We start from the raw sequence: 57,030 nt of genomic DNA, 5'->3' as shown, positions 1-57,030 counted from the left end.
CGCATGTGCTTCAGACAGAACCACCATTGCTCGCTCACGACCTCATCTTGCCCCGTCAGGGCACAACTAGACTTGCCCCATGACGACGCTGCTGCGCCCGGGGCGGATCTCACCCACCCGGAAGGTTCCCGCCCACATCGAGCGCCCGGAATATGTGGGCAAGCCGGAGCCCAAGCGCGGCGAATCAGACGTGCAGACCGCGGAGACCATCGAGCGGATGCGGATCGCGGGCCGGATCGCGGCGCAGGCCCTGGCCGAAGTCGGCAAGCACGTGGCGCCCGGCGTCACCACCGACGAACTCGACCGGATCGGCCACGAGTTCCTCTGCGACCACGACGCCTACCCGTCCACCCTTGGCTACCGCGGCTACCCGAAGTCCCTGTGCACCTCGATCAACGAGGTCATCTGCCACGGCATCCCCGACGACACGGTGCTGCGGGACGGCGACATCGTCAACGTGGACATCACCGCCTACATCGGCGGCGTGCACGGCGACACCGACGCCACCTACCTGGTCGGCGACGTCGACGAGGAGTCCCGCCTCCTGGTCGAGCGCACCCGCGAGGCCACCAACCGCGCGATCAAGGCCGTCGCCCCCGGCCGCCAGCTCAACATCGTCGGCCGCGTCATCGAGGCCTACGCCAAACGTTTCGGCTACGGCGTGGTCCGCGACTTCACCGGCCACGGCATCGCCCGCTCCTTCCACTCCGGCCTGATCGTCCCCCACTACGACGACCCCTCCCTGGCCGTCACCCTGGTCCCCGGCATGACCTTCACCATCGAGCCCATGCTCACCCTCGGCACCATCGACTACGAGATCTGGCCCGACCGCTGGACCGCCGTCACCAAGGACGGCAAACGCACCGCCCAGTTCGAGCACACCATCCTCGTCACCGAAACCGGCCACGAGATCCTGACCCTGCCGTAGTCCGGCCGCCGGAATTCAACAGCCGGCCTCCTTCGCGCGTGTTCCATGCGACAGATCAAGGAGGCTCGGCTGGTGAATGATGATCACCTTTTCGCGAAGTTCGTCGCGGAATCGGGCGACGCGCTCCTGCGCTACGGCTTCGTGCTGAGTGGCAACCCCACGCCGCTGGGCGACCGGCTGGCCGTCCAGGATCCCGGAGAGGGCCTCGCGATGCTGCTGTGGTTCGCCAGGAACGAGAAGGGCGACACGCTCTTCTGCACGGCCGGCCAGTCCCGGTCCGGCGGAGGCGCCTACGGCTGCAACGAGCCGGACGAGGAGAGCATGCCGACGGTCGTGGGCTCGACCAACCTGATCGCGGAGAAGGTGCTGTACTACGGCCTCACCAAGAGCGAGGTGACAGCCGTCACCACGCTCGTCGTCGGCGGCGGCAAGATCCCGAGCAGGGTCGAACATCCGGCGGGCACGCCATGGGCCATCTGGACCGCGACCGTCCCCCGCACGACCAGAATCGACGCTTTCGAGTTCACCGATGCCCAGAGCCAGGTGACGGAGCGGAAAAAGGAGTACGGCCACCTGAGCGAAGAGTTCACCGCCGAGCCGGTGGGCCCCGCCGCGACGCTGCCGCACGACCTGGTGGCCACCCTCGTGAAAACCCCCGACGAGACGCTGATCTGGCGGCTCGACGGCGACGTGATCGGCCAGCACCTGGTCAGGGCGAAGGACCTGCTGACGAACATGGGCGGCGACCGGTACCCGGTGTCGATGCAGGACCGAGGCGCCCACTGGTTCGGCATCACCGATTCGCGGACGGCCCGGGTGGACATGATCGCCCCCGACGGCACGGCCTCGACCGCCGCCACCCGGCGCAACCCGTGGAACATCGACGTACGCCTGTTCTCCGGCGTCCACCAGCGCACGAAGGACATCTACGCCGAAGGCTTCGAACTGGTCGGCTACGACGAGGCGGGCACCGTGCTCTGGCGCGAGTCCCAGCCCGCGGTGACCCCGCTCTGGCGCTGACCGGAGCGCGGTGAACGGCAGGACCGGCTCCCCGGATCAGGAGGAGCCGGTTTTGTTGGGTTTGCGGCGGTTGAGCTTGGCCAGGTACTCGTTGTAGGCGTCCAGTTCGGGGTCGCCGGTGCCGCCGGATTTGGCGGCGCGGGCGTCGGCGCGGCGGTCGGCGCGGCGGGCCTGGCGGTCGTCGGCCCGCCACCACTGGATGGCGAGGGCGATCACGACGATCAGGGTGGGGATCTCGCCGAAGGCCCAGGCGATGCCGCCGCCGAGTTTCTGATCGGCGACGGCGGTGTCGCCCCAGGTGCGGCCGAGCTGGTCATACCAGTCGGAGGCCAGCACGGTGCCCATGCTCATCAGGGCCAGGCCGAAGAAGGCGTGGAACGGCATGGTCACGAAGAGCAGGATGAGGCGGCCCACGTAGGGGAGCTGGATCGGGGCCGGGTCGACGCCGACGATGATCCAGAAGAACAGGCAGCCGGTGAGCAGGAAGTGGACCGACATCGCCAGGTGGCCCAGGTGCTCCTCCATCGCGGAGGCGAACAGGGGGGTGAAGTAGAGGGCGTAGGTGGAGGCGATGAACAGGGCGGTGGCGATGCCGGGGTGGCCGATGACGCGCATCGCCCGGCTGTGCAGGATGACCGTCAGCCATTCGCGGGGGCCGCGGTCGCCGCGGTGGGCGGCCGGTTTGAGCGCGCGCAGGGCCAGCGTGACGGGGGCGCCCAGGACCAGGAAGATCGGGATTAGCATGGACAGGATCATGTGCTCGGTCATGTGCACGCTGAACAGGACCGGGGCGTAGCGGGCCACGCCGCTCTGGGTGGCCAGCACCAGGATGGCCACGCCGGTGAACCAGGCCACGGTGCGGCCGACCGGCCAGGAGTCGCCGCGGCGGGACAGCCGGACCAGCCCGGCGGCGTACAGACCGCCCAGGGTGGCGGCGACGACGGCGAAGAACAGGTCGAACCACCACAGGGTGAGCAGGTTGCCGAGGGTGATCGGTGGCGGGACCAGGTAGCCGAGCAGATCGAAGGCGCGGTCGGTGGGAACGTCCACGGGGGGCGGGGCGGTCTGGGCGAGCGCGACCGCGACGCCCACGGTGGCCGCCATCAGCATGATCTCGCCGAGTGCCAGGCGCAGGAAGGCGCCCGGCTTTCCGGCGGTGAGCTGGGGAAGCGTGCGGCCGCGATGCCACCAGCCGATGACGCCCAGCACGCCGAAGGCGAGCAGTTTGGCCAGCAGGAGCAGGCCGTACGCGGAGGTGAAGAGGGCGTCTACGGTGGCGAGCCGGGCCACGACGCTGGCCAGCCCGGACAGGCCGACCCCGGCGAAGCACCACAGCGCCATCCGGGAGAACCGTTCGGCGGCCAGGGGGAGCTTGTCGGCGGACCTGATCGCGTGCACGCACAGCAGGCCCAGGCCACCCACCCAGACGGCGAGGAACAGCAGGTGGAAGGCGACCGAGGTGGTGGCCAGGCCGTGGTTGGGCGAGGAGGAGGAGTGCCCGGTCAGCGCCGGGGGCAGCAGCGTGACCAGCGCGAAGACCAGCAGGCCCCCGGCCGCGCCGACGGTGATCGCCCCGCGCGCGAACAGCGCGATGGACACCGCGAACAGCACCACCAGGGTGAGCGCGATGCCCTGCGGGGTCTGGCTGGCGTAGCTGGTGAGCTCGTTCCCGCCGAGGATCACCCCGATCGGCTGGCCCATCGACTGGGAGAGCCCGAACACCAGCGTGGACGCCGCCGCCACCGCCCACACCAGCGCGGCCCACGACGCGGCCTTCACATACTCCAGCGCCGGCTTCCCGAGCAGCCCCTTGTCGCTGGGCAGCAGCGCGGCGGCCATCAGCAGCAGGCCGACGGTGAGCACACCCGCCGCGTCCATGGACAGCTTGGAGAGCGGCACCATCCACCGGGTCAGCGCGCCCTCGTCCGGCAGCCCCGGAATGACCCGCGGCGTCGCCGCCCCGCCGGCCACCATCCCGATCACCAGGGCCCCGATGGCCGCGCACACGCCCGCGATCGCGAACCGCACCGTTCTGTTCATCCCCGGCCTCCGGCCTGTACGGCAACCGCCCCAGCCATCACAGTCCGCCCCGTCATGATCGTCAACATGCTCACGGCTTCTTCCGCATGCTGAACGCCATCCCGATGCCGATGCCCGCGAGCCCGAACACCACGACCCACACCCAGCCGGGCACGCTCGGCGATTCGGCGACCTGCGCCTCCGGGCTGGCCTCCACACTGGCCTCGACGCCGGCCTCCGCACTGGCCGACGGCGCGGCGGCCACCGGAGCGGCGGGAGTCTCCCCCGGCGACGGGGGCGGCACGAGCCTGAAGGGAATCTCGCCTTCGATCGGGTGGCCATCACGGGAGACGACCCGGTAGGCGATCGTGTAGGCGCCGCCGGGCAACTGCGGGCCGACATCCTGGAGGACCCTGGGACCGCGCACCTGGGGCTTGCCGTCCTCGTAACGCAGCCCGCCGGGGCCGGTGACGATCACGACGGGGAAGCGCACCGACTCGGTGAACTCCAGGGTCACCTTCTTGAGCGCCTCCACCCGGGTGTCCCGCAGCGGATCGCTGGTCCGCAGGGAGGTGTGCGCGAACGCCGGAGCGGTGCCCGACAGGAGCATGGCGAGGAAGGCCAGCGCGGCGGGGAGCGGGGAAATCTTCATGACGCCCCCAGGCTACCGACGCACGCGCTCGCTCCCTACCTCGCCGGTCCCATTCTCAGAGTCCGACGCACGAGAGTGCCCGCTGGTAGGCGTCCACACTGGCATCGTGGTCACCCAGCTGGGACATCGTCTCGGCGGCGTGATGCCAGCTCTCGGCCACCTTGCGAGTGGCGGAGAGGTGCTTGAGCGACTCCCCGGCCACCGAAAGCTCCGTAGTGCACTCCTGGTCCCTGCGCTGCATGAAGTAGATCTGGCCGAGCATCAGGTGTGCCTCGGAGTGCAGACTGCGGTTGTTCTCGCCGACCAGGTCCACGGCCTGCTGCGCGTAGCCGAGGGCGGCGTTCAGATCACCCAGGGCCAGTTCGCACCTGGCCAGGTAGAGCGAGCAGTGGATGATGTCACCCAGGCCGGCGGAGGACTCCTTCAGTTCGCTCATCGCGCGCAGCGTGATGTCGCGAGCGAGTTCGGCCTCGCTGGGGCGCACCTGGAGCAGCAGTTTGGCGTAGGCGCCGCGGAGCCGGGCAAGGTTACGGGGGCCGCCGGTCTCGGACTGGACCGCCAGGGCGCGCTCGATCAGCGACATGGCCTCCTCGCCGAAGCCGAGGTGCTCGGCGGTCACGGCGGCGTTCCAACAGGCGGCGACAGTCGAGCGTGGGGAGGCGAGCGTCTCGGCGGCTGACAGGAGCTCGGTGGCGAACTGCCGGGCCCTGAGCAGGTCACCGCGCCAGAAGTAGACCGAGAGCAGGGTGGCGCCGAGTTCTACCAGATCGTCGTTCCAGTGCTGGCGGGCGGTCTCGCCGAGGATGCGCTCGCCGACGTCGACACCTTCTTGGAAGTCGCCGCGCTCCCGGTAGCAACGGCAGAGCGCGACCGCGATCGCCACCCGGCGAGAGGGGGTCTGGGCCTCCGTGTCGGACTCGAGCAGGGAGTCCAGCATCTCGATCGCCTCGTCCAGCTCAGCGCACGCCTCCAGGGAGCGGGCGTAGCCGAACTGGACGTCCTGGCGGAGCGAGGCCAGACCAACGAGGCTCTTGTCGTCCATCAGTTCGCGGTAGCGACGGCGTGCCTCAAGGAACTCGCCGTTCTCCAGCGCCATCCGGGCGAAACGCAGCCCGAGGTCGAGTTCCTCCATCTGCTCGGCCGTGACACCGTTGACAAGATACGTCAACGAACAGTCGAGCTTCTGCGCAAGCAACTCCAAAACAGCGGGAGTTGGCGTACGCTTACCACTCTCGATGAGTGAGACGTATGAGTCTGACAATTCGGGATGGGCGAGCTGGGCCTGAGAGAGACCGCGTTGGCGGCGGATTGTTTTTATCCGCTGACCCACCAAATCTTGACTGGTCACATGCACCCCTTGAGAAGATGTAGGCCCCACAACCAAACACCGACGGGAGTTCCCCCCATGAAACGCCGCCTCGCCGTCTCTGTCGTAGCTGTCTTGATCGCAGCCGGAGTGGCTGTCTGGTTAAATGCTACGACCGCAGGCGCCGCCCCGTCTCCCCTACCGCAGTCACCAGCGTTCATGTGCTGCTGATTCGTTACGCGCGCAGCGCGTGAAGACGGGCCGACCTGGTGTGCTCAGGCGCAGCCCACGAGCACAGCAAGAGGCAAGACCGCGAGCCTCCACGTGGAGGAACGCGCACTGTCCACTTCTGGACACCGGCGCGGCACCTGCGCCGGACATGTGAAAACGTACGGGGTTAGTGGTTGACCATAGGCCGCCTAGAGCGCAGCGGCCGAAGGCCGACCGGAGCCCACGGTCCGATCGGGGCCTGGCCGCATCTCTCGCCAAGAGGTTTCACTCCACGGCCACCCCCTTTCGGGCCAGCATGACAAGGTAGTCGACTCCATTGTGGCGGCGCTTTCTGGAAGATTCCAGAGAGCGCCGCCTGACTGTGTGTCAGGAAGCACCACCACATCTTGTCACCAAGCGAACACTTTAGGTGACCGATTCCTGGAATTCGAATTCAGGACGCCCGAAGCGCGAGATAAAGGTCTACTCGATCCGCCATCGCGGAAAGATCTTTTCCCGTCAATTCCTCAACTCGCCGAATGCGATATCGCACCGTGTTCACATGCACGTGCAGATGCTCGGCGCAAGTGTTCCAGGAACCTGCACAATCAAGGAAAGTCCCGAGGGTACGCACAAGATCCGCCTGATGTTTTCTGTCATACGCGAAGAGCGGATCAAGCAACCGTTCCGAGAATGATCGGCGAACATCGCCGGGAACGGTCGCCAGCAGCAGTTCATGCGTGTAAATCTCGGCACTGGTGACCACCCCGCCCCCGCGCGCCTCCGCCATCCGGCGCGCGTGCCCCGCCTCCTCCACCCCACCGCGAATGGCGGCCGGACCGGTCAGGGCGGCGCTGACGCCGATCGACACCGCGACGCCCGGCAACGCCGCCACCCGGGCGGTCAGGGCCGCGGCGACCGCGGCGGCCGTACCCGCCCGAAGCGGGACCAGCGCGATCGCACCGTCGGCCGCGGCGGCGGCGACCACCCGGCGGTCCAAGAGCTCCTCCACCACCTGACCGCCCAGCACGGCGGGATCAGCGGACGGCTCGGCGACGGTGGCCGACACGACCGCGTACGGCTCCCCCGCGTCGATGCCGCACGTGCGCAGCCGGGCCGACAGCTCCGACAGGTCCGCGGTCCCAGCGGTGGCGAGCGCGATCAGTTGTTCCGCCAGCCGACGCTCGACCCGGCGGCCCCCCTCCATCCGGGTGCGTTCCAGCGCCACGCACGAGGCCAGCTCGTAGCCGATCTCCGGGTCCAGCTCGCCCCCGCAGACCAGCGCCCACCCGGCGGCCCGGTGCGCCCGGTCCACCGCGAAGATCGTGTACGGCCCGGCGGTCACCAGCGGCAGCCGTACCGCGCCGAGGAATTCGGCGGCCAGGCGGGAGGCGTCGGCCTCGGGCAGCGAACCGGCGATGACGGTTCCGGCGGCGGACACGACCGCGCCGGTGACGCCCAGTTCCGCCGACATCAGCGCGCACAGTTCGGTCAGGCTCGCACCCTCCGCCACGGCCGCCACGATGCGCCGGTGCCGCCCCAGCGCGCGGCGCAGGTCGCCGGCCTGCGCCCCGGCCAGGCGGCGGGTGACGGCCTCGGTGACCGCGCCGAAGGACACCTCGACCGGCACCTCGATCAGCGGCAGGCCGCGCTCCCGGCAGGCCGCCAGCAGATCCTCGGGGATGTGGCCGAGCTTGGCGTCCCCGGCGGCCAGCGCGGCCACGCCGCCGCGCACCAGGATGTCCACGAACCGCCACGAGTCGGCGGGCTCCTGCCGCCACATCATCCCGGTCAGCACGAGCTCGCCGCCGGACAGGTAGCGCCCCGGATCGGGCAGGTCGGTGATGAGCGCGCCGGTGATCTCGGCCTGCGTCTCCCCGGCGAGCAGGATGAGCCGCAGATCGTCGAGGGCCAGCAGATCGCGTATCTGCACACGCCCACACTATTTGGACGAATCTACAAGGCGCAGCCGCCGCCCGGTCCCGCGTTTCATGGCCGCACCTCTAGGCCGCCCGTGAGCTGGGCTGATCTACTCGCTCTATGAGCATTGCCACGGGACAGAGCCAGGGCGTCGGCCAGAGCGCGCTGCGTCCGGACGGGACGCTGAAGGTCACCGGCGAGTTCGCCTACTCCTCCGACCTGTGGCTGGACGGCATGCTCTGGGGCGCCACCCTGCGCAGCCCGCACCCGTCGGCGTGGATCAAATCCATCGACATCGCCCCCGCCCTGGCCATGCCCGGCGTGTACGCCGTGCTCACCCACGAGGACGTGCCCGGCGCGAAGTTCTACGGCCTGGAGCACAAGGACCAGCCGGTCCTCGCCATCGACCAGGTCCGCTACCAGGGCGAGCCGGTGGCCCTGGTGGCCGCCGACCACCCCGAGACGGCCCGCCGCGCCGCCGACGCCATCCAGGTCTGGTACGAGCTGCGCGAAGCGGTCACCGACCCCCGCCGCGCCGCCTTCGACCCCGCCTGCCCCCAGGTCAACCCGCACGGCAACGTGGTCCGCCACCAGCCCGTCCGGGTGGGCTCGGAGTTCACCGCAGACGTCGTGGTGACCGGCGAGTACGAGGTCGGCATGCAGGACCAGGCCTTCCTCGGCCCCGAGTCCGGCCTGGCCGTGCCCGCCGAGGACGGCGGCGTCGACCTCTACATCGCCACCCAGTGGCTGCACGTCGACCAGGACCAGGTCGCGCCCTGCCTCGGCCTGCCCAAGGACAAGGTCCGCCTCACCCTGGCCGGGGTCGGCGGCGCGTTCGGCGCCCGCGAGGACCTGTCCATGCAGATCCACGCCTCGATGCTGGCCCTGCGCACCGGCAAACCCATCAAGATCGTGTACGGCCGGGAGGAGTCCTTCTTCGGCCACGTGCACCGCCACCCGGCCTGGATGCGCTACGAGCACGGCGCGACCAAGGGCGGCGACCTGGTCTACGTCAAGGCCGAGATCGTCCTGGACGGCGGCGCGTACACCTCCTCCTCCCCCGCCGTGGTCGGCAACGCGGCTTCGCTGGGGGTGGGCCCGTACGAGGTGGACAACATCTGGATCGACGCGTACGGGACCTACACCAACAACCCGCCGTGCGGGGCGATGCGCGGGTTCGGCGCGGTGCAGGCCTGCTACGCGCATGAGTCGCAGATGGACCGCCTGGCCGAGGCGTGCGGGCTCTCCCCCGTCGAGATCCGGGTGCGGAACGCGGTGTCGCAGGGGTCGAAGCTGGCCACCGGGCAGGTGGTGGACACGCCCGCGCCGCTGGCCGGCATGCTGCGCGAGCTGGCGGCGATGCCGCTGCCGGGGCCCGGCTCGGCGGATCTGCGCGCGCTCCCCGGCGGGGTCGCGCAGACCACGCACGGCGAGGGGGTGCGCCGGGGCGTCGGCTACGGGGTGGGGATCAAGAACATCTGCTTCTCCGAGGGGTTCGACGACTACTCCACCGCGCGGGTCCGGGTGGAGCTGCTGGGCGGCGAGCCGCACGTGCTGGTGCACACGGCGGCGGCCGAGGTGGGCCAGGGGCTGATCATGGTCAAGAGCCAGATCGCCAGGACCGAGCTGGGCATCGAGCGGGTGACGATCGTCCCGGCCGACACCTCGGTGGGCTCGGCGGGGTCGTCGTCGGCGTCGCGGCAGTCGTACATGACCGGCGGCGCGGTCAAGGTGGCCTGCGAGGCGGTGCGGGAGCGGCTGGACAAGCTGACGGCGGGCGGGGCCACGCTGACGGAGGTGCTGGCGGACGGGCCGATCGAGGAGACCAGGGAGTTCCGGCACCGGCGCACGTTCCCGATGGATCCGGTGACGGGGCAGGGCGACTCGCACACCCAGCTGGCGTTGTGCGTGCACCGGGCGGTGGTGGACGTGGACGTGGAGCTGGGCCTGGTCAAGGTGGTGGAGCTGGCGGCGGTGCAGGATGTGGGGCGGATCATCAATCCGCTCGCGCTGGAGGGGCAGATCCACGGGGGGTCGGCGCAGGGGCTGGGGCTGGCGCTGATGGAGGAGATCCAGGTCAGGGACGGCAAGGTGCTCAACCCGTCGTTCACCGACTATCTGATCCCGACGATCCTGGATATGCCGCCGATGCGGCTGTCGATCCTGGAGAACCCGGACCCGCACGCGCCCTATGGTCTGCGCGGCGCGGGTGAGCCGCCGACGTTGTCGTCCACACCCGCCATCGCCGCCGCCGTCAGGGACGCGACCGGGCTCGCGCTGACGCGGGTGCCGATCCGGCCGGACGACATCGCCCTCGCCGGTTAGACATCGTCGCGGTCGCAGGCGACGCCGTCGTTGTCCTTGTCGACATACCACGCGTACTGCGGGTGGGTGCCCTTGAAGAAGGGCCCGGCGCCCGCCGCGATGGCCTCACGGCAGCTCGCGTATTTGGTCTCATTGTTTCCGCTGGCCGCGGGGCTGGGGTTGTCGCCCGCCTGCGGCGCCAGCGGCTGGCCGGTGTTCTGCGGCGTTCCTGATTGCGTCACCGCGGGGTCGGTGAGACCAGGGTCGGTGACGGGCGGCGGAGTCACGACGGCGGGAGACTGCGCCGGGGGCGCGGACGCGGGACCGCTCAGGCGGGCCAGCAGGGCCACCGCCTCCTGCTGGGTGAAGCCGGCGATGCTCAGGCTGTCCTCGGTGATCTCCTGCGCCACCCGGGGGGCGGCCACCACCTTGTCGGCGACCACGATGGCCAGCTGCCGGTTGACCGTGTCCCTGGTCAGGTCGGCGATCTGGGCGCGGCTGTCCGGCGCGAGCACGACCCGGACCGCGTACTTCCCGTCGCTCTCGGCGAGCGACTCGATCTTCTGCACCACCGCGACGGTGACCCCGGGCTCCAGCTGGTAGCACGTGGCCCCGGCGTCGTCGGGAACCATCTCGGCGCCCGCGCAGGGACCGGGCCCGACCAGCTCGACCGGCGCGAAGTGGATGGGCGTGGCCAGCCGGCGCAGCGTCGTGGTGGACAGCGGCGGCGCGTCCGGATTGCGGGTCATCAGCACCGCGACCGTGGCCAGCACCCCGCTCATCACCACCACCAGCATGAGCGCCACGGCCAGCGCCACGGTGGTGCGCCGGGTGGCCTGCGGCGGCCCGGGCGGAGCCGCGGGGCCGCCAGGCCCAGGTTCTCCCGGACCTAATGGACCTCCAGGGCCCGCCGCGCCGCCCCCCGGCGGGGGCTCAGCCGCGCCCGGCGTGTTCTGCATCCCGACCTCGATCCCTACCATCGCCCGCCGAGCCTACCGAGGTCCGCCAGCGCACGGTAATCAGATGACAGTCTGTCACCAAGCGAGCCGAACATCTGTCAGACTGCCCGCCGCGACACGGGTAGAGCATCCCTATGAGGGTCGCAGTTCCACGCGAGGTCAAGAACAACGAGTTCCGGGTCGCGCTCACCCCCGCCGGGGCGCACGAGCTGGTCCGCCACGGGCACCAGGTGTTCGTGGAGCGGGACGCGGGCGCGGGCTCGGCCATCCCGGACGCCGGCTTCGCCGCCGCCGGGGCCACCCTGCTCGACAGCGCCGACGACGTGTGGGCCACGGGCGACCTGATCCTCAAGGTGAAGGAGCCGGTGCCGCAGGAGTACCACCGGATGCGCAAGGGCCAGGTGCTCTTCACCTACCTGCATCTGGCCGCGTCGGAGGCGTGCACCCGGGCGATGCTGGAGTCGGGGGTGACCGGCATCGCGTACGAGACGGTGCAGACCGCGTCCGGCGCGCTGCCGCTGCTGGCCCCGATGTCGGAGGTGGCCGGCCGGCTGGCCCCGCAGGTCGGCGCCTACCACCTGATGCGGCAGGGGGGCGGGCGCGGGGTGCTGATGGGCGGCGTGCCGGGCGTGTACGCGGCGAAGGTGGTGGTGATCGGGGCCGGCGTGTCGGGCATGAACGCGGCGGCGATCGCGCTCGGCATGCAGGCCGAGGTGCTGCTGCTGGACCGGGACATCGACCGGCTCCGGCAGGCCGAGGCGATCTATCGCGGGCACTGCAAGACGGTCGCGTCCTACGCGCAGGAGGTGGAGCGGGCGGTGCTGGACGCGGACCTGGTGATCGGCGCGGTGCTGGTGGCCGGGGCCAGAGCCCCGAAGCTGGTGGACAACGACCTGGTGAGCCGGATGAAGCGGGGCTCGGTGCTGGTGGACATCTCCATCGACCAGGGCGGCTGCTTCGCCGACTCCCGGCCCACCACCCACGACGACCCGGTCTACCGGGTGCACGACTCGGTCTTCTACTGCGTGGCCAACATGCCGGGCGCGGTCCCGCACACCTCCACGTACGCGCTGACCAACGTCACCGTGCCGTACGCGCTGGCGATCGCGGACCTGGGCTGGCGGGCCGCGCTGGCCGCGGACGAGGCGCTGGCGCGCGGCCTCAACACGCACCAGGGGCACCTCACCAACCGGGCCGTGGCCGAAGCGCACGGGCTGGCGTGGGTGCCCCTGGCGAAGCTGCCGGCGTGACCGGTCAGGAGGACGGGCTCGGGCTGGCCATCGGCAAGTCGGTCGCCGCCGTCGCCGACGGCTCGGCGGACGGAGCGGTCTCCGGGATCACGGCCTCGGCCGCGGTCTGGTCGACGCCGCCGGTGCACGCGGCACCCCGCTCCGGTGTGTCAGGGCCCTGCTTGAACTTCCTGATGAAAGCGGCGATGTCGGGCGAGTCCGCCGAGTCCACGGCCAGGTTGTGGTTCCAGGACGAGAGGGCGACCTTCGACGGCAGCCCCGGGTACGGGCTGAGCAGCATGTAGTCCGAGGAGGCGTGGTTGCGCAGCTTGGCGACGTCCGCCTCGGGCAGGTCCGGCTGGTAGGTGATCCAGACCGCGCCGTGCTCCATCGAGTGCACGGCCGTCTCGTTGTTGATCGGCTGGTCGTAGATGCCGCAGTTCTGCCACGTGGGGTTGTGCTCACCGCCCACCGGCGGGACCTCCGCATACTTCACCTTGATCCCGATGTGCTGCGACCCCTTGTAGGTGAAGTTCTTCACCTTGGGCAGCATCGCCGCCTCGGCCGAGGCGGCCTGCTTCTCGACCTCGGACTTGTTCATCTCCTCGCGGATGATGACGAAGGCCACCGCGCCCACCACGATTGCGATGACGAGGCCGCCGATGCCCCACATCAGGAACGCGGTCCTGCGTTCCTTGCGCTTCTGCTCGGCGCGCATGCGGGCCAGATGTTCACGCCGTGCCTGCGCCTTTTCCTTGGTCATCGACCCTCCATCACGCAATCACATATGGGTATGGAGAATAGTGGGTATAGACAGGCGTTTGGTTCGCTGATCCCCTTGCCCTAGTAACCTGAGAGTGATGAACAGCCCCCGTTTCCGCCCGCTTCCAATCCTCGGGGTACTCGCCGTCCTGGTCGCGGCCGCCCTGATCATCGTGACCCTCACCAGGTCCGGCACGCCCGGCGACGTCTCGGCCGAGGCGGGATTCTCCCGTGACATGGCCGTTCACCACGCCCAGGCGGTGGACATGTCGTTCGTGGCCAGGGATGCCAGCACGGATCCGGATCTGCGTACCTTCGCGTACGACATCATCAACACCCAGAGCACCCAGCGTGGAATTTTCATCGGCTGGCTGGACCAGTGGGGTCTCACCCAGACCTCCACCCAGCCGGTGATGACCTGGATGTCGGGTCACGGGCACGCGGGCACCCCCGGGGTCATGCCCGGCATGGCCAGCGCCGAGGAGATGGCGAAGCTGCGGGCGGCCACCGGCGTCGCGGGGGAGATCCTCTTCCTGCAGCTGATGATCCGCCACCACGAGGGCGGCGTGGACATGTCCAAGGGCGTGCTCCAGCTGACCAGCCGGAGCGAGGTGCGGACGATGGCGCAGCACATCGTGGACGGCCAGACGGCCGAGATCAGCGTGATGAAGGAGATGCTCGCCAAACGCGGCGGGCAGCCGTTGCCATCGATACTCAAGTGAGCCCGTGTCACCCTGCGCGGGAAGCCTCCGGTCAGGGCACCATGGAAACGACCGGAGGGAAGAGAATTGAATCAGGAGCCGGAGAGCCGCCTTGAGGTGAGCATCTCGGCCGAGGTCGAAGCGGGGCAATACGCCAATTTCGCTTCGGTCTGGCACACCCGGGATGGGTTCGTTCTGGATTTCGCGGTGATCACGAGGCCGCCGGGTCTGGCCGACGATCCTTCATCGGGCGAGCAGTATCTGAGCGTGCCCACCCGGATCGTCAGCCGGATCAGGATCCCGCCGGCTCAGGTGTTCGAGCTGATGAAGGCCCTGGAACAGCAGCTCAGCGCGTACGAGAGCGAGACCGGTCAGAAGGTGTGATCAGCTCGCCCTGGCGGGCGAACTCCACGTCGGGCCACTCCTTGGCCAGCGCGTCCAGCTGGTCGTCGGTGCGGGTCGGCGCGTGGTGGGTGAGCAGCAGGCGGCGGGCTCCGCAGCGTTCGGCGAAGGCGAGCGCGTCGGTGATCGTGGCGTGGCCGTACGCGTCGGCGAGGGCCTGCTCCTCGGGGCGGAACTGGCCGTCGTGGATGAGCAGGTCGGCGTCGGCCGCCAGCTCCTCGGCGGCCGACGAGCCGAGCTGGGGGGCGTGGTCGGGGAGGTAGACCACCGAGGTGCCGCCGAGCTCGACCCGGGTGCCGACGGTGACGCCGCCCTTGTGGGTGATCTCGGCCTGCCGCACGGTCATCCCGGCCAGCTCGCGCAGCGGCGCGGACGAGGTGAACGACCAGTCGCCCTGCAGGCCGTCCGGTTCGATCGGGAAGTGCGGCGGGGACATCGCCCGGGTCAGGGTGGCGAGCGGGTCGGCGCCGGGGATGATCAGTTCGACCTGGGCGTCCGGATGGTCGACGGCCCGGCTGAACGGCAGGCCCTGGACGTGGTCCCAGTGCAGGTGGCTGAGGAGGATCGGGCCGCGAAAGGGCCCGGACAGCTGCCTGATGCCCGTGCCGGCGTCCAGCACCAGTGCCGGAACATCCCCGGCGGGCAGCACCGCCACGCAGCTGGTGTGCCCGCCGTAGCGGACGAACTCGGGCCCGGGGGCGGGGGTGGAGCCGCGCACGCCGAGGAACAGGAGCCTCACGCGTGTTCCTCCCGGCGGTGCCCGGCGGCGAGATGCTCGAGGGCGGCCCGGTCGATGGTGTCGGCGGTGGCCTCGGCCACCCGGATCGGGGTGACCGCGGTCAGGGTGGCCGTCCGGTGCCCGGTCTCCAGCACGGCCCGCTCGCCCAGCACCACGCCGGGGCCGAGCTCGCCGAGCGTGCGGCCGTCCACGTCCACCGTCACCACGCCGTCCAGCAGCAGGAACAGCGAGTCGCCCCGGTCGCCCTGGCGGACCAGGGTCTGGCCGCCGGCCAGCTCGCGGACCAGCGGCTTGCGGCCGCCGCGCATGATCAGCCGGGACAGCTCGCGCTCCAGCGCGGTCTCGGCGGCGGTGACCACGACCGGGGAGTCCTCCGCGCCCCACGGGGTCGCCGTCTGCGCCGCCCAGGCCTTGAAGTCGGTGATCCCGGCCTTGAGGGTGAGCGCGCCGTCCGGGCCGTACACCCAGTGCCGGGGGAACGGGCTGGCCCCGCTCAGGCCGATCTCGCCGCGGCCGTCGGCGTGCAGGGTGACCGTGAGCGTGGTCCACACCAGCGGGGACTGCCAGCGCGCGAACGGCGCGGTGGCGGCGGGGCGCGGGAACGGGAGCGCGGTCCGGCCGCCGGCCGACTGGGTGACCTTGATCCAGCCGTCCCCGAACTCGGCCTCGCCGCGCAGGTCGGGCAGGCCGATCGCGGCGAAGGTGGCCCCGAGCGGGCCGACCCGGACGGTGGTGGAGCCCATCAGGCCGCCGCCGTCCACGCCGTAGCCGACCGCCTGGCCGTCCTCGAAGTCGGCCCAGACGCGCAGCCGGTTGGCGAAGCGGAACCGGTCGGCCTGGCGCAGGCTCTCCAGGTCGTCGATCCGGGCCGGGGGCGGGTCGTCGTAGTGGGAGATCCCGGCGGTGAACATGGTCTTGGTGTAACCCTTCACCGCCTCGGACGGAATCCAGGACAGGGACGTCGCCTCTGATTCCACACGCATGCTGGCCTCCTTAAGGTCCGCTTCGACGCTAGAAACCGCGCGAGACCCCGGCCAGGGCGGTAGCCACCGGCCAACAGGGGGTTAACCCTCTTGGCCCGGTCCACCGCATAGGAGGACATTCAAGAGGTGGATCGCATCACGGTGGTACTCGCCGACGACAACCTGATCGTCCGTGAGGGCGTGCGCGCGCTGTTGAGCCGGGACCTCGCCCTGGAGGTGGTCGGCGTGGCCGCCGACTACGACGAGCTGGTCGCCCGGGCCGAGGAGTTGCGGCCCCAGGTGCTGGTCACCGATATCCGGATGCCGCCGACGTACCAGGACGAGGGCATCGACGCCGCCCGGGAGGTGCGCGGGCGGCTGCCCGGCACGGGCGTGGTGGTGCTCAGCCAGTACGACGACCCCGACTACGCGGTCAAACTGCTCGCCGAGGGCGCCGACGGGTACGCCTACCTGCTCAAGGACCGGGTCGCCGACGCCCGGCTGCTGGGCCGGGCCATCCGCGAGGTGGCGGCGGGCGGTTCCATGATCGACCCGCAGATCGTGCAGGACCTGCTGTCCCCCGCGCGCTCCTCCGAGCTCACCCCTGGCGAGGAGAAGCTGCTCAGGCAGGTCGCCGAGGGCCGCTCGGTGAAGGCCATCGCGGCCGCCGCGCAGGCCAGCCCCGAGTCGGTCAACGCGCTGGTCGAGCAGCTGTTCCTGAAGCTGGCCAGGGGCGCGACCGCCGGTCGCAGGGGCGCGCTGAAGCGGCTGCGCATGCTGCACACGGCGATCCTGCGCCGGGACGAGCAGGGCGAGCGGCTGTCCCGGCTGCTGCCGCACGGCGTGGCCGACAAGCTGCTGGCCGACCGGATGGACCGGACCGAGCGGCTGAACGTGACCGTGCTCATGTCCGACGTGCGCGGCTACTCGGCGATCGCCGAGCACACCGACCCGGCCGTGCTCGCCGGGCAGCTCAACGCGCACCGGCGGGCCATGAACGCGGCCATCCTGAGCGAGGGCGGCACGGTCATGCAGTATGTCGGCGACGCGGTGATGGCCGTGTTCGGCGCGCCCGACCCGCGCCCCGGCCACGCCGGCTCGGCCGTGCTGGCCGCCCGCGCCATGCACCGCCGGCAGCACGCGCTCAACCAGGACTGGTCCGGCGACGGGCACACCCCGTTCCGGCTGGGCATCGGGTTGTGCACCGGCGAGGTGGCCGCGGCCCTGCTCGGCAGCGAGGAACGCGTGGAGTACACGCTCGTCGGCGATACCGTGAACCTCGCCCAGCGCATGCAGGATCTGGCCCGTCCCGCGGGCACCGTGGCGGCGGAGGGCACCGTGACCGCCGCGGACATCCCCTGGCCGTGGACCCCGCTCGGACCGCGCGCCGTCAAAGGCCGATCCACCCCCGTCGTGGCTTTTCACCTCCCGGAGGATTTCTGATGGCAACCGAACTGTCCGTCGACGCTCCCACGCCCGACGGCACGCAAGAGGCTCCTGCCGTACGGATCCGCGGGGCCAGGCGGACCTTCGAGGCCGAGCTGGCGCCGGTCCGGGCGCTGCGCGGCGTCGACTTCGACGTGAGCCGCGGCGAGTTCGTCGCCGTGATGGGCCCGTCGGGATGCGGCAAGTCCACCCTGCTGAACGTGATCGCCGGTCTGGACGGCGTCGACGACGGCACCATCGAGGTCGCGGGCGAGCGGGTGGACGGCAAGGACGAGGACTGGCTGGCCCGGTTCCGGCGGCACCACATCGGCTTCGTGTTCCAGTTCTTCAACCTGCTGGACGGGGTGTCCGCGCTGGACAACCTGGTGCTGCCGGGCGTGCTCGGCGGGATGAAGCGGCGCGCCGCCGAGGCCAGGGCCAGGGACCTGCTCGACCTGCTCGGCCTGGGCGACCGGCTCCAGCAGGTGCCGGCCGTGCTGTCCGGCGGGCAGCGGCAGCGGCTGGCCATCGCCCGGGCGCTGGTCAACCAGCCGAGCCTGCTGCTGGCCGACGAGCCCACCGGCGCCCTGGACTCCGAGGGCGGCCTGGAGGTGCTCGAGCTGTTCCGGCGGCTGCACGAGGACGGGCAGACGATCATCATGGTCACCCACTCCCCCGAGGTGGCGGCCGGCGCGTCCCGCGCGATCCGGATGCGGGACGGCCGGGTGGAGGGATGACCCTGCAGTGGGTGTGGCTCCGCCTGGAGTTACGCCGCCGGTGGCGGTCCCTGGCCGTGCTGGCGCTGCTGATCGCCTTCACCACCGGGACCGTGCTCGCGGCGGTGGCGGGGGCCCGCCGCGGCGCGAGCGCCTTCGACCGGCTGAGCACCGGGGCTCTCCCCGCCGACGTGGTGGTGCTGCCCAACCAGCCGGGCTTCGACTGGGATCGTATCCGCGCGCTGCCCGAGGTGGCGGCCGTGTCGACCTTCGTCGTCGGGGATCTGGCGGTGGAGAGCGCCCGGCCGGACATCTACGCCAACTTCCCGCCCGCGGACGACGAGGTGTTCCGGACGATCGAGAAGCCGGTGCTGCTGGCCGGGCGCATGTTCGATCCGACCCGGGTGGACGAGGTCGTCGTCTCCGCCGGCTACCCCGCCGCGGCCGGGCAGGGCGTCGGCAGCCGGGTGACCTTCCGGCTCGCCAGCCCCGAGCAGGGCGCGATGAGCTTCGATCCGTACGCCAACGGCATGCAGGGGCCCAGGATCGAGGCGCGGGTGGTCGGCGTGATCAAAACGCCCTGGTTCGTCGACCCGGTCGGAGCCGGCGGTTTCATCGTCGCCTCTCCCGCTGTTTTCGCGAAATATCCGGATAACCTGCTGGGGGCCGGGCACGAGAGGTACGTCAACGCGCTGGTCCGCCTGCACGGCGGCGCGGCCACGATTCCCGCCTTCAAGGTGGCCCTGGCCAGGGCCACCGGCAAGCCCAACATCGACGTGTGGCGGCGCTCCGACGAGACCTCGCAGTACAACAAGGTCCTCGCGTTCGAGGCCGCCGCGCTGCTCGCCTTCGGCATCGCCGCCCTGGCCGCCGCGACCGTGCTGGTCGGCCAGTCCGTGGCCCGGTACGCCACCTCCACCGTGACCGAGCTCGACGCGCTGCGCGCGATGGGCCTGACCCGGCGGCAGGCTACCGGCGTCGCCGCCATGGGCCCGTTCCTGGCCGCGATCCCCGGCGCGCTCATCGGGGTCGGCGGCGCGGTGATCGCCTCGGCGTGGCTGCCGATCGGCACGGCCGCGCTGTTCGAGCCGGCGCCGGGCATCGACGTGGACCTGCCGATCCTGCTGTCCGGCGGGCTCGCCGTGATCATCCTGGTCACGGCCGCCGCGGGAACGACCGCCTGGCTCGCGCTCCGCCGGAACCCCGCCCGGCCGCCGTCCCGCTCGATGGTCGCGGTCGCCGCCGCGCGGCTGGGGCTGCCGGTGCCGATCGTGGTCGGCGCCAGGTTCGCGCTGGAGCGCGGGCGCGGCGCGACGGCCGTGCCGGTCCGCCCCGCCCTGCTCGGCGCGGTCACCGGCGTGCTCGGCGTGCTGGCCGCCCTCACCTTCTCCAGCGGCGTCGCCGACGCCGCCGTCAACCCCGCCAGGTACGGCCAGACCTTCCAGGCCTTCGCCTTCTTCGGCCTGAACGGCCAGAGCAGCCCCGCCACTCCCGCGGTGCTGACCGCCATCGCCGCCGACCGGGACGTGGCCGCGCTCACCGAGGCCAAGGTCGGCGTGACCCAGGCGGGCGCCGACATCTCCGTCACCATGTACGGCTACCGCTCCCCCGGCACCCCCGTCGACCAGGTCATCGTGGCCGGTCGCGCGCCTCGCGCCCCCGACGAGACCCTGCTCGGCGTGAGCACCGCCCGGCGGCTCGCAGTGACCGTGGGCTCCACGGTCACCCTTGATGGGCCACGCGGGCGCAAGCCGTACCGGGTGACCGGGATCGGATTCGTGCCGATCGGGTCGCACAACGGCTACGACGACGGCGGCGTGCTCACATTTGATGGTTTCGACCAGATGTTCGACTCCTACAAGTTCCACCTCGCCCTGATCGCCTTCACCCCCGGCGCGGATCAGGACGCCGTCATGGCCCGGCTCCATGCGGCGACCGCCGCCATCCCGGGGGGTGACACGGTCGGCGTCGAGGTCCAGCAGCCGCCGCCCACGCTGGCCGTGATCCAGCGGGTCCAGGTGCTGCCGCTGGTGCTGGGCGGGTTCCTCGCCCAGCTCGCGATCGGCGCGGTCGGGCACGCGCTGGCCACCGCCGTGCGGCGCAGGCGGCACGAGGTCGCCGTGCTGCGCGCGCTCGGCATGACCCGGCCGCAGACCCGGACGGTGGTCATCGCCCAGGCCACGTTGCTCGCCCTGGTCGGCCTGCTGTTCGGCGCGCCGCTGGGGTTCGCGCTCGGCCGGGTGGTCTGGCGGATGGTGGCCGACGCGACCCCGCTCTTCTACCATCCGCCGCTGGCCGTGTGGGCGCTGGTCCTGGTCGGCCCGGCCACCCTGCTGGTCGCCAACCTGCTGGCCACCTGGCCGGGGCATCTGTACACGCGGCTGCGCCCCGCCCACGTGCTGCGGGCGGAGTGAGCCCGGTGACCGCGCTCTGGCTGCGCCTGGAATCGCGAAGGAGATGGCGCGCCCTGGTCGCCCTGGCCCTGCTGGTGGCGATCGCCACGGCGACCGTGCTGGCCGCCGTGGCGGGGGCCCGGCGCGGCGCGTCCGCGCTGGAGCGGCTGCTGGCCGTGACCCTGCCCGCGACGGTCGCCGTGCTGCCCAACGAGCCCGGCTTCGATTGGGACCGGGTCCGGGCTATGCCGGGCGTCGAGGCGGTCGGCACCTTCGTGTCCACCCCCTTCGTCACCGCGGGCAGGATGGCCGATGCTGAGCAGGGGGCGTTCTTCCCGCCCGGGGACCGGGGGCTGGGACAGACGCTGGAGCGCCCGGTGGTGCTGGCGGGGCGCCTCGCCGATCCCGACCGCTTCGACGAGGTGATGGTCACCCCCCGGTACCTCGAGGCGAACGGCAAGGACGTCGGCGACACGATGACCATCGCGCTGCTCACCCCGGAGCAGATGGACCGCGAGGACTCCGCCGCCCTCACGCCGGCCGGCCCGAGGGTCCAGGCCCGTATCGTCGGCGTGGTCCGCTCGTTCTTCAACACCGATTCGGCCGAGGGCGGCACCGGGCTCGTGTTGACCACGCCCGCGTTGTTCGAGCGGTACACCGCGAACTTCATGGGCGCCTCGAACGGCGGTTTCGTCAACGCGGCCGTACGGCTCACCGACGGCGAGGCCGGGCTGCCCGCTTTCGTCAAGGCGCTCGGCCCCGACATCGAGGTGTGGAGCGTCGCCGACGCGGCGATGTTCCACCAGCGGATCGCCGCCTTCGAGAGTGCCGCCCTGCTGGTCTTCGCCCTGGTCGCGCTGATCGCGGCCGTCGTCCTGGTCGGCCAGTCGGTCTCCCGGCTGGTCGCGGCGAGCGGCGCGGACCTCCGTGCCATGCGCGACCTCGGCCTGACTTCCCGTCAGGCGATCGCCGCCGGTTCGGCCGGTCCGCTGCTCGCCGCCGTCGCCGGGGCCTCGCTCGGAGTGGGCGGCGCGGTCGTGGCGTCCTTCTGGCTGCCGATCGGAGCTGCCGCGCTGACCGAACCAGAGCCGGGAATCGATGTGGACTGGCTGGTCCTGGCCCCCGGCTGGGCGGCGGTGGTGACGGCGGTCGCGGTTCGGGCCGCCGCGGCGACCTGGGTGGCGACGGTGCGCGCCCGATCCGGGCGGCAGATGGCCCGCCGGTCGCCGGTCGCGTCGGCCGCCGCCCGGTGGGGGCTGCCGGTTCCGGTCGCGGTCGGCCTGCGGTTCGCGCTGGAGCCCGGCCACGGCCGTCAGGCCGTCCCAGTGCGGCCCGCGCTGCTGGGAGCGGTCGTCGGTGTGCTGGGCGTGCTCGCGGCCTTCACCGTCGCCGACGGGGTGGCGGACGCGATACGCGAACCGGCCAGGTTCGGGCAGACCCACCGGCTCACCCTCTTCTTCGGCTTCAACGGCGAGGGCGCGCCCTCCCGGCCGGTCATCGAGGCCCTGCTGCGCGACCCCGACGTGGCGGGCGTGAACGACGCCAAGGTGGGCGTGGCCGCCTCGGGCGACATGTCGTTCCCGATGTTCACCCTCGATCCGTACGGCCGCTGGCCGGACGTCGCGCTCACCGAGGGCACCGCGCCGCGCGGTCCGGACGAGATCGTGCTGGCCCCGGTCACCGCGACGGACCTGCGCGCCGGGGTGGGCGGTTCGATCCGGCTCACCAGCACGGGGAAGACCGAAGCGTTCCGGGTGACGGGGATCGGCCTGCTGCCCGAAGGCCCGCACAACGGCTACGTCAACGGTGCCTGGGTCGCCCCGGAAGGCTACGCGCGCCTGTTCGCGCCCGGAGAATTCAAGTTCCACCTCGGCCTGGTCGCCCTGCGGCCCGGCGCGGACGCGGTGGCGGCCGGGACGCGGCTGGGCGCCGCCGCCGGGAAGTACGGGGTGACGGCCGAGCCCACGGGGCCGCTGCCGCAGGCGCTCGAACTGCGCAACGTCCGGCTGCTGCCGATCCTGCTGGCCGGGTTCCTCATCCTGCTGGCCGTAGGCGCGGTGGGGCACGTGCTCGCGACGGCCATCCGGCGGAGAAGGCACGAACTGTCCGTGCTGCGCGCGCTTGGCATGACCCGGGGTCAGGCCCGTGGCGTCGTGGTCACCCAGGCGGTCGTGCTGGCGGCCGTCGGCCTGTCGTTCGGCGTCCCGCTGGGGGTGACGCTGGGCCGCACCGTGTGGCGGATCATCGCGGACACCATGCCGCTGCTGTACCAGCCGCCGCTGGCCGTCGTGGCGCTGGTGCTGGTCGTGCCCTTGGCCCTGCTGGTCGTCTGCGCGGCCGCGCTCTGGCCTGCTCGCCAGGCCGCGCGGTTGCGCGTCGGTGTGATTCTTAGAGCGGAGTAGTCGTGTACGGGATGTGGCTCAGGCTGGAGATACGGCGGCGGTGGCGGTCGCTGGTGGTGCTGGCGCTGCTGATCGCGTTCGCGGCCGGGACGGTGCTGGCGGCCGTGGCGGGGGCGCGGCGCGGGGCGACGGCGATCGACCGGCTGGCGGCGGTGACGTTGCCGTTCGACGCGGTCGTGGTGCCGAGCATTCCGGGGTTCGACTGGGAGCGGGTCCGGGCGTTGCCGTCGGTGGCGGCGCTGATGACCTTCCCGCTCACGCCCGCCTATGAGGTCGTGGACCCGCCGGGAGTCCAGCCGGACCTGCCGACAACCGCGGACGCGACCACCTGGAAGACGATCGAGAAGCCGGTCGTGCTGGAGGGACGGATGCCGTCCCCCGGTCGGGCGGACGAAGTGGTGATTCTCCCGAAATTTACGGAAACGTATGGCAAGGCGGTCGGGGATACCGTCACCGTCCGGCTGTCCACGCCCGAAGCGGTCGACGCGGTTCTGAGCGCGGGGCCGACCGGTGATCTGCCCTTCACCGGGCCGATGCTGACCGCGCGGATCGTGGGGGTGATCCGCTCCCCGTGGTTCTCCGACACGATCGAGTCCAAGGGCGAGGTCATCTTCCCGCCCGCCTTTTTCGCGAAATATCAGGACAACGTGGTGGGGACCAAAGGGCTGGGGGTGGTCCAGGCCCTGGTCCGGCTGAAGGGCGGCCCCGCGGCGCTGCCCACGTTCAAGCGCGAGCTGGCGCAGGCCACCGGCCGCTCCAGCATCGACGTCTGGCCCGGCGAGGAGATGAAGCACACCGAGCAGCAGTTCCTGGTCTTCGAGTCGCTGTCGCTGCTCGCCTTCGGCCTGGCCGTGCTGGCGGCGGCGCTGGTCCTGATCGGCCAGTCGGTCACCCGGTACACCGCCGCCACGGCGGCCGACCTGCACCAGCTGCGCGCGGTCGGGATGACCCCCTGGCAGGGTGTCGGCAACGCCTCGCTCGGGCCGGTGCTGGCGGCGACCGTCGGCGCGGTGCTGGGCGTCGGCCTGGCGTACGGGGCCTCGAACTGGATGCCGGCCGGCGCGGCGGCCCTGCTCGAACCGGACCCGGGCCTGGACTTCGACGCGCTGGTCCTGATCCCGGGCGCGCTGGCCGTCCCGGCGGCGGTCGCCCTCGCCGCGGTGCTGTCGGCGTGGGCCGCCCTCGGCCGCCTCGGCTCCCGCCCGTTCCGCCGCTCCGCCGTGGCCGGCCTGGCCGCGCGGGCCAACCTGCCGGTGCCCGCCGTGGTCGGCACCCGCTTCGCGCTGGAACCCGGCCGGGGCCGCGGCGCAGTCCCGGTGCGGCCCGCCCTGCTCGGCACGGTCACCGGGGTGCTCGGCGTGCTGGCCGCCTTCACCTTCTCCAGCGGCGTCACCGACGCCGGCGAGCGCCCGGAACGTTTCGGCCAGACCTTCCAGGCCGGGATCTACCTCGCCCAGAACGGCAAGGTCCCCGCCGACGACGCGGTCCGCCGGGCGCTCGCCCAGCACCCGGACGTGACCGGGGTCACCGGCGACGCGACCGGCGTGGCCCAGTCCGGCAAGACCGCCGTCGCCCTGCACACCTTCGACAAGGGCCCGAAGGCGCTGCCCGTGGTCGTCAGCGAGGGGCGGCTCCCCCGCGACGACCAGGAGGTCATGCTCGCCGTCAACACGGCCAAGACGCTCGGCGCGGACATCGGCGACGAGATCCCGCTGACCGGCGACCCGGACCGGGGCACGTTCCGGGTGAGCGGCATCGGCTTCGTCCCGGAGGGCGCGCACAACAAGTACTTCGACGGCGGCCTGGTGACCCCGGCGGGGTTCGACGCGCTCTTCGACACCTTCAAGTTCCACTCGGTGCTGGTCGCCGTGCGCCCGGGCGTGGATCCGCAGACGCTGATGGAAACGGTCAACAAGGTGCCCGGCGTCGAGTTCGCGATGTACGAGCCGCCCATCCCGCTGATACAGCTGGCCCAGATCAGGGACATGGAGATCCTGCCCGTCCTGCTGGCCGCCTTCCTGGCGCTGCTGGCGGTCGGCGCGGTCGGGCACGTGCTGGCGACCGCCGTACGCCGCCGGAGCCATGAGGTGGCCGTGATGCGCGCGCTCGGCCTGACCCGCCGCCAGGCCCGCTGGATCGTGGTCACCCAGGCGTCGGTGCTGGCCGTGATCGGGCTGCTGTTCGGGGTGCCGCTGGGAGTGGCGCTGGGCCGCACGCTGTGGCGGCTGGTGGCCGACACCTGGCCGTTCGCGTACGTGCCACCGGTGGCGTTCTGGGCACTGCTGCTGGTCGCGCCGGTGTCGCTGGTGATCGCCAACGTGCTGGCCGCCTGGCCGGGCGGGCTGGCCGCGCGGCTGCGGATCAGCCAGGTGCTGAGGGCCGAGTGATGACGGCCACCTGGCTCCGGCTGGAACTGCGCCGCCGCCGGCGGTCGCTGGCGGTGCTCGCGCTGCTCATCGCGCTGGCCGCCGGGACCGTGCTGGCGGCGGTGGCGGGGGCCCGCCGGGCCGCGGACGCGGTGGACCGGCTGTGGGCGCGCACCCTGCCCGCCGACCTGAACGTGCTGCCCAACCAGCCGGGCTTCGACTGGGACAGGATCCGTGCGCTGCCTGAGGTGGAGGCGGTGGGCGTCTACACAGTGGCCGGGTTCTCCGTCGAGGGCGGCGAAGGCTGGTTCGCGCCCATGGACACCGAGTACGGCCGCACGGTGGAGCGCCCGGTCCTGCTGGCCGGGCGGATGTACGACCCCGCCCGCGCCGACGAAGCCGTGATCACGCCGGAGCTGGCCGAACGCACCGGCAAGGGCGTGGGCGACCCGATCGGGGTCCGGCTGTATACGCCGGAGCAGGCGAAGGCCCGCTTCAGCGCCGATGTCGGGCCACCCGCCGGACCCGAGGTGAGCGTGCGGATCGTGGGGATCGTCCGGTCCACCTGGTTCCGCGACGACATCGACAGGCCCGGCTACCTGCATCCTTCCCTGGCGTTCCTGACGGCCCACCGGGCCAGCCTGATGGTGGACGGCAAGTCCTACGCCAACGCCCTGGTCCGGCTGAAGGGCGGCATCGGGGCGCTGCCCGCCTTCCGGGAGAGCCTGGCCGCGGTCTCCGGGCGGCACGACATCGGCATCTGGGACATGGCCCAGTACTACGCCCGGCACGACCGCGAGGTGGCCGCGTTCGGGGCCGCCGCGCTGCTCTCCTTCGGCCTGGCCGCGCTGGCGGCCGCGCTGGTGCTGATCGGGCAGTCCATCGTCCGCTACACCACCGCCACGGTGTCCGACCTGCTGGTGCTCCGGCCGGTCGGGCTCTCCCCGGCGCAGACCGTACGGGCGGCGACCGCGGGACCCGTGGTGGCGGCGCTGGCCGGGGCGGCGGGCGGCTGCGCGGTGGCCTACCTGGCCTCGGCGTGGCTGCCGTTCGGCAGCGCCGCGCGGCGCGAGCCCGAGCCGGGCCCGCACGCGGACCCGCTGGTCCTGCTGGCGGGGGGCGCGGCGATTCCGCTGCTGGTCCTGGTCGGCGCGGCCGTCGCCGCGTTCGCGGCCACCCAGCGACCCGCCCGGCGGAACGGATCCACGGTCGCGAGGTGGGCGGCCAGGTCGGGGCTGCCGGTTCCGGTCGCGGTGGGGTTCAGGTTCGCGCTCGAACCCGGCCGCGGGCGTTCGGCCGTGCCGGTGCGGCCCGCGCTGCTGGGGGCGATCATCGGGGTGCACGGCGTGCTGGCCGCGTTCACCTTCGCGGCGGGGGTGTCCGCCACGGATCCGGCCAAGTTCGGCATGATCCACCAACTGATCGTCCCCGTCGGAGCCGACGATCCAGGTCCGGGAGTGGTCGCGGCGGTCGTGACCGCGCTGCGCGCCGATCCGGCCGTGGCCGGAGTCACCGACGCCCGGCTGGCCGTGGCCGAATCGGGGCATACCTCGGTCACCCTCTACACCCACCAGCCGGACGCGCTGCCGATCGTGCTCCGCGAGGGCAGGACGGTGACCGGCGACGGCGAGGTCGTGCTGGCGCCCAAGAGCGCGCGCGATCTGGGGGTCGGTCCCGGCGACCGGGTCACGCTGACCGGCCAGCGGGGGCGGAGCACGTTCCTGGTCAGCGGGATCGGGTTCGTGCCGGAGGCGTCGCACAACGACTACGCGACCGGGGGCTGGGTGAGCGACCCGGCGTACGAGCGGCTGTTCGAGATCTCGAAGGATCGGGGGATCCTGGTCGGGCTGCGGGCGGGGGTGGACGCGCACGCCGCGGCGGCCGGGCTGACCGCCGCGGCTTCGGCGGCGGCCGGGATGAAGGTTCCGCTGGTCCCCCAGGATCCGCCGTTCCAGCTCGCCGAGATCAAGGAGAACGCGGCGCTGCCGCACTACCTGGGCGCGTTCCTGGCCGTGCTGGGGGTGAGCGCGGTCGGGCACGCGCTGGCCACGGCGGTGCGCCACCGCCGCCACGACGTGGCGGTGATGCGCTCGCTCGGGCTGACCCGGCGCCAGGCCCGCGGGATCGTCGCCACCCAGGCGAGCGTGCTCGCCGTGATCGGGCTGCTGGCCGGGGTGCCCCTGGGCGTGGCCTTCGGGCGGGTGCTGTGGCGTATCGTCGCCGACACCACCCCGTTGCTCTACCAGCCGCCGGTCGCGGTCTGGGCCCTGATCCTGATCGGCCCCGCCGTCCTGTTCATCGCCAACCTGCTGGCCGCCTGGCCGGGGCATCTCGCAGCCAGGCTCAGGGTCGGCCACGTCCTGCGAGCGGAGTGATCCAGATGACCCGTGCTCTCGCGCTCTGGCTGGGCGGCGCGGCGGCGCTGACCGCGCTGGGCGTCGGCCTCTGGGACGGCACCAACCTGGCCAGCGCCGTCGTGGCGGCCGGCTGGGCGGTCACCGCCGCGGGCTGCCACCTGGTCGGACGCCCGGCCGTGGCCCGGTGGGCGATCCTGGTGGCCGTCCTGCAGTCGGCCGCCGCCATCTGGACCGCCGCCGTACCGGTGGCCATGGCGGGCTGGCTCGCGTTCGCCCTCGCCCTCCCCGACGGGGAGCTGCGCAGCGTCCCGCGCCGCGCCATCGCCGCCGTCGCCGCCGTGCTGGGCGCCGGCCTGGCCGTCCTGAGCGGCCCGCCCAGCCTGTACGGCCTGGCCGCCGTGCTGGCCGCGGGAACCGGAGCCACCGGCATCATCCTGCGCTGCGGCCAGGCCTCGCCCCGGCAGCGGGCGGCCCTGCAGTGGACGGGCGCGGGCCTGCTGCTCGCCGGTTCCGCGGGGGCCACCCTGATCGGCCTCTACCTGCTGCTCGGCGTGCCGGCCAACCCGCTCACCTGGCTGGTCGTGGCGCTGGTCGTGGTCCCGGTGGGCGCCCTGCTCGGGCACGTGCCCGCCACCGCCCACGTCGGCGACAAGGCTCTGCTCGAAGCGGTCGTCGCGGCCGGTTTCACCGTCATGATCGCCAGCGTGTACCTGGTGGTGGTGCTCGGCCTGGGCCGCCTCCCCGAGGACACCGAACGCGACCTGCTGGTCTCCAGCATGGCCGCCGCGCTGGTCGTGGCCGTGCTCGCCTTCCCGCTCCGGGTCCGGCTGCTGGCCACCGCCCGCGCCATCACCGGGCGGGCCGGGGTGCCGCCGGAGGAGGTGCTGGCCACGTTCGGCGCCCGGATGAGCCGCGCCGTCCCGTTCGACGAGCTGCTGCTCCAGCTGGCCGAGTCGCTCAAGGCGGCGATGGCGCCCGCCGGGGCGGAGATCTGGGTGGGCTCCGACGGCGTGCTGCACCGCACGCTCAGCGTGCCCGATCTGCCCACCGCCCGGCTGGAGCTCAACGAGCGGGAGCGGATCGTGGTGGGCAGGACCCGGGTCGGGGGCGCGTCCTGGCTGGCCGTCTGGATGCCGGGGCTGCTCAGCGACGACGGCGGCCCGATCCGGGTGGCCCCCGCCGCGCATCTCGGCGAGCTGCTCGGCCTGATCGTGGTCCGCCGCCCGGTGGACGCGCCGCCGTTCTCCGAAGCCGACGACCAGGTGCTGGTCCAGCTCGGCCGCCAGGTCGGCCTGGCCTTGCACAACATGCGCCTGGACTCGGCCCTGCAGGCCTCGCTGGACGAGCTGCGCCGCCGCAACGAGGAGCTCCAGGCCTCCCGCCTGCGCATCGTCACCGCCGCCGACGCCGCCCGCCGCGCCATCGAGCGCGACCTGCACGACGGCGCCCAGCAGCATCTGGTGGCGCTGTCGGTGAAGCTCAGCCTGGCCGGGGAGATCATCGCCGAGGAACCGGGTGCCACCGAGAACCTGTTCGACGAGCTGCGCGCCGACGTGCAGGGCACGATCGCGGCCCTCCGCGAGCTGGCCCACGGCGTCTACCCGCCGCTGCTGCGCAACCACGGCCTGGACCACGCCCTGCGCTCGGCCGCCCGCCGCTCCCCGCTGCCCTGCTCGGTGAGCGTGGACCTGCCCCGCCGCTACTCCGAGGAGATCGAGGCGGCTGTCTACTTCTGCTGCCTGGAGGCCATCCAGAACGCGGGCAAGCACGCCGGCGCGGACGCCGCCATCACCGTGGACCTGGCGGCCACCGACGCGCTGCTCCGCTTCGAGGTCGGCGACGACGGCACCGGCTTCGCCGTCGGCGACGCCGGGCACGGGTTCGTCAACATGCGGGACCGGCTGGGCGCGATCGGCGGCACCCTCACGGTGGAGTCCGAACTCGGGGCGGGCACCCGGATCCGCGGCGAGATTCCCGTCGAAACGAACGTTTGACCTGCTACGCCGCGTGAATGGAAGAGATCATGAGTGAGTACGACGCGATCGTCGTGGGTTCCGGTCCGAACGGCCTGGTGGCGGCGCTGACCATGGCCGAGGCGGGCCGCCGGGTGCTGCTGCTGGAGGGGGCGGAGCGTTTCGGCGGCGGCCTGCGCAGCGCGGAGCTGACGCTGCCCGGCTTCACGCACGACGTGTGCGCGACCGTGCTGGCGCTGTCGCTCGCCTCGCGCGCGTTCCGGGATCGGCTGCCCGATCTGGGGGTGGAGTTCGCCCAGCCGGAGGTCCCGGCCGCGCACCCGCTCGACGACGGGCCCGCCGTGCTGATCCACCGCGACCCGGCCGCGACGGCCGCCGGTCTCGGCCGGGACGGGCGCGCCTGGCAGGCCTCCATCGGCGCGACCGCCCGGGCGGGCTTCCCGCTGGTGGACACGCTGCTGTCGCCGCTCGGCCTGCCCAGGGCGCCGCTGGCCGCCGCCCGTTACGGCGCGCTCGGCGCGCTTCCGGCCACCATCCTGGCCCGGTCCCTGTTCCGTACGGCTCCCGCCCGCGCCGCGTTCGCCGGGATGGCGGCGCACTCGATGCTCGACCTGCGCGCCCCCATCACCGGCGGCTACGGGATGATGCTGGCCTCGCTGGCCCATTCGGTCGGCTGGCCGGTGGTCAGGGGCGGCTCCCAGGTGCTGGCCGACCTGCTGGTCGAACGGCTGCGCAAGCTGGGCGCGGAGACCGTCTCGGGGCAGCGCGTCACCTCGCTCCGCGAGCTTCCCCCGGCCGGGACGGTCCTCCTCGACCTGCCGCCCCGCCGGTTCCTCCAGCTCGCGGACCTCCCGCCCGGGTACGCGCGCCGCCTCGGCCGCTTCCGCCACGGCCCCGGCGTCTTCAAGATCGACTGGGCGCTGGACGGGCCGGTCCCGTGGCGCGATCCCGAGATCTCCCGCGCCGGCACCGTCCACCTCGGCGGCACCCTGGAGGAGATCACCGCCAGCGAGACCGCCGTGGCGCAGGGCCGCCCCGCCGTCAGCCCGTACGTTCTGGTCGTCCAGGCCGGCGTCGCCGACCCGACCCGGGCGCCTGCGGGGAAGCAGACCCTCTGGGCGTACTGCCATGTGCCCAATGGCTCGGACTACGACATGGCCCCGCACATCGAAGCGCAACTAGAGCGTTTCGCCCCGGGATTCCGCGATCGTGTGCTCGCCCGGCACGTCATGCCGCCCGCCGCGATGCAGTCCCACAACCCCAATTACATCGGCGGCGACATCGGCGGCGGCGCCGCCGACCTCGGGCAGTTCTTCGGACGCCCCCTGTACAGCCTCAAACCCTGGCGTACCCCGCTCAAGGGTGTCTACCTCTGCTCGGCCAGCACCCCGCCCGGCGCGGGCGTGCACGGCATGAGCGGCCACCACGCCGCGCGCCTGGCCCTCAAAGACCTCAGATCGGGACGAGCTCGCGGAGCCGGGCGGGCGTGAGGTTCTCCTTGCGGATGTAGCCGGTGGCCCCGCAGGTGTGCGCGTCGGGGGGAAGGTCCTCCGCCGCGTACGTGGAGACCAGCACGACGGCGGTGTCCGGATGGCTGGCGAGGATACGGCGGGTGGCCTCGATGCCGTTGATGCCGGGCAGGTTGATGTCCATCAGGATCACGGTGGGGCGGGTGCGGTCGGCCTCGGCGAGGGCGTCCTCGCCTGAGACGGCTTCGGCGATCACCCGCCACCCGGCGACCAGGGCGACGAGCCGGCGTGCGGCTGCTCGAAACGGTCCCTGGTCGTCGACTATCAGTACGTTCACTCGCACTTCGACGGGCCCCATGTTTCCCAGCCTGCCCCATCGGGCCCGGCCTGGTGAGGGTGTTATCCCCCCTGTTCGGCGAGGTAGAGCAGCACGGCGAGGACCCGGCGGTTGACCTCGGGGGTGGATTCGAGGCCGAGTTTGGCGAACAGCACGCTGATGTGCTTCTCCACCGACTTCTCGCTCAGGTAGAGGGTCTCCCCCACGGCGGCGTTGCTCTTCCCCTGGGCGATCTGGGCGAGCACGTCGCGTTCCCTGGGGGTCAGCGTGGCCAGCGGCGAGGCCCGGCGTTTCATCGAGTCGGCGAGGATGCCCTCGACCACGATCGGGTCGATGATCGAACCGCCGCGCGCCACGGCGCGCACCGCCTCGACCAGCTGGCCGGGTTCGCCGACCCGTTCCTTGAGCAGGTAGGCGCGGCCCGCGCTGCCCCCCGCCAGCAACATCGTGGCGTAGGAGGGCTCGGCGTACTGCGAGAGCACCACGACGCCGGTGGCCGGGCGGCTGGCGCGCAGCTTGGTGGCGGCCTGGATGCCCTCGTCGGAGGAGGTCGGGGGCATCCGCACGTCGGTGACGACCACGTCGGGCTGGTGGGTCTCGACGGCCGCGAGCAACTCGGGCAGGTCGGCGCAGGCGGCCACCACCTGGAGCTCCGGATCGCGGGACAGCACGCGCTCGACGCCCTCCCGGATCAGCAGCGAGTCTTCCGCGATCACTACCCGCAACATCACGCGCCGCAGCTTACACCTGGTGGCCTTACCCCAGTTCGGCGGCGATGGCCGCGGCGAAGGCGTCCACGTCCGCCTCGGTGAGGTCGAAGGCGCACATCCAGCGGACCTCGCCGAGGTCGGCGTTCCAGGTGTAGAAGCGGAAGCGCTCGCGCAGCCGGTCGGCCGCGGCGGCGGGCAGCCGGGCGAAGACCGCGTTGGCCTGCACGGGCCGGGTGATCTCGACCCCGTCGATGTCCTGCACGGCCGCCGCCAGCCGCCTGGCCATCGCGTTGGCCTGGCGGGCGTTGCGCAGCCACAGGTCGCCCGCCAGCAGCGCCTCGAACTGCACGGAGACGAAGCGCATCTTGGAGGCCAGCTGCATGCTCGTCTTGCGCAGGTACGGCAGCCCGCGCGCGGCCGCCGGATTGAGCACGACCACGGCCTCGCCGAGCATCAGGCCGATCTTGGTGCCGCCGAAGGAGAGCACGTCCACGCCCGCGTCCGTGGTGAGCGCCCGCAGCGGCACGTCGAGGGCGGCGGCCGCGTTGGTGATCCTGGCGCCGTCCATGTGCACGAGCAGGCCCAGCTCGTGCGCGTGCGCGCAGACGGACTTGATCTCGTCGACGGTGTAGAGGGTGCCGAGCTCGGTGGCGTTGGACAGCGAGACGACCCGGGGCTGGGCCCGGTGCACGTCGCCGAAGCCCCACGCCTGCCGGTCGATGAGGGCGGGCGTGAGCTTGCCGTCGGGGGTGGCCACGGGCAGCATCTTGAGCCCGGCGACCACCTCGGGGGCCCCGCCCTCGTCGGTGTTGATGTGGGCGCTCTCGGCGCAGATGACCGCCTCCCAGGGCGCGCACATGGCGCGCAGCGAGACCACGTTCGCGGCCGTGCCGTTGAACACCGGCCAGGTCCTGGCCTGCTCGCCGAAGTGCGCCTGGAAGATCTCCTGGAGCGCCTCGGTGTAGACGTCGTCGCCGTAGGCGACCTGGTGGCCGCCGTTGGCGAGCGCGATGGCGGCCAGGATCTCCGGGTGCACGCCGGCGTAGTTGTCGCTGGCGAAGCTCGTCACGGCCGGGTCGTGCCGCCGGATCGGGTGGCTGGGCACGTGCGTCATCCCGTCAGGTCGATGCGGCGGCCGTTCACCTCGGCGGCCGGCGTGTCCCACAGGTCGGTGAGGGCGGCGGCGAGGTCGGCCACGTCGGTGAAGCCCTTGAACTGCTTGCCGGGGGCGGCGGCGCGCATCGCGTCGTGCACGAGCGCCGTCACGACCAGGATCGCCGCGGCCGAATCGGTGCCCTTGAGCGCGTCGGCGAAGGCCAGCGTCCACGCCTCGGCGGCGGCCTTGGCGGCGGCGTAGGCGGCGTTGCCCTGGGTGGGGTGCTGGGCGGCCTTGGCGGAGACGATCGCGAACCGGCCGTCGGCGGAGGCCCGCAGCAGCGGTTCGAAGGCCAGCGTCACGTGCTGCAGCGTGCGGATCAGCAGGTCGTGCAGGAGTGCCCAGTCCGCGAGCGAGGTCTCGGCGAAGCTCGCCGACCCGCGCCAGCCGCCGACCAGGTGGATGATCCCGTCCACCCGGCCGTGCTCGTCCTTGATCCGCTCAGCCAGGTCCTGTACGGCCCGCGGATCCAGCAGGTCCACCGGCAGCGACCCGTCGGCGCCGGACTTGTCGACGCCGATGACGGTGTCACCGAGCCCGGCGAACCGGCGCACGACGGCCTGCCCGGCCGGACCGCCCGCCCCGGCGATGAGAATGATCCGCGACATCAGCGCACACCCTTCGTGGATTCGACGACATCGGTGAGCTTACGGCGGAGCGCCTCGTAGAACATGCTCAGCGGGAACTCGTCCGGCAGGACCGCGTCCACCATCGCCTTCTGCTCCTCCGGCAGGTCCCGGGCGGCCCACTTGGACGCCGGGTGCGGCGCCACGTAGGCGGCGACCAGGTCGTGCGCGGCCAGCCAGTGCGCCAGCTTGGCGCGGTCGATCCCGTCCCGGTACAGCTTCTCGACCTGGCCGCGCAGGTCGGCGACGCCCGCGGCGACCCTGGGCCAGTCGACGCTGAGCCGGTTGTCGGTCCACCGCACGATGCCGTTGCGATGCAGGTACGCGAAGAGCAGCTGCCCGCCGAGACCGTCGTAGTTGCGCACCCGATCCCCCGTGATCGGGAACCGGAACAGCCGGTCGAACAGGATCGCGTACTGGACATACCGCGCCTGCGGCACGCCTTCGTCCTCCAGCCGCACGGCCTCGCCGAACGCGGTGAGGTCGCAGCGCAGCTCCTCCAGCGAGTAGAGCCAGTAGGGCATCCGCTGCTTGATCATGAAGGGGTCGAACGGCAGGTCCCCGTGGGAGTGCGTCCGGTCGTGGATCAGGTCCCACAGCACGAACGCGTCCTGGGCCAGCTCCCGGGAGGCGACCAGCCGGGCCGCGTCCGCGGGCAGGGCCAGTTTCAGCGTCTCGGCCGCGGCCGTGGTGACGGCCCGGAACCTGGCCGCCTCGCGGTCGCAGAAGATGCCGCCCCAGGTGAACCGGGCGGGGGTCTCGCGGACGGCGACCGTCTCGGGGAACAGCACGGCCGAGTTGGTGTCGTAGCCGGAGGTGAAGTCCACGAACGTGATCGGCACGAACATCGGGTTGTCGTAGCGCCCGGCTTCGACCCGGGCCAGCCAGTCCGGCCAGACCGTCTTGATCCAGACGGCCTCCAGGTTGCGGCTGGGGTTGCCGTTCTGGGTGTACATCGGGAAGACGACCAGGTGTTCCAGGCCGTCCTGCCGCTGCTCGTCGGGGTGGAAGGCGTTCAGCGAGTCCAGGAAGTCGGGCACGCCCAGCCCGTTGTCCGCCCATTTGGCGAGATCGGCCACCACGGCGTCCAGGTAGGCGGCGTCGTGGGGGAAACGCGGCGCAAGCCGTACGACATGGTCGGAAATTTCCGACACGAGGGTGGCGGCACGGGCTTTGTCCTCGAGGATCGAGCCGTCCTTGGCCTGGAGGGGGCGCAGCTGCTCCACGGCCACCTTCAGCTCGGCGAACTCGGCGGGGACCGGGTCGGCCGGACGCGCGGTGGAGGGGACCCGCGCCGCCCAGGTGACCAGGTTGGCCCAGAGCCGGGCGTGGTCGAGCTCACCGATGGAATCGTCGCCGAACAGGTCGGAGTCGGCCACCACGACGACCCGGCCCGCGCCCAGGCGCGCGGCCACGACCAGCGGTTCCCCCGCCGGATCGGCGTCGGCGGAGGTCCGGAACAGCACGTCCCCCGCCCCGGTCAGCACCCCGGCGCGATAGAAACACGCCCGCCCCGCTCCCGCGAGCAGATCCACCCCGTCCACCTCGCCCGCGCCGGGCACGCCCCGGATCCAGGCGGCCACCTGGTTGTGGCTGTTGCGCGGATCCTGGACGGTCACGTGGGCGACCCCGACGCCGAACCTGGCCAGCAGGTCGGTGAGATTGCTGCCGTACTTCTCCTGCTCGTGCTCGGCCAGCACCACCAGGCCGCCCCCGGCCCGCACGTACTCCTCGACGGCGTCGAGCTCCTCCACGGGGAAGACGGGGCTGCCGAGGCCGGTGGTGCGCTCCCAGCGGTCCGCGGCCGGGTGGGCGATCACGAACACGTCCTGCCCGGCCAGCGCCGAGGCCGTCAGCGGTCCCTCGGTGAACGCGGCCACCTGGTATCCCAGCCTGCGCAGGAGCTCGGCCGCCCGGGTGTACCCGTTGTCGTCGGGATGCCCCGGGTTCATGGCCTCTGCCCGTTCCCTGCGGATCGTCCAGGCCTCGCTGTGCGCCTCGTCGAACAACACGCGCGGGAAGGCAGTCATGAAATATCTCCTGTCCGATACGCCATATGACGGAAAATATACACAACAACCTCCATAGAACGACAAGTCGCCCTCACGGGGGACGGCGTATCACCCGTATGGCGGACGTACCCGCGTGGTCCCCGCCCGTAGCGTCCGCGGCGATCAACCGAACCCGAGGGGGAACAATGTTCAAACTCAACGACGCGGTCAGATTCCGCCGCTCCGTCACCGGAGTCCTGCTGATCCTGGCCCCGCTGCTCCAGCTGATCGCGGTCCTCGTCGATCCCGGCACCTGGGGCGACGACCGCGAGTCGGTCAGCTTCGGCGACAACCCGGCGCTGGCGCAGCTGCAGTCCGCGCTCTACCACTGGTCCTGGATCCTGCTGCCGGTGGCGCTCATCGGGGTGCTGCACGTCGCCCGCAAGCGCGGCGTGGTGCTCGGCCACATCGGCGGCGCGATGTCCGTGCTCGGCTTCCTGTCCCTGTCCGGCCTGCTGATGATCGACCCGGTGGAGTGGTACCTGGGGCAGCACAACCCGCCGGAGCAGGCCGCGAAGATCCTCGATGAGATGCTCAACCTGCCCGGCGTGGTCTTCGGCTTCCAGATGCCGTGGATCTTCTTCGGCCCGATCGGCGCCGGCCTCGTCGCCATCGCGCTGCGCCGCGCCGGATTCGCGCCGTGGTGGGTCGTGGGCGCGATCCTGCTCGGCTGGTGGGCCGGCTTCCTGGCCCCGTACGGCCCGCTGACGGTCCCGCTCTGGGCGGCCCCCGTGGCCGCGTTCGGCTACCTGGGCGTCAAGGTCCTGCGGATGACCGACGCGGAGTGGGTCTCCTACTACCCGAGCGCCGCCCCGGGCGTCACCACGCCCGACTCGTACGCGAACACCACCGCCTGAGCCCGGTCCCGCAGGCTCAGCTTCATGAGCACCCTGGCCACATGGGTCTTGACCGTGGCCTCGCCGACGAAGAGCTCCCCCGCGATCTCGGCGTTGGTGAGGCCACGCGCCAGCATGCGCAGCACCTCCAGCTCGCGCGGGGTCAGCTCGGACAGCTGCGGCGGCCGGACCGGATCGTGCCGCCCGGCGAAGGACGCGATGACCCGGGTGGTCACGGCCGGATCGAGCAGGCCGTCCCCGGCGGCCACCACCCGGATCGCCTCCACCAGCTGCTCCGGCGGGGACACCTTGAGCAGGAAGCCGCTGGTCCCGGCGCGCAGCGCCGCGTAGAGGTTCTCGTCGGTGTCGAAGGTGGTGAGCATGATGATCTTCGGCGGGTGCGGGGTGTCCAGCAGCTGCTTGGCCGCCGACAGGCCGTCCAGGCGGGGCATGGAGATGTCCATCAGCACGACGTCCGGCCGGACCCGGCGGGCCACCGCGACGGCCTCGACCCCGTCCCCGGCCTCGCCCACGACCTCCATGCCCGGTTCGCTCTCCACCACCATGCGCAGCCCGGCCCGGATCATCGCCTGGTCGTCGGCGAGCACGATCCTGACGGTCATACCAGCACCACTCCCTGGGAGGTGGGCAGCACCGCGCGGACCCGGAAGCCGCCCTCCGGGCGCGGGCCCGCGTCCAGGGTGCCGCCGAACAGTTCGGCCCGCTCGCGCATGCCGATGAGGCCGTTGCCGGTGGACAGCTCGGAATCGGCGCCCTTGCCGTTGTCGGTCACCTCGATGGTGACCGAGAGCGGGTGGTAGGCGATCCGGATCCGGACGTCGGCCTCGCCCGCGTACTTGACGGCGTTGGTGAGCGACTCCTGGACGATCCGGTAGGCGGACAGGTCCAGGCCGGGCGCTAGCCGTACCGGCTCGCCTTCGATGGCGAGGGTGACCCGCAGGCCCGAGTTGCGCACGGTGGAGATCAGGCTCTCGACCAGGTCGAGGCCGGGCTGGGGCAGCGCCTCGTCCTGGGGCATGCGGAGCGCGCCGAGCATGATCCGCAGCTCGTTGACGGCCTCCCGGCCGCTCTGCTCGATGTTCTGCAGGATCGGGTTCTCCCCGCCCTGGGTGCGGCGCAGCGCCCCGGCCTGCATGACCATCATGCTGACGCTGTGCGCGACCACGTCGTGGAGTTCCCTGGCGATCCGGTTGCGCTCGGCGGCCACCGCCTCGGCGGCCTTGCGCTCGCGTTCGAGCTCCAGTTGCGTGGCCTGTTCGGCCATGCGCTGCATCCGGACCAGGTAGCCGCGCAGGCCGAGCCCGGTCAGGTAGGCGAAGCCGAACATGACAGTAAGGAAAATTACTTCCTCAGGCGGCAGGATCCTGTGGTCGATGGCCCCGGAATCGAACACCAGGATGCCCGCCAGAGCCCACAAACCGCCAGGTCGGAATGGCAGTTTCGCGCCCAGCGTGTGGAAGACGATCAAGAGGGAGATGAGCTGGTGAACTTGACAGCTCTCGTGACCCTGCCGATGCCACACGTACTGCATGAGTACGATGCCTAGGAACACCACAACAGGCGACTTGCAGCGAAATGCGAGCAGAATCCCGGCCAGCAGAGCTTGGGGGATCCACCATAGCTGGGGGTTCTGGGCCGCGCCGTGAGCGGTCGCTGTGGTGAACGCCTCAACGACGCCGATCGCCGCCACGGCGGCGCCGATGAGGAGATCGACCTTTCGGGAATAGACCTTGGAGATGCGGATGGCCATGGGGGCAGATTAATCTGTCCGCGACGTCACGAGTAGCGCTCCATGGACCGGTTCAATCCGATTACAAGTGGTTTGCAAGCGCATGCTTGATCCTTGGCGGGTATCAAGTGAATGTCGTCACGGTGCCAGCCCTTGTCGGGCACTCGGCGCACTGCGAGTCTGGATCTGTTCCGAGTCGAAGAGGAGGCGGAGATGCCCCGCCTAGCGGTTATCGCGGGGCTCGGCGCCCTTGGCATGTTCACCATGCCCATGCTGCACCCCCACCCCAGCGGCTCGACCGACCGGATCACTCCGGGGGCCGTGCGGGTGGAGTCCGAGTCCCATGTCTCGATCACATTATTCGACGACCGCAGCAAGCTGCAGCAGGTCGTCCGAGAGTACGACACCGAACTCGCCGAGGGGAGCGGTTTCACCGTTACCCCGGACGGAGTGATCGTGACGGCGACGTCGGTGGTCCAGTCGGACCGGGACGCGCGAATCTACGCCGCGAACCGCGTCTTCGCCGAATACTTCAAGGTCAGTATCCCGGCCGACTTCGAGAAGCACACGATCAGCGACCCCGACCTCAACATCCGGCTGCAGGCCTGCTACCCGCCGCGCACCCAGAGCTCCACCTGCAACGCCACCGTGACCACCACCGTGATCGCCTACCCCTACCTGCAGCCGCCGCTGCCGCAGGGGCTCAAGGCCGAGATCCTGCACACGGGCGACTCCCCGGTGGCCCCGGCCGTGCTCAAGGTCGCCCCGGCCGGGAAGGAAGGGCTGCCGACCGTGCCGCTCGGCGCCGTGCTGGGCACCACCGTGGAGTCCATCGACGTCATGACGCTGGCCACGCCGCCGTCGGCCAAGGCCCCGCCGAAGCTGGACACGGCGCACTTCGACCCGCCGGGCAGCCGGTCCTTCAAGAAGGAGGACCAGCCCAAGGTCGACAAGCTGGTCGCCGCCCGCGACTCCATCGGCGGGGCGGTCATCGACGACGGCAAGAGCGAAGTGGTCGGCCTGCTGGCCGGCGGCGGCAGCTTCCCCGCCACCGTGACGCCCGTGGAGGACATCAAGTCCGCCCTCGTCGCGGCCGGGGTGAGCGCGCGCCGCGGCCCGGTGGACGTGGTGTACGAAAGCGCCCTGGCCTCCTACCACAACAAGCTGTACGCGGCCTCGATCCCCGTGCTGGAACGGGTGCTGAGCCAGCGGCAGGACCATCCGGTCGCCATCGAGTACCTCCGGATCGCCAGGACCAAGGCGAACACGGGCGAGGACGCGGGCACCAAGAAGCCGAGCGCCGCGCCGGTGGCCAAGCAGAGCACGGGGATCTCCCCGTGGGTCTGGGTGACCGGAGGGGTGGTGCTGGTGGCCGCGCTGGTGGCGATCGCCGTGCCGATGTTGCTGAAGCGGCGGCGCGGGGGGAACGGCCCCGGCGGCGGGCCGCCGCTGGAGAACGCGGCGCTGGTCACCTCCTGGCCCGCGCAGACCGAGATGTTCCACGGCGGGGGCGGCTCGCACCCGTCGATACCGCCCCCGCCGCCTGGATCTGACATGTCACCACCACTCGGGCAGGCCCAGCTCGGGCAGCCGATGCCGGTCCAGGTCGGGCAGATGGGCATGCAGAAGTTCTGCACCCAGTGCGGCATGCGGCTCGGGCACGCGCACCGGTTCTGCGGCTTCTGCGGCCACGCGGCGGACATGCCATGACCGACGGATCCCCGATTCCGGCCCTGGTCGGCCAGCAGCTGGGCGACTACACCATCGAGGCGGTCATCGGCCGGGGAGGCATGGCCACCGTCTACCGGGCCCGCGACCAGCGGCTCGGGCGGGCGGTCGCGCTCAAGATCCTCGCCCCGCAGCTGGCCCACGACGCCCGCTTCCGGGACCGGTTCGTGCGCGAGTCGCGGCTGGTCGCCAGCATCGACCACCCGCACATCATCCCCATCTACGAGGCCAGCGAGAGCGAGGACCTGCTCTTCATCGCGATGCGCTACGTGGAGGGCAGCGACATGCGGCGGCTGGTGCAGACCCACGGGCCGCTGCCGGTGGCCCGCGCCAACCGGCTGTTCGCACAGATCGCCTCGGCGCTGGACGCGGCGCACGCCAACGGCCTGGTGCACCGGGACGTGAAACCGGCCAACATCCTGGTGACCGAGGCCGACCACGTCTACCTGACCGACTTCGGGCTGACCAAGAGCGCCTCCGCGGAGGCCGGGCTGACCAGCCACGGCCACTTCATGGGCACGCCGCGCTACGTCGCGCCCGAGCAGATCCGCGGCCTTCCGGTGGACGGCCGCAGCGACGGGTACGCCTTCGCCTGCGTCGTCTACGAGGCGCTCACCGGGCAGCCGCCGTTCCAGCGGGACACCGAGCTGGCGCTGCTGTACGCGCACGTGTCGCACGATCCGCCGCCGCTCACGCCGTACCGGCCGGATCTGCCGCACGGGGTGAACCAGGTGATGCAGCGGGCGCTGGCCAAGTCGCCGGTGGACCGGTATCCGACCTGCACGGCGTTCGTGACCGCGCTGCGGGACGCGATCAGCGGGACCGAGAGCGACCACCCGAGCCATCCGAGCCAGCCCAGCAACCCGGGCGCGCGCAGCTGGCCGCCGCCGGCGGGGACCCAGTCGTCGCCCTACTACCCGCAGCAACCGTATCCGGGACCGACGTCGAATCCGCCGATGTCGTATCCGTCGGTGTCACATCCGTCGCATCCATCGCAGATGTCGTACCCGTATGGGCAGCACCCTTCATATCCGACGTACGCGCCGCAGACCGTGGCCACCGCCACCCCGAAGAAGAAGTTCCCGGTCGGGGCCGTGATCGGCGGAGTGACGGCGCTGAGCGTGGTCGCGGCCGCCATCGTCTACGTGGTGTCCCAGAGCGGCGGCGACCAGAACGCCCCCTGGAACACCTACCCAGGAAACGTCGCGGCGCCCTTCTCCTTCTCCTACCCGGACACCTGGACGTTGAAGGAGTACACCGACCAGCACGTCACAGCCGCGGCGGCGGTGGAGGAATTCGACGGCCTCTTCGCCGTCCCCGGCAACACCGACTGGTCGGCCGTGAACCCGATCATCCAGAGCTCCCCCAACCGAGCCACCGGCATGGTCGCCCAGACCACCGAAACGATCAGCACCTCCAACTCCACCGAGGACCTGCAAACCGGCCTCCAGGCCACCCTGCCCGGCTCGGTGGCCATCCCCGGAACCCCGGAGGCGACCTCGGTAGGCGGCCAACCCGCCTTCAAGATGACCGGAGTCCTCAGCGACGGCGCCGGAACCGGCCGCCTCGACTTCCGCACCTTCCTGGTCGCCAGAACCGGCAAACCCTCCGCCCTGATCACGTTCTTCTGCCCCACCGCCAAATGCGACGACGGCATCATCAACACCATCGTGAACAGCGTGAAGTTCACCAACTAGCCGGCGGCTTCTGGATTACCGGACTTCCGGATTGACAGGCCCGCCCCGCCGCGCGATCAGCTGCGCCGGGTCGAACGAGATCTCGAAGGGGGCAGGAAGCGTTGCCACACTTCCTGCCTCAAAGCGCTCGGCGGGCCTGTACTCCTCACCGTCGAGTTCGTAGGTGAAGACGACCGGCGTCTCTATGATCTCGACCCGCCAGTAGATGGGGATACCGGCCTCGGCGTAGCTTGCCCGCTTCAGAACACGGTCGCGCAGCTGCGTCGCCCGGCTGCCGATCTCGATGACCAGCAGGATCTCCTTAGGCGCGAACATCAGCGGGGTGAGCTCCACGTCATCGGCGCGCACCACAGCGAGGTCCGGTATGAAGAAGTCCGATGGGCCGATCCTCAGGTTGACGTCAGCGAGCGTGTCGAACTCTGGGGGCGCGACAGCCTCAAAGATCGCCTGCAGCCGCGAGACGACCCGTTGATGCATTGGAACAGGAGAAGGGCTCACCAGAAGGCTCCCGTTGAGGAGTTCGTAACGATTCCCGTCCTCGGGGAACTGGAGTAGGTCATCGACAGTGAACGGCGGCTTGCTGGGATGAACCGTCAGCTCAAGCGTCGGCTCTGTCCACGGTTCTTTCGTTGCCATTACGGTCACCCGTCCAGTATCGGGAGTCTCGCTCTCGGTCACATGCTACTTCCCGAAATTCCGTAACTAAAAGTAGCCAAATTATCACGACATTTCCCAGTTTCGGATGCCTTGAAGGATGGCGTTGTGGGTTGCGCGGGCTAGGCGGCTGCCCCAGAGGGAGCGGGGGCCGCCGAATGGTTCGGGTGGGCCGTGGGTTGGGGTGGCGACGCAGATGGCGTCGGAGGCGGTGCCGGTGCCGGGGTAGCCGGATTCGAGGAGGGCCTGGGTTTTGGCTTCGGTGATGGTGATGACGGTGTTGACGAGGGCGGCGTCGGTGAGGGGGACGGGGAGGGTGGCGATGATGTTGATGGTGCCGGGCAGGAGTTCGGGGTCCACGGTGCCGGCGGGGGCGGCGGCCCAGGTGGGGATGCGGAGGCCGACGGTGGCCAGGGCGGTGGTGTCGTGGTCGGTGGCCTGGGTGTAGGCGGGGACGTGGGCGGCGGTGAGCATGCCGACGCCGGGGCCGGGTGGGGAGATTTCGGTTAGGTGGGCGGCGGGGTCCATGCGCGAGTAGTGGGGAACCACCTGGGCGTTGAGGACCCAGTGGCGGGGGCCGATGCCGCCGCCGAGGGGGGCGGAGGAGATCATGCGCCAGCCGGGGCCGAAATGGCAGAGCAGGGCGGCGAGGTGGGCGCCGTCTTCGTGACGGTGGGTGAGGGTGACGCGCATCAGCGGTTCGCGGGGCGGATGAGGTGGATCACCGGGCGGCCGTGGGGGTGGGTGACCTGGACGTGGGCGTCGAAGTGGCGGGTGAGCAGGGGTTCGGTGAGGACGTCCTGGGGTGGTCCTGAGGCGGCGGCGTGGCCTTGGGAGAGCAGGAGCAGGGTGTCGGCGTACTGGCCGGCCAGGCTGAGGTCGTGGAGGGTGGTCACCACGGTGAGGCCGTCGTCGAGGCGGAGGCGGTCCAGGAGTTCGAGGACCTGCTGCTGGTGGCCGAGGTCGAGGGCGGTGGTGGGCTCGTCGAGGAGCAGGATGGGCGCCTGCTGGGTGAGCGCGCGGGCGAGCACCACCCGCTGGCGTTCGCCGCCGGACAGGTGGCCGAGCGGGCGATCGGCGAAAGCGGCCAGGTCGAGCCGGGCCAGGACGGAGCGGGTGACCTCGCGATCGTGGGCGGTCTCCCGGGCGAGGTACGGGATGTATGGGGTGCGCCCGAGGATCGCGTAGTCGGCGACGGTCATATCGGGCGGCAGCAGCGGATTCTGGGGGGCATACGCGATCAGGCGGCCCCGCTCGCGCGGTTTCATCCGCCGGACCCCCCGCCCGCCGACCAGCACCTCGCCGTCGTGCGGCAGCAGCCCCATCATGGCCTTGAGCAGCGTCGACTTCCCCGCGCCGTTGGGCCCGATGACCGCCAGCCAGGCCCCCGCCGGTACGGCCATGCCGACATCCCCGAGCACCGCCCGCCCCCCGAGCCGCACCCCCAGCCCGCGCACCTCGATCACGTCTCCACCCGCCTGGTCAGCCGCAACACCAGCACGAAGAACGGCGCCCCCACGAAGGCGGTGACCACCCCGATCGGCAACTCGGCCGGCGCCAGCACGGTCCTGGCCACCAGATCCGCGATCACCAGGAACGCCGCCCCGCCCAGCAGCGACAGCGGCAGCACGATCCGGTAGGACCACCCGGCCAGCCGCCGCACCACATGCGGCACGACGATCCCCACAAACGCGATCAGCCCGCTCACCGCCACCGCGGACGCGGTCGCCAGCGACGCGGCCAGCAGCACGAACAGCCGAACCCGCCGGGCGTGCAGCCCGAGACTGGTGGCCTCGTCGTCGCCGACGGCCAGCACGTCCAGCAGCCGCCCGTGCGCGAGCATGACGACCACCGACACCAGCGCGTACGGCGCGATCATCACCAGTTGCGGCCAGCCGCCCCCGACATCCCCCAGGATCCACGAGTAGACCCGCTGCAACTCCTCGACCTTGAGCTGCTGCACGAACGTCTGGATCGCGGTCAGGAACGAGGTCACGGCGACCCCGGCCAGCACCAGCGTGGCGGTCCCGCCGCCCCGCCCGGCGGTGTTTCCCAGCGCGTACGCCAGGAAGACCCCGCCGACCGCCCCGGCGAAGGCGGCGACGGGCACGGCGCCGGACTCCCCCGTCACCACGATCACCAGGGTGACCGTCAGCCCCGCCCCGGCCGCCGCCCCCAGCAGGTACGGATCGGCGAGCGGATTACGAAACACCCCCTGATATCCGGCCCCCGCGATCGCCAGCAGCCCGCCCACCAGCCCGGCGAGCAGCACCCGGGGCACCCGCAGCTCGAACAGCACGCCCTGCTCGACCGGCAGCAGCCCCGAGTCGATCGACACGAACGGCAACCGATCGAGCAACGCGTACAGGACGGAACCGGGCGCGAGACCGGCGGCTCCGACCAGCAGTCCGGCCGCCATGGAGCCCAGCAGCACGAGCACGGCCGCGCCCAGGGCCCACAGCCTGAACCTGTGCCGAGTCAATCAGCTCGTGGCCTTCTGCACGGCCTCGCTGATGCTCTTGGCCAGGTCGACGATCCTGGGCCCCCAGCGGGAGGCGATGTCGTCGTCCAGCTCGACGACCTGCTCGTCCTTGATGGCGGACAGCCCGGACCAGCCCGGCCGTTTGGCGAGCGTGCCCGCGTTCTGCCCGCAGCACTTGGTGTCGGCCAGGAAGATCAGGTCGGGGTCAGCCTTGGCGACGAACTCGGCGGAGAGTTTGGGGTAACCGCCCGCCGCGTCCGGAGCCGCGTCCGCGATGTTCTCCAGGCCGAACAGCCCGTAGATCTGCCCGATGAAGGTGAGCGAAGTCGTGGAATAGGGCACGACGTCGAGCTCGTGATAGTAGGTGAGCCCCTTGCCCTTCGGCGCGGCCGTGACCAGCTGCTCCAGCTGGCTCTTCATGGCGCCCACCAGCTCGGTCGCCTGGCTGGCGTTCCCGGTCGCCACGCCGAGGTCGTTGATCTCGTCGTAGGCGGCGTCCAGGTTGGCGGCGGCCGGCTCCAGCAGGACGGGTACGCCGACCTTGCCCAGGCCGTCCAGCACGCCTTCCAGATCGTTGGCGAGGATCACCAGGTCCGGCTTCTCCGCGATGATCGCCTCGACATTGGGCTTGAACCCGGAAAGTTCCGTCTTGGGCGCCTCCGCCGGGTGGTTGGACTGGTCGTCGACCGCGATCACCTGCGGCCCGGCGCCGATCGCGTACAGCGTCTCGGTGGCCGTCGGCGACAGCGACACGATCCTGCCCGGCCGCCGCGCGATGGTGATCGAGCCGTTCCCGGCGTTCACGGTCACCGGGAAGGCCCCGGCCGCGACGGTAGGGGCAGGGGTTGGGGTCGGGGGGGCGGCGGTGTCGGCAGGCTGACCGCATCCGGCCAGCAGGAGAACACCCAGCAACGCGCCCGCGAGAGCCTTGGGCCTCACGGATTCCTCCAGAGTCGCCGGGAAACGAGAGACCCGCGTCATAAGACGGATCACCCTTTCCACGAGGGATGATGACGTCAGCGCACGATGCAGGCGACCTGGCTCACCCGCCCAGGGGAGGGCGGGAATGACAGTTGCGGGACAGCGCCGGACTCAAACCGGACTTCGCTGCACGATACGCGTCGAAGGAACGGTACCAATGTCCGGACTGCGGCCTTCGGCCAGGCCCCGATCGACTCCCGCGAGACCTGGACAGAGCTGGATAGGCTGGCTCGCGTGAGCGGGGTCCGGCGACGTCTGGGGCGAGCGGTCCGGGCTACCGGGCGGCTGCTGCTCGGGCTGCTGCTGGTGCCGGTCTGCGTGTTCGGTTCCGTGGTGTTCGTGCTGGCGTTCCTGTCCAGCGCCACCTTCGTCGGGCTGATCATCCTGCCGTACGTGGTGCGCCTGAACCGCTGGATCGCCGGCCGCGGCCGCAAGGTGGCGGCGGGATGGCTGGGCGAGCCGGTCGTCGCCGAGTACGCGCCCATCCGGGGCGGCATCCTGGCCCGGGCCAGGATCGTGCTCGGCGACCCGATGACCTGGCGGGACGCAGGCTGGATGGCCGGCCACATCGTGATCGGCGTCATCATGGCCGCACTCGGCCTGAGCGTCTGGGCGGCCCTCGGTTTCGACCTGTCCGTCCCGATCTGGTGGTGGGCGCCGCTCCCCGAGCACAGCATCTACCTGGTCGGCTTCGCCCTGGACAGCTGGCCCCGCGTGCTCATCACGATCCCGCTCCACTTCCTCGCCGTCGCCACCGCCGGCTCGTACGTGCTGCCCTTGCTGGCCACCGCCGACGCCCGCCTGACCCGCGCCATGCTGGCCACCCCCGAGCGGGTACGGCTAGCAGAACGCGTCGTCGAACTCACCGAAACCCGCACGGCCGCCCTGGACGCGCACGGCGCCGAACTCCGCCGGATCGAGCGCGACCTGCACGACGGCGCCCAGGCCCGCCTGGTCTCGATCGCGATGCGCCTCGGCGTGGCCGAACGCATCCTGGCCGCCGACCCGGGCAAGGCCGCCGAACTCATCGCGGAAGCCCGGCTGAGCACCGAGGAGACGATGACCGAACTGCGGGACATCATCCGCGGCATGTACCCCCCGATCCTCGCCGACCGCGGCCTGCCGGCGCGGTGGCCGCGCTCGCCGCCCGCTGCCCGGTCCCGGTGGCGGCCACCGTGGACGGCGTGGACCGCCTGCCCGCGGCGGTCGAGGCGGCCGCCTATTTCGTGGTCGCGGAGGCGCTCACCAACGTGGCCAGGCACAGCGCCGCCACCAGCGCCACGGTGCACGTGCACGGCGACGAGGCGTCGCTGACCCTGCGGGTGAGCGACGACGGCCGGGGCGGGGCCGACGAGGCGTCCGGCAGCGCCCTGGCGGGCATCCGCCGCCGGGTCGCCGCCTTCGACGGCAGGACCGAGCTGTCCAGCCCGCCCGGCGGGCCCACCACCCTGACCGTGGAGTTGCCGTGCGGGTAGTCATCGTCGAGGACAACGTGCTGCTGGCCGAGGGCCTGGCGCTGCTGCTGCGCACCGAGGGCCACGAGGTCGCCGCGACCGCCGACACCGCGCCCGCCTTCCTGGCGGCCGTCGAGGAGCACCGCCCGGACATCGCCGTCGTCGATGTGCGGCTCCCGCCGACCTTCCGCGACGAGGGCGTGCGCGCGGCCATCGAGGTGCGCCGCCGCCACCCCAGGCAGCCCATCCTGGTCCTGTCGCAGTATGTCGAGCAGACCTACGCCACCGAACTCCTGGCCGAGGGCGGTGGCGCGGTGTCTCGCTCGCCAGGTGTCGAGTGGTCGGCGGACCAGAGCAGGGCGGGGCTGACCTACGGGTTGCGGGGGAGCCCTTCGAGCGTTTGGACAGGTTTGTCGAGGATGCACCAGGCGATTCCCCGACGGGGCACGCCCTCTTCGCTGCTCAGATGGCCGCCGATCACGACCACCCGTGTAGACTGTAATCGCTTGTTTACCGTGGGTTTACAGGGGCTTGGGGAGGGGTCGATGCGGGTCGTTCACGCGTACCGGTACGCACTCGACCCGACCCCACGCCAGGAACGTGTGCTCCGCTCCCATTGCGGTGCCGCCCGCCTGGCCTTCAACTGGGGTCTGGCGCGGGTCAAGGCCAACCTCGCTCAGCGGGAGGCCGAACGTTCCTACGGCATCCCCGACGCTCAGCTGACCCCGCCGCTGTCGTGGTCGATGTATTCGCTGCGTAAGTCATGGAACGGGGCCAAGCAGGAGGTCGCGCCGTGGTGGGCGGAGAACTCCAAAGAGGCCTACGCCTGCGGCCTGGACCGGCTGGCCACCGCGTTGACGAACTGGAGTGAGTCCAGGAAGGGCACGCGTAAGGGCCCGAAGGTGGGCTTCCCCCGGTTCCGGTCCAGGCGCAAGAGCGGCATGTCGGTGCGGTTCACCACCGGGGTGATCCGCTTGAATGGCCGCACCCATGTGGTGCTGCCGGTGCTGGGCCGGATCAAAACCCACGAGTCCACGCGTAAGCTGGCCCGCCGGATCGAGGCGGGCACCGCGCGGATCCGCTCGGCGACCGTCCGACTGGAAGCCGGGCGCTGGCTGGTGTCCTTTGCCGTCCAGATCGAACGCGCTGAGGCAACCCCCGCGCGACCAGACGCGGTGATCGGGGTGGACCTCGGCGTCAAGACCCTGGCCGTCTACTCCGACGGCCGCCCGCCCACCGCCAACCCCCGGCACCTGACCACCGCATCCCGAAAACTGCGCCGTCTGTCCCGCGCGGTCTCCCGCAAACAAGGCCCCGACCGGCGTACCGGACAGAAACCGTCCGGCCGGTGGCGGAAAGCCGACGCCGCCCGCAACCGCGTCCACCATCGAGTGGCCGCGTTACGCCGCGATGCCATCCACAAGCTCACCACTGGCCTGGCGGGCGAGTACGGCACGGTCGTGGTCGAAGACCTCCATGTGGCCGGGATGGTGCGGAACCGGCGGCTGGCCCGCGCGATCTCCGACGCCGGGTTTGGCGAGATCCGCCGCCAACTCGCCTACAAAACCCAGTGGAACGGCGGCCGACTGGTGGTGGCCGGCCGCTGGTTCGCCTCCAGCAAAACGTGTTCCGGGTGCGGCGCGGTGAAAGCCAAACTCGCCCTCTCCGAACGCACCTACACCTGCGCGGACTGCGGCCAGGTCGTCGATCGCGACGTCAACGCCGCGCTCAACCTGGCTTCCCTGGTGAAGCACACCGTCGCCGGGAGTGGCCCGGAGACGCCAAACGGACGTGGAGCCGACCATAAGACCCCGCCTGCCGGGGCCGGTGGCCGTGAAACGTCTACCCCGCACCGGGCACCGCCCAGATCAGACGGGGACCTCCGCCCAGCAATGGACGGACCACTGAGAAACACAGAACTCAGTGAACGGAGCATGGTCAGCGACATTTTGGGGGTTCACCTGCACGGGAGGTTGACCCTCCCAGCGTCCCGAATCCCGGCCGTGCGGCGAGGCCTGCTCCCTTCTTGATCGTTCGAGGGTGAGCGCTCTTGAGGGCTTCCAGCCTGGCTCGGTGCCGATTCTCGCGTCGGGTGTGCTGCTGCTGGGCCTGGTCAGGACGCGAGTTGCCGTTCCGCGTCGTCGATGATCTTCTGCAGGCGGAGGCCGTGCCGGGCGTCCAGCGGGTGGCCGCCGCCCGCGCGCACGGTCTCCGCGAACGACGCCATCATCCGGGCGAAGATCTCCTCCCCCAGCTCGTTGCCGAGCAGGGAGGCGCTGCCGTGCTCGCCGTACACGTCGATCCTGGCCGGGGGCAGCTCGCCCGTGGCCGCCATGCAGAGCGAAGCCTCGCTGACCGCGCCGGTCTCGTGCTCCAGCAGCAATCCCACCCACCCGAGCGGGTTGCCGTGCGCCCGCACCGACGTGACCGGCCCCAGCGCCGCGTCCAGCAGGTCGATCGTGTGCGGCCCGACGTCCAGCACCGCCCCCCGCTCCAGCCGCCACGGCGTGGCGAAATCGCCCCCGCGCAGCGCGCCGGAGATGTTCGCCGCGTGCCCTCCGAACGGCCGCAACGCCCGCGCCTTCGCCAGGAACTCCTCGGTGGCCTGCGAATACCGGAAGGTGTACACCATCTGGCTGGCCACCCCCGCCTCCCCGATCGCCTCCGCCAGCCGCCGCGCCCCATCGAGATCGGCGGCCAGCGGCTTCTCCAGCAGCAACGCCTTCCCGGCCCGCGCCGCCACGATCCCCAGCTCCGCCTGTACGGCGGGCGGCACGCTGAACGCCACCGCCTCGCAGACCTCCAGCAACTCCTCGATCCGCTCGAACGACGGCACCCCATGCTTGCCCGCCAGCTCCGCCGACGCCTCCGGACGCCTCGCCCAGACCCCGGCCAGGCGCGTGAACGGCCCCCTGGCCAGTTCGGGCGCGTGCACCATGCCCGCCCACGGCCCCGCCCCGATCAACCCCACCGATACCGGCTCCACCGCCGCCTCCTTCCTGGATCTTCAGGGTGAGACTAGCCGGTTGAGTACGGGGCTACTCATGCCCGCCAAAGGGCTTCGCGTGACGCTGGCCATATGACAAGCCTCGACACCACCTCCCGGTCGGGCACGGACACGTTCGCCCGCTATGCCATGGTCGCGGGGGCCTTTCTGGCGCCCCTGCTCCTCGCCATCTCGCTGCTGCTCTCCCCGATCGCGCCAGGCGTGGAAGGGGACGCGTACGTCCGCGAGTTCGGCGCCAACATCGACAGCTACCCGACGGCCGTCTGGCTGGGCGCGCTGAGTTCGATCCTGCTCATTCCCGGCATGTTCGGCGCGGCCAAGGTGGTCAGGGCCGGCAAGCCGGCGCTCGGCCTGGCCGGGTTGATTCTCGCCTTCGTGCTGGCGCTGCCCGTCGGGGGCAACACCGACGACGTGATCTACGCCGCGCTGAAGAGCGGCATCGACCCCGCGAGCACGGTCAAGCTGGTCGACACCTACGAGAACGGCCTGCCGTCCTCGGCGCTGGGATTCAGCTTCTTCCTGGGGCTGCTCGGGCTCGTGCTGCTCGGCGTGGCCGCCCTGACGGGCAGGACCGCCCCCGTCTGGGCGGGCGTGGCCCTGATCGTCGCGCCGATCCTCATCCCGGTGGCCTGGTTCGCCGCGCTGCCGACGATCGCGGCGGCCGTTCCGTGGGCGCTGCTCGCCATCGGCCTCGGCGGGGTCGCGCTCCCGCTGGCCGGGGCCGACCGGAAGTAGCCCGAGCCGTCGGGCATGATGAGAGCCATATGGAACTCATTCTGCTGCGGCACGGCGAGACCGAGTGGAGCAGGGCGGGGCGGCACACCGGCCGCACCGACCTGCCGCTGACCGAGCACGGCGAGGAGCAGGCCAGGCTGCTCGCCCCGGAAGTCAAGAAGCACCGGTTCGATCTCGTGCTGGTCAGCCCGGCGCGGCGGGCTCGGGATACCGCCGACCTCGCCGGGATCGGGTCGTACGAGATCGAGCCGGATCTGTGGGAGTGGGACTACGGCGGCTACGAGGGCATCACCACCGCGCAGATCAGGGAGACCCTCCCCGGCTGGTACATCTGGCGGGACGGCGTGATCCCGGGCGACGAGGCCCACCCGGGAGAGGGCATCGAGCATGTCGGGCTACGCGCTGATCGGGTGATCGCCCGGGCGCTGGCGATGATGCGGACCGACCACGTCGAGCCGGGGCCCACCATCGCGCTCGTCGCGCACGGCCACTACCTGCGGATCCTGGCCGCGCGCTGGCTGGGGTTGCCGCCGGATCACGGCCGGTGTCTGCGCCTGGACACGGGGACCTATTCCGCACTCGGCTTCGAACACGGCGAGCATGTGATCCTGCGCTGGAACGCGCCCGTCAGCTGACCACAGGGGCAGGTTGCGGACCACGGCCGGTGAGCCACTCCAGGACCTTACGATGCCCTCTGCGGGCGTCCTCGAAGTGGCCCCACCGCCAGTATCTGGGCTGGTCCCGCACCCCGGTGACCCAGGTTCGATAGGCCACCGGGCGCGGCTGACCGTCGCTCGGCTCCGTCGCCGACGCGACGCCGTACGTTCTGATCACGACGCGTCCGCCAGGTGCGAACAGCACGTCGTCCGCCACCGGGTACAGGGTCATCTGGTCCAGCATCACAAGCCCCCCTATTTGACTGGGTCCCACTCTGCCGGATCCTTGTTACGCTCCCCGCGCCGACGGGTTACGCGCGTGCGCGTCGTGTAAAAACGGCGTTACACGAGGAGGGTGTCGAACTCGCCGTCCTTGACTCCGAGCACCAGTGCGCGGATCTCGTCCCGGGTGTAGATCAGGGCAGGACCTTCGGGGAAACGGGAGTTCCGGACGGCTACCCCGCCGTCGGGAAGCTCGGCCAGCTCCACGCAGTTGCCGGTGGAGTTGCTGTAGAGGCTCTTCCGCCATAGGACGCCGTAAAGGTCGTTCGACGGCATGCCGTTATATGTCTGCATACAAGTTCTCTCTCAGAAGATCTTCGAGCAGATCCCGGGTGCCACCCGGCGTGGTGCTCTCCACGCACAGCTGCTCCATGGCCGTGAGGTACGGATCGATGTCCTCACGTTTGTCCAGGTACAGAGCACCCCAGAGTTGCTCGACGTAGACCACGTCCGACAGGTCGGACTCCGGAAAGCGCAGGATCGTGAACGCCCCGCCTTCGGCAGCGTGCATCCCGAAGCGGAACGGCATCACCTGCAGCGTGATGTTGGGCAGCCTGGCCACCTCGAGCAGATGCTCGATCTGCTCGTGCATGATCTTTGGCCCCCCGATGGGCCGGCGGAGCGCCGCCTCGTCGATGACCGCCCACAGTCTTGGCCCGTCCTTCTGCTTGAGCCGTTCCTGTCGCTGCATGCGCAGATGCACGCGCTGTTCGATCGTGCTCTCCGGGGCGTCCGGAAAGCCGAGCTGGACGACGGCTCGTGTGTACGCGGCGGTCTGCAGCAGGCCGGGCACGAACTGCACCTCGTAGGTGCGGATCACGCTCGCCGCCTCCTCCAGCCCCACGTACGTGACGAACCAGTTCGGCAGGACTTCGCCGAACTTGTGCCACCACCCCGGCGTGTTCGCCTCCCGGACCATCTCCAGGAGGCCACGTCGATCGGCGTCGTCCAGGACGCCGTACAGCGTGAGCAGGTCCTCGACATCACGTGTCTTGAATCCGACCCGCCCGAGCTCCATCCGACTGATCTTGGACTCGGAGGCGCGGATGTGGAATCCGGCCTCTTCTCGGGTGAGATCCCGCTCCTCGCGCAGCCTCCGCAGGCTGGCGCCCAGCATGATGCGCCGAACAGTGGAGCCGGACCCCGGCGGATCGATGGACACGTGATCATTCCTCCGGTATGTGGACTGAACACCAGTCTGTCAAAGATCGCCCCCTTCTTCCCAGGGTCGTTTTGAGGTAACCGTAGCGCTTGCCGCGACCATATGCACGTGCATTCGCTATTGCACATGCACGGGAGATTGCACCATCATGATCTCGTGCACTCCATGCTCCAGTGGTCCACGCTCGACTGGTGGCCTCCGGTGGGCTGGTGGCCGCATCCCGCGCGAGATCTGCTCGCCGGCAGCACCGGATGCACCGCCAGCGCCACCTTCGTCCTGCCCCCGCGCGCCGAGTCGATTCATTCGGCCAGGAGCTTCGCGATGGGCACGCTGGCGGGGTGGGATCTGGCCGAGCTGGCCGACGGCATGGAGCTGGTCGTCTCCGAGCTGGCGACCAACGCGCTGCGGCACGGGATGGAACTCGGGGTGCCCCGCCGCCGCGAGGTCATCCGGCTCTCCCTGATCCGCCGGGGCTCGCTGGTCACCTGCGCGCTGACCGACCCCGGCTCGGCCGAGCCGGTCAAGCGCGACCCCGCGCCGTTCGAATCCGGCGGCCTCGGCCTGCACATCGTCGAATCGATCAGCCTCCGCTGGGGCTGGTGCCCGCTGACCCCCCAAGGCAAAGCAGTTTGGGCCGTTTTAGCCGCATAGTACGGGAACATGGACCGGAGGGCGGGTCCGTACGGCCCGGACCGCACGGACCCGCCCCCCGGTCTGTGTTCATGGCCGTGCCTCCGGCACGGCGGGCTCGGCCGCCTTCAGCCTGTGTCTTCCCTCGTCTCTCCGGTCGCTACGCTCCCTGCGTTCCTCAGTCCAGACACAGGCGCGGCCGAGCTGTTCTTGGGACTTGTGTGACATATGGGCATTGGGTTCCTGGAATTCCCGGCCGTATATCCGGGAATCACCTCCGATCGCGTTCTGGTGTGCTGAGGTGGAGTCGAGCACGCTGCGGGGAGGGAGCGGGAGAACAGGAGAATGACCTTTTCGGAGCGAACTGCGCAGAATATCTTGATCTCACGTGCGTCACCACCGCGGCTTCCCGATGGCCTGAGAGATCTGTGATGGACGATCACCTAATCGCCTGGCTGACAACTCTCGACGAAGACCGACTCGCCCGCGTCCTGGCCAACCGCCCGGACGCCATCGCCGCGCCCTGGCCCAGGCGGCTGGACGCGCTGGCGCACCGCCTCGGCAACACCTTCGCCGTCATGGAGGTCATGCGCGGCCTCCCGCTGCCCCCGCTCGAGCTCCTGCAGGCCTGCCTGGTGATCGGCGGCCGGCCGACCGAGGACGAGCTGGCCCGCTTCCTCGGGGTGAGCACCTCGGAGGTGATCCCCTGGCTGGATCGCCTGTACGACTGCGCCCTGGCCTGGCCGGGACAGGACGGCCGGATCCACCTGGCCGAGGCGGTCGCCCGCTGGTGGACCGCCCCCTGCGGGCTCGGCGAGCCGCTCGCCACCTACCTCGACTCCTGGATGCTCAACACCGAGGGCCTGCGGCGGATCTGCCGCACGCTCGGATTGGCTCCGCAGGGCGGGAAGCGGCAGATGGTGGCCCGGGCCACCGCCCTGCTCAGCGACCCGGAACGCCTGACCGAACTCGTCACCACCGCGCCGGACGGCACGGTCGGCGTGCTCGACGACTTCGCCTGGGACGGGCCGGTCCGCAGCGTGGACGGCAACCGCTTCCTCAACGCGGGCACGCCGGAGAAGTGGGCGGCGGATCGGGGGCTGCTGTTCCGGACGCAGTGGGATGTGGCGGAGATGCCGCGTGAGGTGGCGCTGGCGTTGCGAGGCCCGGAGTATCACGGGCCGTTCACGCCGTACCCGCCGGATCTGGCCACCATCCAGGTCGATCGGGACGCGGTCGAGTACGCGATGTGCCTGGCCGCGCCGCACGTGCTGGATCGGGCGACCGCGCTGCTGGAGAACACCGACAAGACGCCGCTGCCGCTGTTGAAGAACGGCGGGGTCGGGGTGCGCGAGGTGCGCCGGGTGGCCAAGGAGACCGGCTGCTCGGAGGAGGAGACCCGGCTGTTCCTCGAGGTCACCGCGGTGGCCCGGCTGATCGCGCTGGACGAGAGCGCGGGCGGTCTGGTGCCCACCGATCGTTTCGACTCCTGGCGGCTCGAGGACGCGCCCGCCCGGCTGCGTACGCTGCTGGCGGCCTGGTGGCGGATGGAACGCTCGTCGCTGCGCCGCAGCGACGGCCGCTATCCGGCCGTGCTCGGCGACGACCCCGCCGGGGAGACCATCGCCCGGATCCGCTGGGCGGTGCTCGGCGCGCTCACCGAGGTCCCGGACGGGTACGCCTTCGCCACCCTGCAGGAGCTGGTGCAGTCGGTGCACTGGCGGGCGCCGCTGCTGGATCGGGAGCTGCTCGCCGAGTGCGCGCCCGGGATCCTGGAGGAGGCCCGCCTGCTCGGTCTCGCCGCCCACGACTCGCTCACCGATCTGGGCCGGGCGCTGGCCGCGCTCGGCCAGGTGGCCGGCAACGAGAACGACGACACCGTCCCCGAGGTCGAGTACGACCCGGTGCTGGCCGATCGGTCCATCCGCGCCCTGGCCAGCGCCCAGCGCACCGCCCTGTTCGGCGCGGACCTGACCGCCGTCGTGACCGGGCCGCCCGCCGCCGAGCTGGCCTCGCTCCTGGATCGGGTCGCCGACCGGGAGTCCAAGGGCGCGGCGTCGGTCTGGCGGTTCACCCCCGCCACCGTACGGCGGGCGCTGGACGCGGGCGCCGGAGCCGACGCCCTGCTGGACCAGCTCGCCCAGGTGGGCACCCTCCCCCAGCCGCTCATCTACCTGATCAGGGACGTGGCCCGCCGCCATGGCGAGGTCACCGTCACCACGGTCGGCTGCATCATCCAGGGCAGCGACCCCGCCCTGCTGGCCGAGATCGCCGGCCACCGCCGCCTGGCCAAGCTCGGCCTGCGCCTGCTCGCCTCCTCGGTCCTGGCCAGCTCCGCCCCCGCCGACCGCACTCTCGCCGCCCTCCGCGAAGCCGGGTACGCCCCCGTCCCCGTCAACGACACCGGCGAGATTGAGATCCGCCGCGAACCCCAGAGCGGCCGCCTGATCCTGCTCCCCGGCGGCCGCGTCGCCGAACTCGACCCCCTGCCCCTGCTCACCGAACCACCCCCCGACCCCCACGAACACGCCAAACGCCTGATCACCACCCGCGAAGAGGCCAAACAGAACGGCCAAACCTGGGCCCTGATCGGCCGCATGGCCACCCGCCTCCCCACGGCCGAACAATCCCTCCTCGGCTTCGTCGTCGACCGCGGCGTCCGCGCCTTAATCACCTTGTCCGACGGCGTCACCGCCACCGTCAGCCACGGCGAACTCCACTCCGGCGTCCTGGACGCCTGGTGCGAGGAGGCCGGCGACTACCTGGAATTCCCGCTAAACGAAATCGCTTCGGTCACCGCTTCCACGTGACAACACTCCCGGCGCTGACCGAATTCGTTCGGCGCCGAGGATGGCGGACTGTTTGCCGTGGTTCTCCCACCC

General features: G+C 71.3%; 49 protein-coding genes and 1 pseudogene (1 of these 50 only partly in view). 25 read left to right on the top strand and 25 right to left on the bottom strand.

Annotated features, from left to right (window positions below; genetic code table 11):
• Positions 1-38 carry the 5' portion of a hypothetical protein gene (locus ABGB08_RS22400; protein ID WP_347593265.1) on the bottom strand. 142 nt of this gene lie to the left of the window's left edge, so 38 of the gene's 180 nt are visible here — the first part of the coding sequence; its start codon is at positions 36-38; the stop codon falls past the left edge of the window.
• Positions 39-79: 41 nt separating this feature from the next.
• Between ABGB08_RS22400 and map the strand changes: the two genes are divergently transcribed.
• Both map and ABGB08_RS22390 read left to right on the top strand, forming a co-directional pair.
• On the top strand, positions 80-928 hold the full coding sequence (gene map / locus ABGB08_RS22395; protein ID WP_347593263.1) for a type I methionyl aminopeptidase: 849 nt from the start codon (positions 80-82) through the stop codon (positions 926-928).
• A 72-nt stretch (positions 929-1,000) separates the two neighbouring features.
• On the top strand, positions 1,001-1,948 hold the full coding sequence (locus ABGB08_RS22390; RefSeq protein ID WP_347593261.1) for a hypothetical protein: 948 nt from the start codon (positions 1,001-1,003) through the stop codon (positions 1,946-1,948).
• A 36-nt stretch (positions 1,949-1,984) separates the two neighbouring features.
• Here the strand turns inward: ABGB08_RS22390 and ABGB08_RS22385 are convergent, their stop codons facing one another.
• The 4 genes from ABGB08_RS22385 to ABGB08_RS22370 form a co-directional block, all read right to left on the bottom strand.
• Complete coding sequence (locus ABGB08_RS22385) at positions 1,985-3,988, bottom strand: cytochrome c oxidase assembly protein (RefSeq protein WP_347593259.1); 2,004 nt, start codon at positions 3,986-3,988, stop codon at positions 1,985-1,987.
• Positions 3,989-4,058: 70 nt separating this feature from the next.
• Positions 4,059-4,619 (bottom strand): copper resistance CopC family protein, encoded by a 561-nt coding sequence (locus ABGB08_RS22380; RefSeq protein ID WP_347593257.1) that lies wholly within the window; start codon positions 4,617-4,619, stop codon positions 4,059-4,061.
• Between the two features lie 55 nt (positions 4,620-4,674).
• On the bottom strand, positions 4,675-5,949 hold the full coding sequence (locus ABGB08_RS22375) for a helix-turn-helix transcriptional regulator (protein WP_344447932.1): 1,275 nt from the start codon (positions 5,947-5,949) through the stop codon (positions 4,675-4,677).
• Positions 5,950-6,589: 640 nt separating this feature from the next.
• Positions 6,590-8,068 carry a PucR family transcriptional regulator gene (locus ABGB08_RS22370; RefSeq protein WP_347593255.1) on the bottom strand — a complete coding sequence of 493 codons (1,479 nt, stop codon included), beginning with the start codon at positions 8,066-8,068 and terminating at the stop codon, positions 6,590-6,592.
• A 107-nt stretch (positions 8,069-8,175) separates the two neighbouring features.
• Between ABGB08_RS22370 and ABGB08_RS22365 the strand changes: the two genes are divergently transcribed.
• Positions 8,176-10,380, top strand: a complete 2,205-nt coding sequence (locus ABGB08_RS22365) for a molybdopterin cofactor-binding domain-containing protein (RefSeq protein ID WP_347593253.1) — start codon at positions 8,176-8,178, stop codon at positions 10,378-10,380.
• Here ABGB08_RS22365 and ABGB08_RS22360 read toward each other — a convergent pair.
• Positions 10,377-11,339 (bottom strand): excalibur calcium-binding domain-containing protein, encoded by a 963-nt coding sequence (locus ABGB08_RS22360; protein ID WP_347593251.1) that lies wholly within the window; start codon positions 11,337-11,339, stop codon positions 10,377-10,379. The two genes, ABGB08_RS22365 and ABGB08_RS22360, sit on opposite strands and share 4 nt — an antisense overlap.
• A gap of 113 nt (positions 11,340-11,452) precedes the next feature.
• On the opposite strand from ABGB08_RS22360, the gene ald reads away from it, so the two are divergent.
• Positions 11,453-12,568 (top strand): alanine dehydrogenase, encoded by a 1,116-nt coding sequence (gene ald, locus ABGB08_RS22355; RefSeq protein WP_347593249.1) that lies wholly within the window; start codon positions 11,453-11,455, stop codon positions 12,566-12,568.
• Positions 12,569-12,572: 4 nt separating this feature from the next.
• Here ald and ABGB08_RS22350 read toward each other — a convergent pair whose 3' ends face one another.
• A complete protein-coding gene (locus tag ABGB08_RS22350; protein WP_155356062.1) occupies positions 12,573-13,310 on the bottom strand; it encodes a DUF3105 domain-containing protein in 738 nt (245 codons plus the stop codon).
• Positions 13,311-13,407: 97 nt separating this feature from the next.
• Between ABGB08_RS22350 and ABGB08_RS22345 the strand changes: the two genes are divergently transcribed.
• Together ABGB08_RS22345 and ABGB08_RS22340 are read left to right on the top strand one after the other, a co-directional pair.
• Entirely contained in the window at positions 13,408-14,031 is a 624-nt protein-coding gene (locus ABGB08_RS22345; RefSeq protein ID WP_347593247.1) for a DUF305 domain-containing protein, read from the top strand.
• 66 nt (positions 14,032-14,097) lie between these two features.
• A complete protein-coding gene (locus tag ABGB08_RS22340) occupies positions 14,098-14,394 on the top strand; it encodes a DUF3467 domain-containing protein (RefSeq protein ID WP_155347209.1) in 297 nt (98 codons plus the stop codon).
• Here ABGB08_RS22340 and ABGB08_RS22335 read toward each other — a convergent pair.
• A complete protein-coding gene (locus ABGB08_RS22335; RefSeq protein ID WP_347593245.1) occupies positions 14,357-15,151 on the bottom strand; it encodes an MBL fold metallo-hydrolase in 795 nt (264 codons plus the stop codon). The genes ABGB08_RS22340 and ABGB08_RS22335 overlap by 38 nt on opposite strands.
• A complete protein-coding gene (locus ABGB08_RS22330) occupies positions 15,148-16,134 on the bottom strand; it encodes a cyclic nucleotide-binding domain-containing protein (protein ID WP_347593243.1) in 987 nt (328 codons plus the stop codon). The genes ABGB08_RS22335 and ABGB08_RS22330 overlap by 4 nt, the downstream gene beginning before the upstream one ends.
• Positions 16,135-16,260: 126 nt before the next feature.
• Between ABGB08_RS22330 and ABGB08_RS22325 the strand changes: the two genes are divergently transcribed.
• From ABGB08_RS22325 to ABGB08_RS22290, 8 genes are read left to right on the top strand one after another with little or no spacing between them, the layout of a single operon-like run.
• The gene (locus tag ABGB08_RS22325) at positions 16,261-17,556 is read left to right on the top strand and encodes an adenylate/guanylate cyclase domain-containing protein (protein WP_347593241.1); all 1,296 of its coding nucleotides are present in this window, start codon (positions 16,261-16,263) and stop codon (positions 17,554-17,556) included.
• A complete protein-coding gene (locus tag ABGB08_RS22320) occupies positions 17,556-18,275 on the top strand; it encodes an ABC transporter ATP-binding protein (protein WP_155356067.1) in 720 nt (239 codons plus the stop codon). Before ABGB08_RS22325 ends, ABGB08_RS22320 begins: the two co-directional genes overlap by 1 nt.
• On the top strand, positions 18,272-20,668 hold the full coding sequence (locus ABGB08_RS22315; protein ID WP_347593239.1) for an FtsX-like permease family protein: 2,397 nt from the start codon (positions 18,272-18,274) through the stop codon (positions 20,666-20,668). The genes ABGB08_RS22320 and ABGB08_RS22315 overlap by 4 nt, the downstream gene beginning before the upstream one ends.
• Before the next feature lie 5 nt (positions 20,669-20,673).
• On the top strand, positions 20,674-23,049 hold the full coding sequence (locus ABGB08_RS22310; protein WP_347593237.1) for an FtsX-like permease family protein: 2,376 nt from the start codon (positions 20,674-20,676) through the stop codon (positions 23,047-23,049).
• Between the two features lie 11 nt (positions 23,050-23,060).
• Entirely contained in the window at positions 23,061-25,436 is a 2,376-nt protein-coding gene (locus ABGB08_RS22305; protein WP_347593423.1) for an FtsX-like permease family protein, read from the top strand.
• Positions 25,436-27,790: an ABC transporter permease gene (locus ABGB08_RS22300; protein WP_347593235.1), complete on the top strand. Its 2,355-nt coding sequence runs from the start codon at positions 25,436-25,438 to the stop codon at positions 27,788-27,790. Before ABGB08_RS22305 ends, ABGB08_RS22300 begins: the two co-directional genes overlap by 1 nt.
• A gap of 5 nt (positions 27,791-27,795) precedes the next feature.
• On the top strand, positions 27,796-29,766 hold the full coding sequence (locus ABGB08_RS22295) for a histidine kinase (RefSeq protein WP_347593233.1): 1,971 nt from the start codon (positions 27,796-27,798) through the stop codon (positions 29,764-29,766).
• 29 nt (positions 29,767-29,795) lie between these two features.
• Positions 29,796-31,235, top strand: a complete 1,440-nt coding sequence (locus ABGB08_RS22290; protein ID WP_347593231.1) for an NAD(P)/FAD-dependent oxidoreductase — start codon at positions 29,796-29,798, stop codon at positions 31,233-31,235.
• On the opposite strand, the gene ABGB08_RS22285 is transcribed toward ABGB08_RS22290, so the two are convergent.
• From ABGB08_RS22285 to ABGB08_RS22265, 5 genes are read right to left on the bottom strand one after another with little or no spacing between them, the layout of a single operon-like run.
• Positions 31,198-31,572: a response regulator transcription factor gene (locus ABGB08_RS22285; protein ID WP_155356073.1), complete on the bottom strand. Its 375-nt coding sequence runs from the start codon at positions 31,570-31,572 to the stop codon at positions 31,198-31,200. The two genes, ABGB08_RS22290 and ABGB08_RS22285, sit on opposite strands and share 38 nt — an antisense overlap.
• 41 nt (positions 31,573-31,613) lie before the next feature.
• Positions 31,614-32,279 (bottom strand): response regulator transcription factor, encoded by a 666-nt coding sequence (locus tag ABGB08_RS22280; RefSeq protein ID WP_347593421.1) that lies wholly within the window; start codon positions 32,277-32,279, stop codon positions 31,614-31,616.
• Between the two features lie 28 nt (positions 32,280-32,307).
• Positions 32,308-33,375 (bottom strand): low specificity L-threonine aldolase, encoded by a 1,068-nt coding sequence (locus ABGB08_RS22275; RefSeq protein ID WP_347593229.1) that lies wholly within the window; start codon positions 33,373-33,375, stop codon positions 32,308-32,310.
• The gene (locus ABGB08_RS22270; RefSeq protein WP_347593227.1) at positions 33,372-34,025 is read right to left on the bottom strand and encodes an SDR family NAD(P)-dependent oxidoreductase; all 654 of its coding nucleotides are present in this window, start codon (positions 34,023-34,025) and stop codon (positions 33,372-33,374) included. The genes ABGB08_RS22275 and ABGB08_RS22270 overlap by 4 nt, the downstream gene beginning before the upstream one ends.
• The gene (locus ABGB08_RS22265) at positions 34,025-36,073 is read right to left on the bottom strand and encodes a DUF6421 family protein (RefSeq protein WP_347593225.1); all 2,049 of its coding nucleotides are present in this window, start codon (positions 36,071-36,073) and stop codon (positions 34,025-34,027) included. Before ABGB08_RS22265 ends, ABGB08_RS22270 begins: the two co-directional genes overlap by 1 nt.
• Before the next feature lie 167 nt (positions 36,074-36,240).
• On the opposite strand from ABGB08_RS22265, the gene ABGB08_RS22260 reads away from it, so the two are divergent.
• Positions 36,241-36,951: a hypothetical protein gene (locus ABGB08_RS22260; protein ID WP_347593223.1), complete on the top strand. Its 711-nt coding sequence runs from the start codon at positions 36,241-36,243 to the stop codon at positions 36,949-36,951.
• On the opposite strand, the gene ABGB08_RS22255 is transcribed toward ABGB08_RS22260, so the two are convergent.
• A complete protein-coding gene (locus ABGB08_RS22255) occupies positions 36,891-37,553 on the bottom strand; it encodes a response regulator transcription factor (RefSeq protein ID WP_347593221.1) in 663 nt (220 codons plus the stop codon). The two genes, ABGB08_RS22260 and ABGB08_RS22255, sit on opposite strands and share 61 nt — an antisense overlap.
• A complete protein-coding gene (locus ABGB08_RS22250; protein WP_347593219.1) occupies positions 37,550-38,701 on the bottom strand; it encodes a sensor histidine kinase in 1,152 nt (383 codons plus the stop codon). Before ABGB08_RS22250 ends, ABGB08_RS22255 begins: the two co-directional genes overlap by 4 nt.
• Positions 38,702-38,893: 192 nt before the next feature.
• Here ABGB08_RS22250 and ABGB08_RS22245 point away from each other — a divergent pair, with 192 nt between their 5' ends.
• Positions 38,894-40,390 carry a hypothetical protein gene (locus ABGB08_RS22245; protein WP_347593217.1) on the top strand — a complete coding sequence of 499 codons (1,497 nt, stop codon included), beginning with the start codon at positions 38,894-38,896 and terminating at the stop codon, positions 40,388-40,390.
• Entirely contained in the window at positions 40,387-42,105 is a 1,719-nt protein-coding gene (locus ABGB08_RS22240) for a protein kinase (RefSeq protein ID WP_347593215.1), read from the top strand. The genes ABGB08_RS22245 and ABGB08_RS22240 overlap by 4 nt, the downstream gene beginning before the upstream one ends.
• A 15-nt stretch (positions 42,106-42,120) precedes the next feature.
• Here the strand turns inward: ABGB08_RS22240 and ABGB08_RS22235 are convergent, their stop codons facing one another.
• Genes ABGB08_RS22235 through ABGB08_RS22215 form a run of 5 tightly spaced genes read right to left on the bottom strand, consistent with a single transcriptional unit; the run spans position 42,121 to position 46,180 of the window.
• The gene (locus tag ABGB08_RS22235; RefSeq protein WP_347593213.1) at positions 42,121-42,783 is read right to left on the bottom strand and encodes a Uma2 family endonuclease; all 663 of its coding nucleotides are present in this window, start codon (positions 42,781-42,783) and stop codon (positions 42,121-42,123) included.
• 42 nt (positions 42,784-42,825) lie between these two features.
• Entirely contained in the window at positions 42,826-43,452 is a 627-nt protein-coding gene (locus ABGB08_RS22230; protein WP_347593211.1) for an adenosylcobinamide amidohydrolase, read from the bottom strand.
• Positions 43,452-44,225: an ABC transporter ATP-binding protein gene (locus ABGB08_RS22225; protein WP_347593209.1), complete on the bottom strand. Its 774-nt coding sequence runs from the start codon at positions 44,223-44,225 to the stop codon at positions 43,452-43,454. Before ABGB08_RS22225 ends, ABGB08_RS22230 begins: the two co-directional genes overlap by 1 nt.
• Positions 44,222-45,241 (bottom strand): iron ABC transporter permease, encoded by a 1,020-nt coding sequence (locus tag ABGB08_RS22220; protein WP_347593207.1) that lies wholly within the window; start codon positions 45,239-45,241, stop codon positions 44,222-44,224. The genes ABGB08_RS22225 and ABGB08_RS22220 overlap by 4 nt, the downstream gene beginning before the upstream one ends.
• Positions 45,242-46,180: an ABC transporter substrate-binding protein gene (locus ABGB08_RS22215; protein WP_347593205.1), complete on the bottom strand. Its 939-nt coding sequence runs from the start codon at positions 46,178-46,180 to the stop codon at positions 45,242-45,244. It lies immediately after the preceding gene.
• Between the two features lie 276 nt (positions 46,181-46,456).
• On the opposite strand from ABGB08_RS22215, the gene ABGB08_RS22210 reads away from it, so the two are divergent.
• The 4 genes and pseudogenes from ABGB08_RS22210 to tnpB all read left to right on the top strand — a co-directional run bounded on the left by ABGB08_RS22210 (position 46,457) and on the right by tnpB (position 49,706).
• Positions 46,457-47,536: a sensor domain-containing protein gene (locus tag ABGB08_RS22210; RefSeq protein WP_347593203.1), complete on the top strand. Its 1,080-nt coding sequence runs from the start codon at positions 46,457-46,459 to the stop codon at positions 47,534-47,536.
• Positions 47,449-47,697 carry an ATP-binding protein gene (locus ABGB08_RS22205; RefSeq protein ID WP_347593419.1) on the top strand — a complete coding sequence of 83 codons (249 nt, stop codon included), beginning with the start codon at positions 47,449-47,451 and terminating at the stop codon, positions 47,695-47,697. Before ABGB08_RS22210 ends, ABGB08_RS22205 begins: the two co-directional genes overlap by 88 nt.
• A pseudogene (locus tag ABGB08_RS22200) lies at positions 47,688-47,993 on the top strand (response regulator); the annotation flags it as partial. The gene ABGB08_RS22205 and the pseudogene ABGB08_RS22200, both read left to right, overlap by 10 nt.
• A gap of 102 nt (positions 47,994-48,095) precedes the next feature.
• Positions 48,096-49,706: an IS607 family element RNA-guided endonuclease TnpB gene (gene tnpB / locus ABGB08_RS22195; RefSeq protein ID WP_347593417.1), complete on the top strand. Its 1,611-nt coding sequence runs from the start codon at positions 48,096-48,098 to the stop codon at positions 49,704-49,706.
• 83 nt (positions 49,707-49,789) lie between these two features.
• Here tnpB and ABGB08_RS22190 read toward each other — a convergent pair whose 3' ends face one another.
• Positions 49,790-50,662 carry a Gfo/Idh/MocA family oxidoreductase gene (locus ABGB08_RS22190; RefSeq protein WP_347593201.1) on the bottom strand — a complete coding sequence of 291 codons (873 nt, stop codon included), beginning with the start codon at positions 50,660-50,662 and terminating at the stop codon, positions 49,790-49,792.
• A 93-nt stretch (positions 50,663-50,755) separates the two neighbouring features.
• Between ABGB08_RS22190 and ABGB08_RS22185 the strand changes: the two genes are divergently transcribed.
• Both ABGB08_RS22185 and ABGB08_RS22180 read left to right on the top strand, forming a co-directional pair.
• The gene (locus tag ABGB08_RS22185; RefSeq protein WP_347593199.1) at positions 50,756-51,418 is read left to right on the top strand and encodes a hypothetical protein; all 663 of its coding nucleotides are present in this window, start codon (positions 50,756-50,758) and stop codon (positions 51,416-51,418) included.
• 29 nt (positions 51,419-51,447) lie between these two features.
• A complete protein-coding gene (locus tag ABGB08_RS22180) occupies positions 51,448-52,053 on the top strand; it encodes a histidine phosphatase family protein (protein WP_347593197.1) in 606 nt (201 codons plus the stop codon).
• Here the strand turns inward: ABGB08_RS22180 and ABGB08_RS22175 are convergent.
• The 3 genes from ABGB08_RS22175 to ABGB08_RS22165 all read right to left on the bottom strand — a co-directional run bounded on the left by ABGB08_RS22175 (position 52,046) and on the right by ABGB08_RS22165 (position 53,473).
• Complete coding sequence (locus tag ABGB08_RS22175) at positions 52,046-52,306, bottom strand: hypothetical protein (protein ID WP_246264767.1); 261 nt, start codon at positions 52,304-52,306, stop codon at positions 52,046-52,048. The genes ABGB08_RS22180 and ABGB08_RS22175 overlap by 8 nt on opposite strands.
• A 110-nt stretch (positions 52,307-52,416) precedes the next feature.
• Positions 52,417-52,650: a DUF397 domain-containing protein gene (locus ABGB08_RS22170; protein WP_155347234.1), complete on the bottom strand. Its 234-nt coding sequence runs from the start codon at positions 52,648-52,650 to the stop codon at positions 52,417-52,419.
• On the bottom strand, positions 52,637-53,473 hold the full coding sequence (locus ABGB08_RS22165; RefSeq protein ID WP_218041209.1) for a helix-turn-helix transcriptional regulator: 837 nt from the start codon (positions 53,471-53,473) through the stop codon (positions 52,637-52,639). Before ABGB08_RS22165 ends, ABGB08_RS22170 begins: the two co-directional genes overlap by 14 nt.
• 210 nt (positions 53,474-53,683) lie before the next feature.
• Between ABGB08_RS22165 and ABGB08_RS22160 the strand changes: the two genes are divergently transcribed.
• Both ABGB08_RS22160 and ABGB08_RS22155 read left to right on the top strand, forming a co-directional pair.
• Positions 53,684-54,169, top strand: coding sequence for an ATP-binding protein (locus ABGB08_RS22160; RefSeq protein ID WP_347593415.1), 486 nt, complete (start codon positions 53,684-53,686; stop codon positions 54,167-54,169).
• A gap of 410 nt (positions 54,170-54,579) precedes the next feature.
• Entirely contained in the window at positions 54,580-56,958 is a 2,379-nt protein-coding gene (locus ABGB08_RS22155) for a helicase-associated domain-containing protein (RefSeq protein ID WP_347593194.1), read from the top strand.
• Positions 56,959-57,030 lie beyond the last annotated feature (72 nt).

The organism is Acrocarpospora sp. B8E8 (assembly GCF_039871605.1).
In the GTDB taxonomy this organism is placed as follows: Bacteria; Actinomycetota; Actinomycetes; order Streptosporangiales; family Streptosporangiaceae; genus Acrocarpospora; species Acrocarpospora macrocephala.
Note: the sequence above shows the minus strand (reverse complement) of the source record. Positions and strands in the feature narration are given on the sequence as shown.

Bases quoted from the DNA above. Each gene is read 5' to 3' on its own strand.
- ABGB08_RS22265 (WP_347593225.1), bottom strand. From the start codon at position 36,073: ATGACTGCCTTCCCGCGCGTGTTGTTCGACGAGGCGCACAGCGAGGCC.
- ABGB08_RS22255 (WP_347593221.1), bottom strand. From the start codon at position 37,553: ATGACCGTCAGGATCGTGCTCGCCGACGACCAGGCGATGATCCGGGCC.
- ABGB08_RS22290 (WP_347593231.1), top strand. From the start codon at position 29,796: ATGAGTGAGTACGACGCGATCGTCGTGGGTTCCGGTCCGAACGGCCTG.
- ABGB08_RS22285 (WP_155356073.1), bottom strand. From the start codon at position 31,572: ATGGGGCCCGTCGAAGTGCGAGTGAACGTACTGATAGTCGACGACCAG.
- ald (WP_347593249.1), top strand. From the start codon at position 11,453: ATGAGGGTCGCAGTTCCACGCGAGGTCAAGAACAACGAGTTCCGGGTC.
- ABGB08_RS22275 (WP_347593229.1), bottom strand. From the start codon at position 33,375: ATGACGCACGTGCCCAGCCACCCGATCCGGCGGCACGACCCGGCCGTG.
- ABGB08_RS22315 (WP_347593239.1), top strand. From the start codon at position 18,272: ATGACCCTGCAGTGGGTGTGGCTCCGCCTGGAGTTACGCCGCCGGTGG.
- ABGB08_RS22165 (WP_218041209.1), bottom strand. From the start codon at position 53,473: ATGCTGGGCGCCAGCCTGCGGAGGCTGCGCGAGGAGCGGGATCTCACC.
- ABGB08_RS22170 (WP_155347234.1), bottom strand. From the start codon at position 52,650: ATGCAGACATATAACGGCATGCCGTCGAACGACCTTTACGGCGTCCTA.
- ABGB08_RS22250 (WP_347593219.1), bottom strand. From the start codon at position 38,701: ATGGCCATCCGCATCTCCAAGGTCTATTCCCGAAAGGTCGATCTCCTC.
- ABGB08_RS22230 (WP_347593211.1), bottom strand. From the start codon at position 43,452: ATGCGCGTCACCCTCACCCACCGTCACGAAGACGGCGCCCACCTCGCC.
- ABGB08_RS22295 (WP_347593233.1), top strand. From the start codon at position 27,796: ATGACCCGTGCTCTCGCGCTCTGGCTGGGCGGCGCGGCGGCGCTGACC.
- ABGB08_RS22385 (WP_347593259.1), bottom strand. From the start codon at position 3,988: ATGAACAGAACGGTGCGGTTCGCGATCGCGGGCGTGTGCGCGGCCATC.
- ABGB08_RS22360 (WP_347593251.1), bottom strand. From the start codon at position 11,339: ATGGTAGGGATCGAGGTCGGGATGCAGAACACGCCGGGCGCGGCTGAG.
- ABGB08_RS22280 (WP_347593421.1), bottom strand. From the start codon at position 32,279: ATGTTGCGGGTAGTGATCGCGGAAGACTCGCTGCTGATCCGGGAGGGC.
- ABGB08_RS22240 (WP_347593215.1), top strand. From the start codon at position 40,387: ATGACCGACGGATCCCCGATTCCGGCCCTGGTCGGCCAGCAGCTGGGC.
- ABGB08_RS22380 (WP_347593257.1), bottom strand. From the start codon at position 4,619: ATGAAGATTTCCCCGCTCCCCGCCGCGCTGGCCTTCCTCGCCATGCTC.
- ABGB08_RS22160 (WP_347593415.1), top strand. From the start codon at position 53,684: ATGCTCCAGTGGTCCACGCTCGACTGGTGGCCTCCGGTGGGCTGGTGG.
- ABGB08_RS22260 (WP_347593223.1), top strand. From the start codon at position 36,241: ATGTTCAAACTCAACGACGCGGTCAGATTCCGCCGCTCCGTCACCGGA.
- ABGB08_RS22320 (WP_155356067.1), top strand. From the start codon at position 17,556: ATGGCAACCGAACTGTCCGTCGACGCTCCCACGCCCGACGGCACGCAA.
- ABGB08_RS22345 (WP_347593247.1), top strand. From the start codon at position 13,408: ATGAACAGCCCCCGTTTCCGCCCGCTTCCAATCCTCGGGGTACTCGCC.
- ABGB08_RS22350 (WP_155356062.1), bottom strand. From the start codon at position 13,310: ATGACCAAGGAAAAGGCGCAGGCACGGCGTGAACATCTGGCCCGCATG.
- ABGB08_RS22330 (WP_347593243.1), bottom strand. From the start codon at position 16,134: ATGCGTGTGGAATCAGAGGCGACGTCCCTGTCCTGGATTCCGTCCGAG.
- ABGB08_RS22270 (WP_347593227.1), bottom strand. From the start codon at position 34,025: ATGTCGCGGATCATTCTCATCGCCGGGGCGGGCGGTCCGGCCGGGCAG.
- ABGB08_RS22305 (WP_347593423.1), top strand. From the start codon at position 23,061: ATGTGGCTCAGGCTGGAGATACGGCGGCGGTGGCGGTCGCTGGTGGTG.
- ABGB08_RS22175 (WP_246264767.1), bottom strand. From the start codon at position 52,306: ATGACCCTGTACCCGGTGGCGGACGACGTGCTGTTCGCACCTGGCGGA.
- map (WP_347593263.1), top strand. From the start codon at position 80: ATGACGACGCTGCTGCGCCCGGGGCGGATCTCACCCACCCGGAAGGTT.
- ABGB08_RS22365 (WP_347593253.1), top strand. From the start codon at position 8,176: ATGAGCATTGCCACGGGACAGAGCCAGGGCGTCGGCCAGAGCGCGCTG.
- tnpB (WP_347593417.1), top strand. From the start codon at position 48,096: ATGCACCAGGCGATTCCCCGACGGGGCACGCCCTCTTCGCTGCTCAGA.
- ABGB08_RS22300 (WP_347593235.1), top strand. From the start codon at position 25,436: ATGACGGCCACCTGGCTCCGGCTGGAACTGCGCCGCCGCCGGCGGTCG.
- ABGB08_RS22185 (WP_347593199.1), top strand. From the start codon at position 50,756: ATGACAAGCCTCGACACCACCTCCCGGTCGGGCACGGACACGTTCGCC.
- ABGB08_RS22180 (WP_347593197.1), top strand. From the start codon at position 51,448: ATGGAACTCATTCTGCTGCGGCACGGCGAGACCGAGTGGAGCAGGGCG.
- ABGB08_RS22245 (WP_347593217.1), top strand. From the start codon at position 38,894: ATGCCCCGCCTAGCGGTTATCGCGGGGCTCGGCGCCCTTGGCATGTTC.
- ABGB08_RS22155 (WP_347593194.1), top strand. From the start codon at position 54,580: ATGGACGATCACCTAATCGCCTGGCTGACAACTCTCGACGAAGACCGA.